The organism is Bradyrhizobium sp. 154, assembly GCF_023073875.1.
GTDB lineage: Bacteria > Pseudomonadota > Alphaproteobacteria > Rhizobiales > Xanthobacteraceae > Bradyrhizobium.
In genome coordinates this window covers 1-46,604 of record NZ_JADPKG010000067.1, presented here as the reverse complement: position 1 = coordinate 46,604, position 46,604 = coordinate 1, and the positions used below count along the sequence as shown (strand labels likewise).

43 protein-coding genes and 3 pseudogenes are annotated in these 46,604 nt (G+C 59.2%); 37 read left to right on the top strand and 9 right to left on the bottom strand.

Annotated features, from left to right (window positions below; translation table 11 throughout):
- The coding region (locus IVA92_RS17250; protein WP_247276181.1) for a hypothetical protein at positions 1–216 on the top strand (216 nt) is incomplete at its 5' end.
- A 455-nt stretch (positions 217–671) separates the two neighbouring features.
- Here IVA92_RS17250 and IVA92_RS17245 read toward each other — a convergent pair.
- On the bottom strand, positions 672–1,178 hold the full coding sequence (locus IVA92_RS17245; RefSeq protein WP_247276185.1) for a cupin domain-containing protein: 507 nt from the start codon (positions 1,176–1,178) through the stop codon (positions 672–674).
- Positions 1,179–1,216: 38 nt separating this feature from the next.
- Positions 1,217–2,095 (bottom strand): SDR family NAD(P)-dependent oxidoreductase, encoded by an 879-nt coding sequence (locus tag IVA92_RS17240; protein ID WP_247276180.1) that lies wholly within the window; start codon positions 2,093–2,095, stop codon positions 1,217–1,219.
- On the opposite strand from IVA92_RS17240, the gene IVA92_RS17235 reads away from it, so the two are divergent.
- The 3 genes from IVA92_RS17235 (at position 2,081) to IVA92_RS35595 (ending at position 5,055) form a co-directional block, all read left to right on the top strand.
- Positions 2,081–3,421, top strand: a complete 1,341-nt coding sequence (locus IVA92_RS17235) for a Rieske 2Fe-2S domain-containing protein (protein ID WP_247276179.1) — start codon at positions 2,081–2,083, stop codon at positions 3,419–3,421. The two genes, IVA92_RS17240 and IVA92_RS17235, sit on opposite strands and share 15 nt — an antisense overlap.
- 66 nt (positions 3,422–3,487) lie before the next feature.
- On the top strand, positions 3,488–3,844 hold the full coding sequence (locus IVA92_RS17230; protein WP_247276178.1) for a non-heme iron oxygenase ferredoxin subunit: 357 nt from the start codon (positions 3,488–3,490) through the stop codon (positions 3,842–3,844).
- Positions 3,841–5,055, top strand: a complete 1,215-nt coding sequence (locus IVA92_RS35595; protein ID WP_247276177.1) for an FAD-dependent oxidoreductase — start codon at positions 3,841–3,843, stop codon at positions 5,053–5,055. The genes IVA92_RS17230 and IVA92_RS35595 overlap by 4 nt, the downstream gene beginning before the upstream one ends.
- 41 nt (positions 5,056–5,096) lie before the next feature.
- On the opposite strand, the gene IVA92_RS17220 is transcribed toward IVA92_RS35595, so the two are convergent.
- A complete protein-coding gene (locus tag IVA92_RS17220; RefSeq protein ID WP_247276176.1) occupies positions 5,097–5,657 on the bottom strand; it encodes a MarR family transcriptional regulator in 561 nt (186 codons plus the stop codon).
- A 253-nt stretch (positions 5,658–5,910) separates the two neighbouring features.
- On the opposite strand from IVA92_RS17220, the gene IVA92_RS17215 reads away from it, so the two are divergent.
- Positions 5,911–7,095: an ABC transporter substrate-binding protein gene (locus IVA92_RS17215; protein ID WP_247276175.1), complete on the top strand. Its 1,185-nt coding sequence runs from the start codon at positions 5,911–5,913 to the stop codon at positions 7,093–7,095.
- A 16-nt stretch (positions 7,096–7,111) separates the two neighbouring features.
- On the opposite strand, the gene IVA92_RS17210 is transcribed toward IVA92_RS17215, so the two are convergent.
- Positions 7,112–8,089: a LysR family transcriptional regulator gene (locus IVA92_RS17210; protein WP_247276174.1), complete on the bottom strand. Its 978-nt coding sequence runs from the start codon at positions 8,087–8,089 to the stop codon at positions 7,112–7,114.
- Between the two features lie 254 nt (positions 8,090–8,343).
- Between IVA92_RS17210 and IVA92_RS17205 the strand changes: the two genes are divergently transcribed.
- The 11 genes and pseudogenes from IVA92_RS17205 (at position 8,344) to IVA92_RS17155 (ending at position 18,866) form a co-directional block, all read left to right on the top strand.
- Positions 8,344–9,531 carry an ABC transporter substrate-binding protein gene (locus IVA92_RS17205; protein ID WP_247276173.1) on the top strand — a complete coding sequence of 396 codons (1,188 nt, stop codon included), beginning with the start codon at positions 8,344–8,346 and terminating at the stop codon, positions 9,529–9,531.
- Positions 9,507–10,232 (top strand): nitroreductase, encoded by a 726-nt coding sequence (locus IVA92_RS17200; RefSeq protein WP_247276172.1) that lies wholly within the window; start codon positions 9,507–9,509, stop codon positions 10,230–10,232. Before IVA92_RS17205 ends, IVA92_RS17200 begins: the two co-directional genes overlap by 25 nt.
- A gap of 27 nt (positions 10,233–10,259) precedes the next feature.
- Positions 10,260–10,799 carry a DUF4863 family protein gene (locus IVA92_RS17195; RefSeq protein WP_247276171.1) on the top strand — a complete coding sequence of 180 codons (540 nt, stop codon included), beginning with the start codon at positions 10,260–10,262 and terminating at the stop codon, positions 10,797–10,799.
- A 431-nt stretch (positions 10,800–11,230) separates the two neighbouring features.
- Positions 11,231–12,166 (top strand): NADP-dependent oxidoreductase, encoded by a 936-nt coding sequence (locus IVA92_RS17190; protein ID WP_247276184.1) that lies wholly within the window; start codon positions 11,231–11,233, stop codon positions 12,164–12,166.
- A gap of 72 nt (positions 12,167–12,238) precedes the next feature.
- A complete protein-coding gene (locus tag IVA92_RS17185) occupies positions 12,239–12,889 on the top strand; it encodes an HD domain-containing protein (RefSeq protein WP_247276170.1) in 651 nt (216 codons plus the stop codon).
- 168 nt (positions 12,890–13,057) lie between these two features.
- Positions 13,058–13,480 carry a cupin domain-containing protein gene (locus IVA92_RS17180; RefSeq protein WP_247276183.1) on the top strand — a complete coding sequence of 141 codons (423 nt, stop codon included), beginning with the start codon at positions 13,058–13,060 and terminating at the stop codon, positions 13,478–13,480.
- 96 nt (positions 13,481–13,576) lie between these two features.
- On the top strand, positions 13,577–14,551 hold the full coding sequence (locus IVA92_RS17175) for a GlxA family transcriptional regulator (RefSeq protein ID WP_247276169.1): 975 nt from the start codon (positions 13,577–13,579) through the stop codon (positions 14,549–14,551).
- A 202-nt stretch (positions 14,552–14,753) separates the two neighbouring features.
- The gene (locus tag IVA92_RS17170; RefSeq protein ID WP_247276168.1) at positions 14,754–16,220 is read left to right on the top strand and encodes a catalase; all 1,467 of its coding nucleotides are present in this window, start codon (positions 14,754–14,756) and stop codon (positions 16,218–16,220) included.
- 80 nt (positions 16,221–16,300) lie between these two features.
- Positions 16,301–16,942: an HD domain-containing protein gene (locus IVA92_RS17165; RefSeq protein WP_247276167.1), complete on the top strand. Its 642-nt coding sequence runs from the start codon at positions 16,301–16,303 to the stop codon at positions 16,940–16,942.
- A 693-nt stretch (positions 16,943–17,635) separates the two neighbouring features.
- A pseudogene (locus IVA92_RS17160) lies at positions 17,636–17,894 on the top strand (carboxymuconolactone decarboxylase family protein); the annotation flags it as partial.
- Between the two features lie 52 nt (positions 17,895–17,946).
- Positions 17,947–18,866 (top strand): annotated as a pseudogene (locus IVA92_RS17155) (NADP-dependent oxidoreductase).
- A 772-nt stretch (positions 18,867–19,638) separates the two neighbouring features.
- On the opposite strand, the gene IVA92_RS36045 reads toward IVA92_RS17155, so the two are convergent.
- Entirely contained in the window at positions 19,639–20,496 is an 858-nt protein-coding gene (locus tag IVA92_RS36045) for an AraC family transcriptional regulator (protein ID WP_247276166.1), read from the bottom strand.
- A gap of 216 nt (positions 20,497–20,712) precedes the next feature.
- Positions 20,713–21,243 carry a hypothetical protein gene (locus IVA92_RS17145; RefSeq protein ID WP_247276165.1) on the bottom strand — a complete coding sequence of 177 codons (531 nt, stop codon included), beginning with the start codon at positions 21,241–21,243 and terminating at the stop codon, positions 20,713–20,715.
- Positions 21,244–21,885: 642 nt separating this feature from the next.
- Between IVA92_RS17145 and IVA92_RS17140 the strand changes: the two genes are divergently transcribed.
- Both IVA92_RS17140 and IVA92_RS17135 read left to right on the top strand, forming a co-directional pair.
- Complete coding sequence (locus tag IVA92_RS17140; RefSeq protein WP_247276164.1) at positions 21,886–22,566, top strand: isochorismatase family protein; 681 nt, start codon at positions 21,886–21,888, stop codon at positions 22,564–22,566.
- A 320-nt stretch (positions 22,567–22,886) separates the two neighbouring features.
- On the top strand, positions 22,887–23,930 hold the full coding sequence (locus IVA92_RS17135) for a LysR family transcriptional regulator (RefSeq protein ID WP_247276163.1): 1,044 nt from the start codon (positions 22,887–22,889) through the stop codon (positions 23,928–23,930).
- Between the two features lie 650 nt (positions 23,931–24,580).
- Here IVA92_RS17135 and IVA92_RS17130 read toward each other — a convergent pair.
- Entirely contained in the window at positions 24,581–24,997 is a 417-nt protein-coding gene (locus tag IVA92_RS17130; protein WP_346015599.1) for a helix-turn-helix domain-containing protein, read from the bottom strand.
- Positions 24,998–25,724: 727 nt separating this feature from the next.
- Here IVA92_RS17130 and IVA92_RS17125 point away from each other — a divergent pair.
- Both IVA92_RS17125 and IVA92_RS17120 read left to right on the top strand, forming a co-directional pair.
- Positions 25,725–25,964 (top strand): hypothetical protein, encoded by a 240-nt coding sequence (locus IVA92_RS17125; RefSeq protein WP_247276162.1) that lies wholly within the window; start codon positions 25,725–25,727, stop codon positions 25,962–25,964.
- A gap of 577 nt (positions 25,965–26,541) precedes the next feature.
- A complete protein-coding gene (locus tag IVA92_RS17120; RefSeq protein WP_346015480.1) occupies positions 26,542–28,098 on the top strand; it encodes a PAS domain-containing protein in 1,557 nt (518 codons plus the stop codon).
- A gap of 97 nt (positions 28,099–28,195) precedes the next feature.
- Here the strand turns inward: IVA92_RS17120 and IVA92_RS17115 are convergent, their stop codons facing one another.
- Both IVA92_RS17115 and IVA92_RS17110 read right to left on the bottom strand, forming a co-directional pair.
- Positions 28,196–28,852, bottom strand: a complete 657-nt coding sequence (locus tag IVA92_RS17115; RefSeq protein ID WP_247276160.1) for a response regulator transcription factor — start codon at positions 28,850–28,852, stop codon at positions 28,196–28,198.
- A 181-nt stretch (positions 28,853–29,033) separates the two neighbouring features.
- Positions 29,034–29,411 (bottom strand): response regulator, encoded by a 378-nt coding sequence (locus IVA92_RS17110; protein WP_247276159.1) that lies wholly within the window; start codon positions 29,409–29,411, stop codon positions 29,034–29,036.
- A 547-nt stretch (positions 29,412–29,958) separates the two neighbouring features.
- Between IVA92_RS17110 and IVA92_RS17105 the strand changes: the two genes are divergently transcribed.
- The 17 genes and pseudogenes from IVA92_RS17105 to IVA92_RS17025 form a co-directional block, all read left to right on the top strand.
- Entirely contained in the window at positions 29,959–30,603 is a 645-nt protein-coding gene (locus tag IVA92_RS17105) for a hydrolase (protein ID WP_247276158.1), read from the top strand.
- A 29-nt stretch (positions 30,604–30,632) separates the two neighbouring features.
- Positions 30,633–30,917 (top strand): XapX domain-containing protein, encoded by a 285-nt coding sequence (locus tag IVA92_RS17100; protein ID WP_247276157.1) that lies wholly within the window; start codon positions 30,633–30,635, stop codon positions 30,915–30,917.
- Positions 30,914–32,797: an amidohydrolase gene (locus IVA92_RS17095; protein WP_247276156.1), complete on the top strand. Its 1,884-nt coding sequence runs from the start codon at positions 30,914–30,916 to the stop codon at positions 32,795–32,797. Before IVA92_RS17100 ends, IVA92_RS17095 begins: the two co-directional genes overlap by 4 nt.
- A 1-nt stretch (position 32,798) precedes the next feature.
- Positions 32,799–33,218 carry a DoxX family protein gene (locus IVA92_RS17090; protein WP_247276155.1) on the top strand — a complete coding sequence of 140 codons (420 nt, stop codon included), beginning with the start codon at positions 32,799–32,801 and terminating at the stop codon, positions 33,216–33,218.
- Positions 33,219–33,246: 28 nt separating this feature from the next.
- The gene (locus tag IVA92_RS17085; protein ID WP_247276154.1) at positions 33,247–34,155 is read left to right on the top strand and encodes a glyoxalase; all 909 of its coding nucleotides are present in this window, start codon (positions 33,247–33,249) and stop codon (positions 34,153–34,155) included.
- Positions 34,156–34,239: 84 nt separating this feature from the next.
- On the top strand, positions 34,240–35,595 hold the full coding sequence (locus tag IVA92_RS17080) for an alginate export family protein (protein WP_247276153.1): 1,356 nt from the start codon (positions 34,240–34,242) through the stop codon (positions 35,593–35,595).
- Positions 35,596–35,603: 8 nt separating this feature from the next.
- The gene (locus IVA92_RS17075; protein WP_247276152.1) at positions 35,604–36,308 is read left to right on the top strand and encodes a DUF1275 family protein; all 705 of its coding nucleotides are present in this window, start codon (positions 35,604–35,606) and stop codon (positions 36,306–36,308) included.
- Between the two features lie 39 nt (positions 36,309–36,347).
- Complete coding sequence (locus IVA92_RS17070; protein WP_247276151.1) at positions 36,348–37,850, top strand: alginate export family protein; 1,503 nt, start codon at positions 36,348–36,350, stop codon at positions 37,848–37,850.
- Positions 37,851–37,902: 52 nt separating this feature from the next.
- Entirely contained in the window at positions 37,903–39,123 is a 1,221-nt protein-coding gene (locus IVA92_RS17065; RefSeq protein WP_247276150.1) for an ABC transporter substrate-binding protein, read from the top strand.
- A gap of 394 nt (positions 39,124–39,517) precedes the next feature.
- Positions 39,518–40,003 carry a heme-binding protein gene (locus IVA92_RS17060; RefSeq protein ID WP_247276149.1) on the top strand — a complete coding sequence of 162 codons (486 nt, stop codon included), beginning with the start codon at positions 39,518–39,520 and terminating at the stop codon, positions 40,001–40,003.
- A 60-nt stretch (positions 40,004–40,063) separates the two neighbouring features.
- Complete coding sequence (locus tag IVA92_RS17055) at positions 40,064–40,396, top strand: hypothetical protein (RefSeq protein ID WP_247276148.1); 333 nt, start codon at positions 40,064–40,066, stop codon at positions 40,394–40,396.
- Positions 40,397–41,481: 1,085 nt separating this feature from the next.
- Positions 41,482–41,808 (top strand): annotated as a pseudogene (locus IVA92_RS17050) (transposase); the annotation flags it as partial.
- Positions 41,809–42,047: 239 nt separating this feature from the next.
- Complete coding sequence (locus IVA92_RS17045; RefSeq protein ID WP_247276147.1) at positions 42,048–42,620, top strand: ABC transporter substrate-binding protein; 573 nt, start codon at positions 42,048–42,050, stop codon at positions 42,618–42,620.
- The gene (locus tag IVA92_RS17040) at positions 42,617–43,369 is read left to right on the top strand and encodes a gluconate 2-dehydrogenase subunit 3 family protein (protein WP_247276146.1); all 753 of its coding nucleotides are present in this window, start codon (positions 42,617–42,619) and stop codon (positions 43,367–43,369) included. The genes IVA92_RS17045 and IVA92_RS17040 overlap by 4 nt, the downstream gene beginning before the upstream one ends.
- A 23-nt stretch (positions 43,370–43,392) precedes the next feature.
- Positions 43,393–45,159: a GMC family oxidoreductase gene (locus IVA92_RS17035; RefSeq protein ID WP_247276145.1), complete on the top strand. Its 1,767-nt coding sequence runs from the start codon at positions 43,393–43,395 to the stop codon at positions 45,157–45,159.
- A 270-nt stretch (positions 45,160–45,429) separates the two neighbouring features.
- Positions 45,430–45,735 (top strand): hypothetical protein, encoded by a 306-nt coding sequence (locus tag IVA92_RS17030; RefSeq protein WP_247276144.1) that lies wholly within the window; start codon positions 45,430–45,432, stop codon positions 45,733–45,735.
- Between the two features lie 194 nt (positions 45,736–45,929).
- Positions 45,930–46,604, top strand: a 675-nt coding sequence (locus IVA92_RS17025) for a porin (protein ID WP_247276143.1), incomplete at its 3' end; no start/stop codon positions are given.

Genomic DNA, 46,604 nt, shown 5'->3' with positions numbered 1-46,604 from the left:
TCACCGCGCGCCGGCGGCGTCAATCATCCCGACCGCGCTATCCAGAGCATTCCGCGCAAGTCAAGCCCGGGCACCGGTGATCCTATCGTGACGCTCACGACGCGGATCGCGCCGTCGCGATCGAAGCGTCGCGACAGCATGTCCGCGATCTCAATTTGCGGGGATGGCTTATTGCGGCCAATCATCGGCTATGGCTCGCGATATCACATGTGCTAAACATTCGTGACGGTACTTCGCTGAAGCTGCTTGAGCGCCGTGCATTTCGAGCGCGATCGAGTTTTTCGCCTGATCGATTTCGATAGTTCTCGATACTATACAGAAAAATTTTCGAGCGATTTTTCTTTTAAAATCAGCACCGTAGCTTTTTGACGGCTCGAGTGTCGGCTTCTCGCTCTACGCGAAGGAAAAACATCAGCCAGATCAGCTCTCTAACCTGATCTAGAACAATTGAGTGGGAGCAGTGCGACCGACTGCAGTGGCGCAGTTTGGCGTAGTTTTGGTGAGGTTGTCGCGCTTACTTTCATTTGCAGGAGGCCGACACAAACTTATGGCCTCCACTTAACGCGATCGAGGTCGGCATTCCACCGCGTTTTCGCGAGCGGAGTATTGCTGCGCATCTCGTCGCGTAAAAGGGCCCCTGGGGTGGTCCAAAGCCTCAGTGGAAGGAGCCGTTATTGGCGCAAAGGGGCCTGCCCGAGGAGAGTGGTCAATTCCGCCCCCTCGTCAGCTACGAAAACGGCGATCAGTTCGGCCGGCTCCGTGTTGCTTTCATTGGCGGAAACCAAATGCGTCGCGCCCGGCGGTTCAAAGAACGATTGGCCAACCGCGAATGTTTCCAGCGGGCCGCCCTGGAGCTGCGAGCGGACCTGGCCCTTGGTGATGTAGGCCGTGACCGAGCCGCCATGGCGGTGCGGCGGCGTGAATCCTCCGGGACCGTAACTCACACGGACCACAGTTAGTCTCTTGCCTGGGACATTCGGCAAAGCGCGCGAATCGATCACTTCGACCTTATTGAGCGATGAGCCCGAGGCATTGTCGGCGCATAGCGGCGCCGGGATTGCCGATATCGCGTCCGTTGCAATCGGCAGCGTTCGCGTGATCGCCACCGCGCAGGCCAAACCGGTCACGACGACGAAGGACAGGCGCCGCCAATTCTGCTCTGCGAGCGGTGATATCATTTCCAATTTAGCGGTCATCCAGCATCTCCTGTTCGATCTCAAGTAGCTGCGGCGGGGCTGAACACCGAAAGCGGCGCGGGATCGCGGCTCGGCGGAGGGGGGATTTTCCCGTCGACATCGGTGAAGCCATATTCCGTGGCAAGTTCCGAGGCGAGCAGGATCTGTCCAGTCTTGGTGATCACGCCGGGATCGGCGGCCAGCGCCGCAATCGCGCGCCCGACAAAAAGCGGCGTTTCGCCTCGTTCGGCAATCAGCTTGGCGAGCGCCGCCGGCACCCGATCGGGCTGCGCCGCAAGCTTCTCGCTCTTGATGTAACCGGGCCAGATCGAGACGGCGGAAATGCCGAACGGCTTCAGTTCATGCGCCATATCGCGGGCCATCCGGTCGACGCCGGATTTCTGCACGCCGAACGGAACGTTGAAGGTGTAGCGGACGCCCCCGCCTGACGACGTATTGACGATCAGGCCGCGTCGCTGCGGCAGCATCAATGGGACTGCTAATTGGCTGGCGACGAAGTGCGAGCGCAGGCCGACGCGGTGCAGCGTATCCCACAGTGAGGTCGGCACCTGCCAAAAGGGCACGTTGACCGGCATGGTGTTGGGGGCCGCAAAGACGTTGTTCACGAGCACGTCGAGGCGTCCGTAGTTGCGCCGGATCAGGTCGAAGACGTCCCTGACTGAACGGTCGTCGGAATGGTCGCAGAGAAGACCAACACCCTGGCCGCCGGCCTCGTCGATCGCGGCCACTGTCTCGTCGAGAGAGCCGGGCCATTCGGCGCCGCTGCCACTGTTGCGTGTGCGCGCGGTCACGATCACGGTCGTTCCGCACTCGCCGAGGCCGATCGCCACGCCCTTGCCGACCCCGCGGCTTCCTCCCGTCACCAACGCAATAGAATCCTTCAGATGTCTCCCGGACATACAACCATCCCAGTTATCTTCTGTGGAAGCTATGTTGACAACAATCTTCCAAGGAAGATAATGCGCGGATATTGCGAAACGGTCAACCAGGGATGGATCGCTATGATCACGAGGGAAGAGAATGAACTGTTGTGCCGCGTCACAGGGGACGCGCCGATGGGACGAATGCTGCGTCAGCACTACTGGCTGCCGGCCATCCTCTCGGTTCGAGTGCGCAAAGGTGAAGCGCCTGTGCGCGTCAAGCTGTTCGGCCGCAATTTCGTGGCCTTCCGCGGCAGGGACGGGACTGTCGGCTTCCTTGATGAAGCCTGTCCGCACCGGGGCGCCTCGCTCGCACTTGCGCGGGTCGACGATTGCTCGGTGACCTGCCTGTTTCATGGTTGGAAAATCAACGCCGGTGGCGAGGTGCTCGATGTTCCCAATGAGCCGAACAATCCGAGCGAGTTCGCCAAGACCGTCAGGGCGAAGGGCTACCCGACGCGTGAAGGCGCAGGCCTGATCTGGGTCTGGCTTGGCGAAGGCAAGGCGCCTCCCGCGCCGGACTTCGAATGGATGGATTTACCGCCGGACCAGGTCTACGCAGCCGGGATTGAGCTCAATGCGAACTGGTTGCAGGGGGTCGAGGCAACCATCGACTCTTCCCACGTCGCCCTGCTGCACCAGAGCTGGACCACGAGCTCAGCAACGGATTTTGGGGCAACTCGGGTCAACACCGAGGTCAGTTACCAGCTCGACAAGAAGCCGTATGGATTCCGCGCAGCCGCGCTTCGCTCCGCCGCAGATGGATCTTGTCTCGCCCGTGTGACGGAGTTCGTGATGCCTTATTATGGATTGATCGCACCAATTTACTCCGGACCGCAGCAGGATCGTACCGCTATCATCGCCGTCCCGATCGACGATGAGAACCTGATCCAGTGGTACATCTATTACAATCCCGAGAAGCCGGTGGATTCCTGGCGCAAGGTGCAGCGGGCCAATCAGTGGCCGATGGCCGGCGGCCTACCGGGTGATCAAACCAATAGTTGGGGACAGAACCGCCAGATCATGGACGCCGGCAACAGCACCGGATTCCACGAGATCGTCATCGAGGACTTCGTTGTGATGGTCAGCATGGGCCCTATTGTCGACCGTACGCAGGAATATCTCTGTTCTGCGGACCAGGCGATCGTCAGGGTACGGCGCCAATTGCTTGAGGAAGTGCGCGGCTTCATGGAAGGCAAACCGCCGAGGAGCGGCCAGAGCGAGTCCATGTCATACAAGGACATCCGTGCGGTCGGTGGTCGGCTGGCGTCCGCCGCCGAGGACTGGCGGCAAATTCCCCGCTGATAGGAAGTGAAGCATCGGCGCGGATATGGTCCGCGCCCATTTCCCGATTCAGGAGATATCGTGGCCATGACCTGGAAGCATCTGTGTGCCGCCTCGAAACTGCCCGACGGGGAGCCGTTAGGCTTCGAGGTTGGCGACCAGAGGGTCGCACTCTACAAGGTCGACAACCACATCCATGCAACCGACGACGTCTGCTCGCATGCGTTCGCGTTGCTCTCGACAGGCTTTCTCGAAGGCCATGTCGTTGAATGTCCGCTGCATGGTGCGATGTTCGATGTGCGCGACGGCAAGTGTCAGTCCGGCGCCTATAAAGACATCAGGTCGTTCGAGGTCGAGATCCGCGATGGCGAGGTTTACGTGGATATCGACGAGGGCGCTGCGAATGAGAAAGGTCCCGATCACACGCTGGGTGCTGAAGCGTGAGCGGGCTCGTCGTCATCGGAGCCTCCTATGCCGGTGTTCAGGCGGCGCTAGGTGCCCGCGGGGTCGGTTATTCCGAGCCGGTCACTATTGTCGCCGACGAGCAATCGCTCCCTTATGAGCGGCCGCCGCTATCCAAGGAGTTTTTGCTCGGAGAAGCCGGCGAGCAGAAGCTCGTCCTGCGCGATGACGCGTTCTTTGCGCGCGAGCGAATCGACATGCTGCTCGGCCAACGCGTGACCGAGGTTGATCTGGCGGCCAGGCAGCTCGCAGTGCAGGGCGGTGGGCGGCTGAATTTCGACAAGCTCGTGATTGCCACGGGATCGCGGGCGCGGCGGATTGCAATCCCAGGTGCCGAGCTCGACGGCGTCTGCTATCTCAGAACAGTTGCCGATGCCGTCGATCTCAGGGCACGTCTGCCGCGGGCGGCCGAGATCGTCATTGTCGGTGGCGGGTTCGTTGGACTCGAGGTCGCATCATCGGCGGCGAAGCTTGGCAAGAAGGTCACGGTCATCGAAGCAGCCTCGCGGCTGCTTGAGCGGGCGGTGTCGCCCGCAGTCTCGCGCTTCCTGTTCGATGCCCATGCGCAAGCGGGTGTCGATGTGAGGCTCGGCGAGACGGTCGTTGCGATCTCCGGCAGCGCCGGGCGAGTCGCTGGAGTCGAGCTTCGCAGCGGCGGCCGGTTGCGCACGGATCTCGTCGTCGTCGGCGTCGGCGGAATCGCAAATGATGAGCTCGCCAATGCCGCCGGGCTCCGGTGCTCGAATGGAATCGTTGTCGATGAACATGGCCGTACAGCGGTGCCCGAGGTCTGCGCCGCCGGCGATTGCGCTAAGCACTACAATCGATTTGCGGACGACTGGATCAGGCTGGAATCGGTCCAGAACGCCCAGGACCAGGGCAAGGCGGCCGGGTTGGCGATCGCGGATCGTCATGCGCCCTACGATAGCGTCCCCAGATTCTGGTCGGACCAGTATGACCTGAAGATCCAGATTGTAGGGCTCTCCGGACGTTCCGACCAGATGGTGACCCGCGGCTCGATCGAGGAGGGCAGGTTCTCAGTATTCCACTACAGGCAGGGGAGAATGGTCGCGGTCGACAGCATCAACAGGCCGGGTGACCAGATGGTGGCGCGGCGCCTGATCGCTGCGGGGATTTCGCTGACGCCGGCGCAGGCCGCAGATGACCTGTTCGATATCAAAGCGCCCCTGTAGGCGATCGAGAGGGTGGTTGGCCAGTCGCGCGACATCGCGTCTTAGCCCGCCACCGGACGGCCGGCTTTCTTCGTCGTCTTCACAGCCTTCACGGTCAAGAGCTTGCGCAAGCACTTGTCGAGCGTTGCGAGCTCGGCCTTCGTCAGTCCGCTTGCCTCGATCACGCTTTCGACGCCCCCGGCGATCTCTGTGATGCCGCGGTCGGCAGTGGCAAGGCCCTTCGCGGTCAGGCGAACCAGCTCCGACCGGCCATCGTCATTCGCCGAGACACGAAGAACGAATCCGCCTTCCTGCAGCCGTGCCACGCGCTTGGTCATAGCTCCGGACGTCACCAGCAGGGCACGGAACAGGTCGGTCGGGCGCAGTTCGTACGGCTTTCCGGACCGGCGCAGTGCCAACAGGACGTACAGTTCGCCCGTCTGCAGGCCTACAGTCTTCGATATTTCCTGCAGCCGAATTTCGTGAAGCAGGCTGACGCGTTCCAGCCGCAGCAAGGTGCAGGCCGCGGCGAGATCGAGATCGGGGCGCTGCTCGAGCCAGGCGGCTTCGATATCGTCGTACAGGCCGCTTTCGGTGTTGGATGCCGGTTTGCCGACGGACATTGTCACACGCGACATTCTCTGCTTCCGCATTCCTTCTCACCCTGGTTCTGCCCGCCTTGGTCCTGCGCCGAAGGCACCTGCATCACACATTCGTGCAATCTAACACCCCCGTCGCCGCGTGTCGCGCGGCAGGTTCCGGCGATTGGTCGAGTCGGTGGTAAAATCCCGGTGGGTGGTCATTGCCCCGAAGTCCGATATTGACAATTATCTTCCTAGGAAGAATAATTCCGATAAGAGATATATGGGAGGTTACATGCGGGGACTTGGCGCAGCATTCCTGTTCGCGGCATCATTGGTTACCTCGGGAGCGGTCATGGCGGGCGAGGGCGAACTGATCCTCGGGCAGACGATGCCCTATAGCGGTCCGGCCTCGGCGCTGAGCTCCGTCGGCAAGGTGCAGGCCCGCTACTTCCAGATGATCAACGAGCGCGGCGGAATCAACGGCCGCAAGATCAAGCTGATCTCGCTCGATGATGGCTACAGCCCGCCAAAGGCGGTGGAGCAAACCCGCAGGCTGGTCGAGAGCGACGAGGCCGTTGCGATCTTCGGCAGCATGGGGACTGCACAGAACGCGGCGGTCCAGAGGTACCTCAATAGCCGGAAAGTGCCGCAGCTTTTCGTCTTTGCTGCGAGCGATCGTTTTGCTGATCCGAAGACCAGCCCCTACACCATCTCGGGAATGACGCTGTTCAGTACCGAGGCCGCGATCTACGCGCGGCTTGTGTCCGAGAGCATTCCGCAGGCTCGTGTCGCGGTGCTGTACCAGAACGACGATTATGGACGCGAATATCTCCGCAGCTTCAAGGCCGAGCTGGCGCGGCTCGATCCGCAGGCGGGGGTCGTTGCCGTCTCGCCCTATGAGGTGACATCTCCGACAGTCGAGTCCCAGGTCGTCACGTTAGCCAGCAGCGATGCCAACGTGTTTCTGAACGCGTCAACTGGCAAGTTCACTTCTCAGGCGATCCGGAAGGCCGGTGAACTTGGCTGGCACGCGCAACAGTTTCTGCCGATCGGAAGCAATTTTGTCTCGACGATCCTCAAGCCGGCGGGGCTCGCAAACGCCAAGGGTGCGATTTCGGCTACGCCCACCAAGACGGTGGGCGACCCCGAGTGGATCAATGATCCATCCTATCTGGAATGGCTGGCCTTCATGAAGAAGTATTATCCGGAAGGCGACATTGAGGACCAGCTCAACTTCACCGGATGGAACGTGGCGGTCCTCATGACGCTGGTGATCGAAGCCTGCGACAACGACCTCTCACCGCAGAATCTGATGAAGCAAGCCACGACGCTGAAGAATGTGACGCTTCCGGGCCTGATTCCCGGTATCACCGTCAGCTCAAGCCCTGACGACTATCGGCTGATCAAGGCGCTGCGGCCGCAACGTTTCGACGGGGAGCGCTGGGTTCCGATATCAGGTACGATGGCCGCTCGATAGGGAAGCCGCAATCCGCCTAACGCCCGCGTCTGAGGTCCTCGGCCGCGCGTCGGAGGATCTCATGAAGCCAGTCGTGCGATGGTTCGCCCTCGATACGTTCATGCCATAACAGGCGGACTTCGACGGCCGTAGTGGTGTAGGGCAGCTCGTAGGTCGCAATCGCATGATGTTGCGCGAGCGCCCTCGCCAGCGGACGCGGGACAATGGCCGCCAGTTCGGAATCCTGGAGCAGCGCGGGCAGGGCAAGAAAATGCGGCAAAGAAACCGCGATCCGCGGCGGTCGGTCGCTTTCGGAGAGCGCCCGCTCGAGCGCCGCGCGGTCATACATCTCAGAGCGCCGGGCGAGACCTCTCTCCGAAATGAAGCCGTCGATGGCGCCCTCCTGCTCGCCGCCAAAGGAGACGACGACCAGCGACAGGCGCGCAAGTCTTGGTTTGTCCAGCCGCCCGAGTTTACGATTTCCGCCGACAATCAGCACGTCGTCATATTCGAATAACGGCGACGTGCGGAAGCGGCTCGGCGGGGCCGAGAAGACCCCGATAGCGACGTCGATGCGACCGAGATCGATCTGCTCGGCAAGGTCGATCCGGGTCACGGGCTTGATGGTCAGGTCAATGGAGGGCGCCTCCCGGCCGAGTAGTTTCAGGAGCGGAGATGCCAGGACCATCGTCGTGAAGTCGTTGGCGGCGAGCGTGAACTGCTTGGTGGACGTTGCCGGGACGAAGGTCGGCAGTTCAACCGCGGCCTCCAGGGTTCGCAGAGCCTCACGAACCTGCGGCGCCATCGTCAGCGCGCGCGCCGTGGGTTGCATGCCCGTGGCCGTGCGCACGAACAGTTCGTCCTCCAGCATCTCGCGAAGCCGGGCAAGCGAATGACTCACGGCGGACTGGGTCAGCGCAACCTTCTGGCTGGCGCGCAGCACGCTACGTTCGTCCATAACGGCGTCGAACACCTTGAGCAGATTCAAGTCCAATGTCTTGAAGGAAACGGGCACGACGAGGATCCTGTTGGCAGCCAGCCGCGTGCGCACAAATTGCCGCGATGGAATCCAGTTAAAACCAGGCTCGCGCTGGACGCAACCGCGGGATATGGGGACATGCTGCCGCCGGTGCGCCAATCTGAAGGCGGTTCAGGACAGATCTGCGAAGGTTTCACTTCCGTCGCTCTCCGATCCCGTCATTATTCCCGTCGCCTGTCTAGAGGAGGGTCGCAATGAGATCCAGCGAGATATCGGGTGTCAAACGCAAGATGGTCGTTGCGATGGTGGCGTCGGCGCTACTTGGGACATCGGCAGTTGCGCAGGATGCTCCTGTCAAGCTGGGTGTCCTGACCGACATGTCCTCCCTTTACGCCGACAACGGGGGCCAGGGGTCGGCGGTCGCGGCGCAGATGGCTGTTGACGATTTTGGGGGCAAGGTGCTCGGGCGATCGATCCAGATCGTCGCCAGCGACCACCAGAACAAGGCAGACGTCGGTGCGGCGATCGCACGGCGCTGGCTCGACAACGAGGGCGTCGAGGCGATCCTTGACGTGCCGAATTCCGCTGTTGCGCTCGCGGTCCAGGGCATTGCGCGTGACAAGAAGAAGCTGTTTCTCGCCACAGGCGCGGCAACGTCGCGCCTGACAGGTGACGAGTGCTCGCTGACGGGTATTCACTGGACCTACGATACCTATGCTCTGTCGCAGGGCACAGCCAAGGCGATCTCACGTCTTGGCGCAAAGAGCTGGTTCTTTCTCTCTGCAGACTATTCGCTCGGCGCGCAGCTCGAGGCCGACAGCCGCAAGGTGATCGAGGCGACCGGCGGCAAGGTCGTCGGCGCGGTCAAGCATCCGGTCAACACGCCCGATTTCTCTTCCTTCCTGCTGCAGGCGCAGTCCTCAAAAGCGGACGTGATCGCACTCGCCGATGCTGGGGGTGATTTCATCAACGCAGTCAAGCAGGCCGGAGAGTTCGGAATCACGCGTCAACAAAAGCTTGCCGGCCTCATCGTTTTTATTGCCGATATCCATAGTCTTGGATTGCCGAGTGCCAAGGGCCTGATGCTCAGTTCGGCATTCTATTGGGATCTCAATAATGAAACGCGTGAATGGTCGAAGCGCTTTGTCGACAAGACGCAGAAGGTCCCGACAATGATCCATGCCGGCACCTATGGAGCGGTGGCACACTATCTGCGGGCAGTCGAAGCGGCAGGCACGCTGGATGGACCGACGGTGGCCGCCAGGATGCGCGAAATGCCGGTGAACGATTTCATGACGAAGAACGGCCGCATCCGCCAGGACGGACGGCTGATCCGCGACATGTATCTTTTTCGCGTCAAGTCGCCTGAAGAGTCGAAATACAGGTTCGACTACTACGAGCTACTCGCGAACATTCCCGGGGAAGAAGCGTTCAGGCCGATGGAGGAAGGGGGATGCCCGCTCCTGAGGAAGCCGTGACCGGCGAAAGCTTGGCGCCCCTTGCCCCTGGAGGCATCGACGAGATCATGACCGGCCGAACGGCGTGCCGCGAATTCTGCGACGATCCGGTCCCGCGGCGGACCGTCGAGCAGATTCTCAGCGCAGCGCGGTTCGCACCAAGTGGAGCGAACATTCAGCCCTGGCACGTCTATGTGCTCGCGGGCGCGGTCAAGGACAAGGTGTCGGCGGCGCTGCTGGAGGCGCACCAGACGTCGCGCGACGAGCACGTGTCCGAATACAAATACTACGCCAGCGACTTGCCCGAGCCGTACCTAAGGCGGCGACAGCAGTTCGGTCAACTGTTCTACGGCGCGCTCGGGATCGCGCAGGCCGATTCCGAGGCGCGGGCACGGCAGACCGCGAAAAACTATACGTTCTTTGGCGCCCCGGTCGGACTGATCGTAACCATCGACCGCCGCCTGGAAGTCGGAAGCTGGCTCGACCTCGGAATGTTCGTGCAGAACGTGATGCTGGCAGCGGCAGGGCGCGGACTTCAGTCCTGTCCGCAGGAGACGTTCGCGAAATATCACCGGATCCTCCGTCCGCTGCTGTCGATCCCGACGGAGCAAATGGTGGTGTGCGGCATTTCCATCGGCCGTGCCACGGTTGTGGGAGCGGAAAGATTGATGCCGCGGGCGGACGTCAATGAGTTCGCCACGTTCGCGGGCTTTGAAGCGTGAGATCCAATCGAGAAAGAGGAGAGGGCCATGGGAAGCCGGGAAGAACTAATTCAACGCAGTATTCCGTTCTTGCGGGAGGTCAAGGATATGACGCCCGGCGCCGAGATGGAGCGCTGGCTCAACGAGAAATATGGTGAGCAAAGCTCGCTCTACCAGGATCTGAGCCGCCTCATCAAGATCGGAGTTGAGGAGGGCTGGGCGGCGAACCAGGAGGTCGAGGGCCCGAATTACCGGCGCAGCCGTATTCTGGAGCCAACTCCCGAGACGTTCCAGTTCAGCATCACCGCCGTGTACATGAATAGCGCCGATCCGCGTCGCTTCAAGGACGAGGATGATAGCGACGTGCTACGCGGCCAGTATCACGGCCATCCCTATGGCGAGCTTAACCTCGTGGTGCCCCTGAACAAAGGCGCGGAGTTGAAGGGACTGCAGGGTTGGCAAGGACCCGGCTGGACGGCGCCCGATCCTGGCAGTCGGCACTATCCGGAGGTGAGGGGTGGCGCTGTCATTGCTCTGTTCTATCTGCCGGCCGGGCGCATCTCGTACGAATTCAAGGCTCCGGCCTGACGGACGAGCCATCGTGCGTTGCCAAATGCCCGACAAGGATGGCCGCAGTGCCGACACGCTCGGCTAGATTTGCCGGGCGAATGTCCTTGGACGCTACATTGATGTCTGGCGACCGGCATCCGAAACCGCTAGATCCGAATTGTGCCGCGAGAAGGCGGCCGGGGATTGTCGGGCAGAGCCGAGCCGATCGACCGCCGTTGTCAGGAAACGACGTACGCCTGTCCTGATCCAAAGGATGCTGTTTGTTGTCCAAGCAGGATCGATTGCGACATATGGGGCAGAGCCATCCGCCAATTCGATTGGCGATAGGCTCCGCCCATTGCACCCTTCAGGAGAGCGCGGGCGGTAGTCATGGCGAACGGAAGGGAGCGAGTGAGATGACCCCCGGCAGCGTCAATCCTAAGGCCAGTCACGAGCGAGCTCGTTCAACAATGATGGCTTGGCGTGTCCACGAGTTTGGGCCACCTGAGGTCATGAAACTGGAGCGCGTCCCGCGGCCGGAACCCGGCCCTGGCGAGGTGCTGGTTAAGGTCGAAGCCGCAGGGGTCGGGCCCTGGGATGGATGGATCAGGGCCGGAAAGAGCGCTCTGCCGCAACCGCTGCCTCTGACGTTGGGCTCCGATCTTTCGGGTGAAGTCGTCGGCGTCGGCCCAGGCGTTTCCGATCTGCGCGTGGGAGATCAGGTTTATGGCGTCACGAATTCGAGGTTTGTCGGGGCCTACGCCGAATACGCTTTGGCTTCTGCCGGAATGGTTTCGAACAAGCCCGTTTCGCTGACCCACGTTGAAGCCGCTTCTGTTCCTGTCATTGCGGTCACCGCATGGCAGGCGCTGTTTGATCAGGCCCAGCTCAAGGAGGGCCAAAAGGTGGTCATCCATGGAGCGGCAGGGAACGTCGGGTCCTATGCGGTTCAATTGGCGCGGCGCGCGGGTCTGCAGACCATGGCGACCGCCGCGGCTCATGATATTCCATTGGTGCGCGGGCTCGGCGCGGATGCCGTGATCGACTACCGCGCTCAACGGTTTGAGGAGCAGGTTCGCGAGGCGGACGCCATCATCGATCTGGTCGGCGGTGAAACGCAAAGCCGTTCGTTCGAGGTACTCCGCCGCGGCGGCAAGCTGATCTCTGCGGTTTCCAACCCGGATCAGGATCTGGCAAAGCGCCACGGTGTTCAAGCCGGCTTCTTCCTCGTCAACATTACCAGCCGGTATCTGATGCAGATCGCCCGTCTTGTCGATGATGGAAAGTTGCGAGCAACGGTAGGCGCTGTCCTGCCCCTCGCGGACGCGCGTGAAGCTCATTTGATGCTGGAGCGCTTGCGGCCCCAGCCGAAAGGAAAAATCGTGCTCGCGGTTACTTCGAGTTGATGACACCAGGCGTTTGGCTCGCGAGCCATTGTGTGTCGCCTGCACATCGGCCGCTCTTGAAGGAAACATCAAATGACCACGCGAAATCTCGTCCGTGCTCCCCTCATTCCCGATTCCGTTCTCGCGAAAGAGGCGACAGATATCCTACGTGAGAATTCAACCGATCTGCTGTTTAATCACTCGATCCGCGTCTACCTGTTCGCGGCTGAGCAGGGGCATCAGAGAAAGCTCCGGTTTGACCCTGAGCTCCTTTACATCGCCGCAGCATTTCACGATCTCGGCCTGATCAAGAAGTTCTCGAGCCCGGACGAGCGCTTCGAAGTCGATGGTGCAAATGCCGCCCGTCAGTTCCTCAGCACCCACAACATCCCGGAAGATCAGGTGCAGACGGTCTGGGAGGCAATCGCGCTGCACACCACGCCCGGCATCCCGAAGTATATGCGTCCCGAAGTCGCGCTCCTCAATTCAGGTGTTCTTCTCGACGTCATCGGGGTGGGGTTCGATCAGTTTCCCGCGGATGTCCTACAAGAAATCATCGCCAGGTACCCGCGAACGAACTTTAAAAATGGCTTCATTCAGGAGTATTTCGCGGGCTTTGCGCATAAGCCGGCGACCACGTACGGCACGGTCAACGCCGCCGTCTGCGAGCGTTTCATGCCGGGGTTCAAGAGCCCAAACGCGTGCGATCTGATTGCTGCATCTCCCTTGCCGGATTCTCCATGACGACGCCCAACATCATAAAGAGGAAGTGCCATGCTCCTAGAACTCAAATACGCGTACGGGCGAATTGCCAGCCGCGAGGCACTTGCCATTCTTCGCGGGCTAATTCTGAACGCGCTTTCTATCGACACAAAGGGTCACAAGATCGCCGGGCTACTGGCCAGAAGCGCAGTGCGAGCCGCCGCCGTTCCGTTGCTAGCATCAGCGATCGCTTTGGCAGCCTCTCCCGCGATCGCTCAGGACCGGGAGCAAGTGAAGGTTGTCTTCGAGCACGCACTGCCAAATGTCGAAGGAAAGCGCTTGGTTTCCGTCCTTGTGAGTTATCCTCCCGGAGCTAAATCGCTGCCTCATCACCACGCGGCGTCGGCATTCATCTACGCTTACGTACTGTCGGGGACGATCTGCAGTCAGGTCGATAATGGCCCGCCGAAGGTCTACCATCAAGGCGAAGCGTTTTACGAGATGCCGGGCTCACATCACCGGATGAGTGAGAACGCGAGCGAAACGGAGCCTTCCAGTTTACTCGCGGTCTTTGTCGTCGATGCCAAGGACGATGTCTTGACGACGCCAGACAGCGCGCCAGGATCGCGATAGGGCGCCTCAGGCGGGGCTGTCCCGGATCGCGCCAGACCCTTTGCAGTGTGCGGACGGCATGCATAATGAGGCTCCAGACTGGAGGGGCAGCAAGGAGTGCCGATACAAGCTGTTGCGATCGTCATCTACGAGGGGGTCCAGGCCTTGGATGTGGCCGGCCCTCTTGATGTGTTCAGTGAGGCGAACACGTTTATTGACAATGCCGACCGCTATGAAACAGTGTTGATCGGGGCTCACCGCAAGCCGTTGCGAGCCTCGAACGGTCTGCGCTTAATGGCGGACCTGACCTTTGACGAAGCGACGGGCGGTTTCGACATCATCCTGGTGGCGGGTGCGCCGACGCCACCAGAAGCGCAACCCGACCCCTCCTTGGTCGAATGGGTCAGCCAGTTGCCGTGGCGCTCGAGCGTGTATGGATCGATCTGCACCGGCGCATTCGTGCTTGGCTATGCCGGCCTGCTCGATGATCGGCGTGTCACGACCCACTGGCAGGATGCGCAGGCGCTGGCGGCGAGATTCCCGAAGGCAAAGGTCGAGCCTGACTTGATCTATGTGCGGGACGGACGGTTGATTACCGCGGCCGGTGTGACTGCCGGGATAGATCTGGGCTTGGCGCTCGTGTTGCAGCGGCATGGCGCGGAGACGGCGCTCAAGGTTGCCAAACGGCTGGTTGTGGTGGCCCAGCGCCAGGGTGGACAATCGCAGTTCAGTCCTTACCTGACAGCACCTGCCGATCCGGAATCGCCGATCGCACGCATCCAGGACCACGTCATGGCCCGGTTGAGCGATCGCCACACGCTGGAGTCGCTTGCCGCTGTGGTCGGCATGAGCCCCCGGAACCTAGCCCGGCATTTCGTGCAGGTGACCGGTATCACGCCGCACGAGTTCATCGAGCGCGCCCGCGTCGATGCGGCTCGCATGATGCTGGAAGGAAGCGACCGGCCGCTGAAGGCGGTCGCCTTCGATTGCGGCTTCGGATCGGCGGACCGGATGAGGATCGTCTTCAGCACCCGTCTTGGCGTCACCCCGGTGCAATATCGCGCCAGCTTCCGGCGAACAGATCCGGAATAGGCTGCGACCTCTCCGAGCAAACCGCGACCGCTGCAAATGATCTGCCCACGTTTTGGCAGCAAACGACGTGCGGCTGTCCTGATCCATTGGATCATGTGTGTGGTCGGCTGCGAGAATACTCTGCAAAATACGCACAACCAGATCAGGTCTCGCATTGAGGCCGGCAGCAGTTCGATGCCGTCGTGAGAACAGGAGGCAGATCATGACAGAGTCCCGTCCACCCATGACACACGCAACCGGGGCGCCGGTGGCTGACAATCTCAACATCATGACTGCAGGGCCGCGTGGTCCGGCGCTGCTCCAGGACATCTGGCTCATCGAAAAGATGGCGCATTTCGACCGCGAGGTGATCCCCGAGCGGCGGATGCACGCGAAAGGGTGGGGCGCCTACGGCACCTTCACGGTCACTCACGACATAAGCCATTACACCAAGGCGAAGATATTCGCGCAGGTCGGCAAGACGACACCGATGTTCGCACGCTTCTCCACGGTGGCTGGCGAGCGGGGTGCGGCCGATGCGGAGCGCGACATCCGCGGCTTTGCGCTGAAGTTCTACACGGAGGAAGGCAACTGGGACATCGTCGGCAACAACACGCCCGTCTTCTTCTTCCGCGATCCGCTGCGCTTTCCCGATCTCAATCACGCCATCAAGCGCGATCCGCGTACCGGCCTGCGTTCGGCCGATAACAATTGGGATTTCTGGTCGCTGCTGCCCGAAGCGCTGCACCAGGTGACGATCGTCATGTCCGACCGGGGTATCCCGAAGAGCTTCCGGTACATGCACGGCTTCGGCAGCCACACCTTTTCAATGGTCAACGCTGCCAACGAACGTGTCTGGGTCAAGTTCCACTTTCGCACGCAGCAGGGCATCCAGAACCTCACCGATTACGAGGCGGCCGCACTCGTGGCCAACGATCGCGAGAGTCACGGGCGCGATCTGCTCAATGCGATTGAGCGCGGCGACTTCCCGCGCTGGACGATGTTCATCCAGGTGATGACCGACGAGCAGGCGAGGGCGCACAAGCATAATCCGTTCGACCTCACGAAGGTGTGGCCGAAGTCAGATTATCCGCTGATCGAGGTCGGCGTGATCGAGCTCAATCGCTGGCCGGACAATTATTTTGCCGAGGTCGAGCAGGCCGCCTTTTCGCCGGCCAATGTCGTGCCGGGCATCGGCTTCTCGCCCGATAAGATGCTGCAGGCACGCCTGTTCTCCTATGGAGACACGCAACGTTACCGGCTGGGCGTGAACTTCAATCACATTCCGGTCAACGCGCCGAAGTGCCCATTCCACAGCTATCACCGTGACGGCGCCATGCGCACCGACGGCAACCTGGGTGCGACACCGACCTATTGGCCGAACAGCAAGGGCGCCTGGATCGACCACGATCCGCAGCGCGCGGAGCCCCCGCTCGAATGGTCGGGCGCAGCGGCCCATTGGGATCATCGCGCTGACGACGATCATTACGAGCAGCCGGGTAATCTCTTCCGCAAAATGACACCGGCGCAGCGCCAGGCGCTCTTCGAGAACACGGCGCGGGCAATGGGCGATGCGCGGCTCGAGGTCAAGCAGCGCCACATAGCCAATTGCATGAGGGCCGATCCTGCCTATGGCGCCGGTGTGGCGCAAGCACTCGGGCTTGCATCGACCGAGATCGCCGCCGAATAGCGGCGGCGTCCGTCCACGATCCCTAATGATCGTGTGGCGATTTGTGCCACCCCATTCCGACCCAACGAAGGAGACGATCAATGTCCGAGATGATTGCCGGCATCCGCGTACCCGACAGCGCCATCGCACGCGCCGCGACCCAGCTCGTGCGCGATACCGAAGACGATCTGCTCTACAATCACAGCCGCCGCGTCTTCTTTTGGGGGGCGCTCACCGGCGAGCGCCGCAGCCTGAAATACGATCCGGAGCTGCTCTACCTGGGCGCCATGTTCCACGACATGGGACTGACCGAGAAGTATTCGAGCGCCGACCTGCGCTTCGAAGTGGACGGCGCCAACGCCGCACGCGACTTCATGAAGAGTTACGGCGTGCCCGAACGCGACGTCGAGGATGTCTGGACCGCGATCGCGCTGCATACGACCCCCGGCATCCCCGAGCACATGCGTCCCACCATTGCGCTGGTGACCGCCGGCGTGGAAATGGACGTGCTCGGTATCGCCTACCACGACTTCACGCACGAGCAGCGGGACCATGTTTGTGCCCATCATCCGCGGGAGGCCAACTTCAAGGAGAACATCATCGATCACTTCGCCAACGGCATTATGAGGAAGCCTCTGACGACGTTCGGAAACGTCAAGGCCGACGTACTGGCGCTGAAGGACATGAACTATGTGCGCGGAAACTTCTGCTCGATCATCCTCGGCTCAGCCTGGCCGAATTGAAGGTCGTTGCTGGAGCGCAGCGAGGTTGCAGATCGCAACTCTCGGCTCCGGCGCCGACAGAATCGACGGCAACCGCCGCCCGAGCCAGCTTCGCGCGCGGCAGAATCCGAGGCGCGGGTCTCGATTCAAAGACGGCGGCCTCTGCCGCAGCCGGGTATTCGGGTTGAGTGTCATTTCCAACGTGCCGGGCGCAGGAGTCGAGGCAGCTCTGGGTGCAAAACGGGACTATCGATACTCAGGTCGACTGGCTACTGACGGTGTCTGGCAAGTAGCGACGGGCCCGGGAGAGGGCGTGCCGACTTACCATACGTCAATCGCGCCGAACGATCTCGAGGGCGTTCAAGCAGCTTGAACATCGGCAGGGGAAGTTGCTGCCGGTGGGAAGGAACCCGGTCGTCATGCAGCGCGCCACCGGACCTCCTGCACGTGTCCTGAGCCCCCATCTCCAAAGTGGGTATTGATGATGACTGAACTCACGGCGATATGGAGACAATCAGCAAGTGAGCGTCCCGGCCTTCATCGCCGCGATCAATGAGGACGGAAAGCCAAGCCTTTCGCCGAATTCGTCGCTAAATTGATAATCCTGCGCTGACGATTCACGTTCTCGAGGTCCCATGTCTCAGGCCGACTGGTTGAGTCATCTCCTGCAAATCATTACCGTTACCGGCCAACTCGAGGTCCGCTGCGCTTACGGCCGATTCGAAACCGACCCTCGATACGTTCACTAGGAACATCGGGTTCACGCCAAACATGATGGCTACCTTCGCGCAAAGCCCGATCGCGTTCAACGCATGGGCCGCTCTGCTCGGGTCCTTGAGCAAGGCGCTCGACGTGAAGACCCGCGATGGAGATCGTCGCGCTTGTGGCCGTGTACTCGCTGATGAACTTCTTCAATAACGTCTTCCATCCCGATCAGGACTTTCCCGCGGTGGCACCCGCCGGCTCGATCTGAGCAAATGGGCCTAGTGATTCAGAAAGACTAAGCACATGAAGGAGAATTCAAGATGAAAGCGATCATCGTGACGGACCAGGCTGCCGGACTTGCCGGCATGAAGTTGGCGGAACGGCCCGAACCTCGCGCGGCCATAAACGACGTCGTCGTGGAGGTTCACGCATCGGGCTTCGTTCCGACGGAATTGGAGTGGCCCTCGACGTAGACCGATCGTCGCGAACAGGACAGAACTCCGGCGGTCCTCGGGCACGAATTTGCCGGCATCGTCGCGGCTGTTGGCTACGGCACGACGGGACTGTCGGTGGGACAGCGCGTGTTCGGCCTTGCCGACTGGTATCGGGACGGCACGCTCGCGGAGTACATTGCCATCGAGGCCCGCAATCTCGCGGCGTTGCCGGGTGACGTCGATTTCACGGTTGGCGCGAGCCTGCCGATCTCCGGCTTGACGGCATGGCAGGGGCTTTTCCAGCACGGCCGTCTTCAGGCAGGCCAGAGCGTGCTTGCGCATGGTGCGGCGGGCGCGGTCGGCTCCATTGTGGTTCAACTCGCACGCGCGACCGGCGCCTATGTCATCGGAATAGGACGCGCGGCCGACCGGCAGAAAGCCCTCGACTTCGGCGCGAATGAATTCGTCGACCTGGAGAACGATTCGCTCAAGGACGTCCGTGGCGTCGATCTCGCCTTCGACGTCATCGGCGGCGACATCCAGAAGCAGTCTGCAGCCCTCGTCAGGGCCGGAGGGACGCTGGTGACTGTCGTCGGCCCGGCGGAGGCCGAGCCGCTGGAGGGTTTGGCACCATCGACTTCGTCGTGGAGGTCGATCGTGGTCAATTGAACGAGATCGTCCAGAGGGTGCGGGACGGCAGGCTGCGGACGAACATCGGAAAGGTATCGTCCCTCGACGATGCTGTCGGCACCTTCAACTCGACCGAGCGACGCCAAGGCAAGACGATCATTCAGGTCCGGTCGTAAGAGCTTGGGTAGGAGGAGGGTTCAGCTCTCTCCAACGACTATCGTTCCGCTTCCGGATCGTGCCGAGTGTCTTGGCACGATCCGCGCGAAGTATGCGATGCGGTAGTCAGTCCGCTCCGGGTCAAACTGCGACGTAGCGTAGAGGCAGACCATTCTGAGTCGCGCACAGGCGAGCGAAGAGGAAGTACCAGCGTGTTGCTGATCTACGACCGTTTTGAAGGGACATCGCATCGGAGCGGCTTTAGCAGTCTTGTCTACGCAGGCAACGGTAATCAGTCGATTGATTTCGATTGTTGGCGGAGCCGCCAACACTGCCGGCGGCTGAAATTTTCCTGTAGATTCCTGACCGACAAAATGGGGCGGGCATGCCGGCGGGATTTGTCCGTCAGACAGGGAGATTTGTTTTTTAAAATCAAGGAGGAAACAGCGTTCGAAATGATCTCCGAAGGTTATCGGCTAGATTCGCGCAGGGTCGATACGTGCTCCCCGACGGATCTGATCTGTTGCCCATTCGATTAAACTGGGTGGAGCGGATATCCGACAGATGTTAAACCGATAGAGCAGGGCGGCGTACCAAAGCGCGCGAAAAGGCGGAAGCCGGATTTGGGCTAAGCCGGCGGCTGCTTTAGCCACTGAAGATCACAAACCCCGGGGTCAGGGGAGCGCTCCCGCGCTACGCCGCGCCACGACCTCGTGCGCCAAACTAAATTTGGTGGTGTTCAGTGCCTTAACGAAAGGCGAGACCTGGTGTAAATCGGTGGTTATTGCGTGATCAAATTTCGCTCTGGCGCCTATATTCCGTCGGGGTCGTTCCGACCATGCGGCGGAACGCGGTAGCTAGGTGCTGCGACGACGCAAAGCCACAAGCGTGCGCGACCTGTGTAACGCTAAGGCGGCCTGCTACCAGAAATTCCTTTGCGAGTTCTATTCGAAGCATCATTACATACCGATGGGGCGGAACTCCCGTGCTGGTCTTGAAGGCACGAGCGAAATGATATGGAGAGCGAGAAACAAGTGCAGCAAGCTCGGCGAGCGACAAGTCACTCGCGAGTTGACCCTTCATGTACTCAATGAGGAGCGTCAATTCTTTCGGTGCTAGTCCGCCTTTCGCCGGTTTCACCCCAAGCGCGGGTTGCGAGGCTCGCGCGAGCAAAGTTGCTAGCGCCATGCCAAAGCTGTCCGCCTCCAATTGCGTCAATCCATGCGCGCTTAGTTCCCAAAGTTGCTCGGCGAGTTGCAGCGGCAACGTGTCATAGCGTGCTCCATGATGCAGGGGGCCGCAGTCTTGGAGGCGCCAGGGATCGTCCCAAAACACCTTGGACGAAAATTCAATGACGAGAAGATCGATGTTGGAGTTAAGGTCGTACGTGCAAGGATGATCGGGAGGCGCGACGAAATAGTTTGGTGCGGACAGATCCGCTTTGAAACGGCCCGCGCCGAGATCGACGACAGACCGACCCGCGCGAGGCGTGCGGCTAATCTGAAGAGATACTCCGTGGGCGGACTCGACGTACTCACCGGCTTGGTGCCGCGGTGAACGAAACAAGTTAAGTCCGCCAACAGATCGGTGCTGTTGTTCGAACGGATATATTGAGCGGTAGTAGTCGGCGTAGCTCAGGGGGTGACTCACGGGGCGGGCATCCACGATGCCGCCTTCTACTAGGACAGTGGGAGAGGTGTCGATTACTTTATGGGTGTTTGTTGCGATCGCGGCAAAGCCGTTGGCGTACTCGTCTTCGATGCAGATCAGGTCGTTCTTTGCAAGTGGCTCCTTCGTAAGCCCGATGCTGAGTCTGGGTTGGTATTGTTACGTCAGCTGTTCAGCATTGTGGCGGATCAGCCATACTCACGGCCTGCGGCCTCGTCTCAGGATGCCGCGGATCTCGTCCGGCGTAGCGCAGAAGGTTTCATGGAAGGCCAATCTGGCTTCCGTCCAACTCCTGTCCAGCTCGCGGGCGAGTTGGTCGAGGCCGGGGTCATGAGCGTCGCCAAGAAGCGACAACAGGCGCTGGCCCTCTTGTCTGGAAAGCGATCGGGGCCGCGGGCGGCGAGGGGGCTTTGTCGTTGCGTAGGTGCGAATGAGATGGCATCCGACGTTCAAAGAAATATCGTCTAGCTCAAGGCGGCTAGGCACATCGCCGCGCCGCAGTCGCTGCTCGAGCCTGCGTCCGATCCGACCAAGCACGGGCTCTCGGGCAAAATCGGGTAGGGTGAAGGTTAGCCCCAGCGCGTCTATCGCCGAGAGTCCAAGGTCCTCGCCGAGTTGCCAGAGGTCGCTGGATGGAAAGTAAATGTGGATGACGCGCCAGTCGCCCGTCAGCATGGCCGCAGGTGCTTGACCTGCCTGAACCAATTGAACCGCGCCAGCCTCAAACATTCCCTCATGTACTTCGCGGCCATCCACGGCATAGGTGGCATGGTGGCCGCAAGTCGATACCGCGAGAATGTGTGTTGTCGGATCTGAAGGCGATGCAACTTCGAGTCTCTGAGCGTTCTGGCCCGCGAACACACCGGCCGATAGGCCAGCTGTCCGCCCCGGCCATGCAATTGCAATTAGATCGATGCCCCAATCAGCCGATACACTCTCAGGGGTTGTCGATCCTCGTTCGCCCACAGCGGTACCCACCGGTCAATTATCGCTTCGCATCGTGGCGTACGCGTGCCCGGGATAGATCTTCTTTTTCGCCAACGAAGCACCGGGTTACATTTCTACCATAGGCGTTGATCAAGTGCTGCCAGTTTCAACCTGTGTTCGACACCAAAGACGGTGGTTTTGCGCAAGAACGTGAACATTCACCAATTCCGTGAACGACGACTGTCGCTTTGTGCTCCACATCCATCCTCGAGATCGCTGGCGAGATCTGCACAGCGTTCTTTTTGCATGAAGGGCTAAAGGCGTGCGCCATCTCGGGTTGCACTGGCATTCCGCGAGACGGCCCTCAATCGAACCTATGAGTAGACCCCGGCGAGCCAGGATGCTTGTCCGGTGGGACACCATTGCCGCAGCTAAGGAGAAGTTATGGCGAATACATCGAAGAGCAAGTCAAGCGTTCTGCCGACTGGTGGCGGGCAAGCCTTGATCGACCCGGCCGACACAGTGATCCTATTGTTGGATCACCAGTCCGGTCTGTTCCAAACAGTAAAGGATATCGCCGTCGCCGACCTCCGGCGGAACGTCGAAATGATTGCGAAATTGGCGTCGTTGCTAAAGATCCCGGTCATTACGACGGCATCTGAGCCGAAGGGACCGAACGGCCCGCTTATGCCGGAAATCCATAAGCACGCGCCGCATGCCGTGTTTGTGCCTCGTAAGGGTGAAGTGAATGCCTGGGATAACGCGGACTTCGTCGAAGAGGTGCGCTCGACCGGCCGAAAGACGTTGGTGATGGCGGGTGTCTGGACGAACGTTTGCGTGATGTTCCCGGCGCTGGACGCCCGGGCAGCTGGGTTCGACGTGTATGTGGTTATTGACGCCTCCGGCGACCCGAGCGAACTGGCGTCACGCACGACCCTTGCCCGCTTCGTGCAAGGCCATGTTATCCCGACGTCGACGAATGCACTTTTGTCCGAGCTTCACCGCACGTGGGCCCGCCCTGAAGCGGCAGAGCTCGCGAAGTTGTACGGCCTGGTGGCGCCCAACTACGCCGCGGTAGCGGAGAGCTACGAGAAGGCTCAGGAGGTCGCGAAGCAGGCGAGGTGACGTCGAGCTTTGTTCGGGACGCCGCACACGCGGCATGAAGGCGTCAGCGCACGCGGCGGGCCGGACTGCGGTAACGGACGCCCGATCGCTCAACGAGCATTTCTGCGACCTAGCTCCTTCCGGAGCGCGGTACCACAAGACGGTACTAGGAGACATGTGAGCTCATGCTGGCGCAGGTCGCAGCCGACCGCACCGGGAGCTGCGCGACGATTCATCTGAAGGGATTCAGTTCTGCCAGCGTGCACAAGGATTGTTCACACGAAGGTGCAATTGAGCCGACCTAAGTTTCGCAACGAGTAATGATCTCTCGCAGTTTGGCCATGACCATGTCCCTCAATAGATTTGATCTGAATCTTCTGCGCGTGTTCGACGCAGTCATGGAGGAACGAAGTGTGCTGCGCGCCAGCAAGAGAATATGTGTCAGCCCTACAGCCGTTAGTCACGCTCTTGCCCGGTTGAGGGAATTGCTCGACGACGAATTGTTCGTTCGCACCTCCGCGGGGATGCTACCGACCGCGCGCTCAGTTGCGATGGCCCCTTTGATACAACAAGCGTGGAAATCACTGACGAGGGCGATCGATCCACCCAAATTCGAGCCAAGTAGTTCGACAAGGCGGTTCACTATTGCCATGAGCGATTTTGCCACCATGGTGATGCTGCCATATCTCCTCACCGTCTTAAGGCGGGAGGCGCCGCTGATTAATCTCGCAATTCGGCCGGATAGTTGGATCGATCTGGCGGAGGAGATGGATCTCGGACAGATTGATGCAGCAATCGGTACTTTCTCAGATGTGCCTGCGCGTTTCGAGTCAAGCCCGCTCTTTGCATACGATGATGTCCTCATCACGAGGCCTTCAAGGGAACTAGGCAAGCCGTCGCTCGAGGCGTTCTCTACCCTTGCCATAGCCGTGGTCTCGTTGAATGGAGAGCTTGAGGGAGCTGTCGATGGCTATGTATCTGAACGTGGGCTGGCCCGGCGATCGGAAATGTTCGATAGGGCAGCCTTCGAACGGGCCTTTTCTGGGGCAAAGCGGAGCCCGCGTATAGCTGTCTCATTGCCTCACTTCCTTGCGCTTCCCTCATTACTGGAGGAGGCGGACTTGTCGGCTATCGTGCCACGGCCGCTCGCCAAGTTGTTAGTCGGCAGGCACCCACTGTCGATGCACGAGTTGCCATACAAAACGACTTTGCAGGACGTTAGCGTTCTCTGGCATGAGCGTAACGAGAGTGATGCACCGCAAGAGTGGCTACGCGCCACATTGAGCCGAGCTACCGAGCCGCTACGGGCTCGCTTGTTTGAGTTTGCGTACCCCGCGCTACCCGTACTAAGCTCATCGGTGCAGCGGCTCGCCGCGGAAGCGTGAGGGAGCCGAAGACACCTGTGCTCCGGAAGCCAACACTAAGGTACGATTGACCTTCGCCGGAGAGGCGCTCTATTCTAGCGGGCGATCTGCTCCCGTGAAACGCCCGTTCGGCGAGCGCACATGCTTGACGAATTCCACGTGTTTGGACAAGTATCGTTCTACGATACGATGAAATAAGTCCTCTTTACTGCCGAACGTCGCGTACCGGCTTGATTTCGTAAGCCGCGTCGCGTCAAGAAGATCATTCAACGAAGGCTGTCGCGATCGAGACCTTTTTTCGATCCTGAACCAAAAATGCATTATTTTGGATCAATCGATCCATTATCCAAATCGATGTTATCGATTCGATAGCTCGATGTGGCGCCGGCCGGGAGCTCTACCAGTTCAAGAGGCCGGCGAAATCAAATGATTTCACCGGGAAGATGAATCCGGTGCAGTTTGGCGTCCGCCATTCGATCTCGGCTTTGTCCAGAGTCTAAACATTGTCCGGCGTGGAAGCTAGAGCGTTCGGTGAGGCACGCGAAGTGCCGCGCTTGCGAACTAATGGACTATTGGGGGTCCAGATTTCGGGGGCAGCAAGCACATTGGACGCACTTACGAGTGCATCTGGCTTCGCACCGCGGTTGCGTTCCGCGCAAGCGACGATTTCGTTATTTGCGGGCGTTTCCCCGTTGCGTGTCGAATTGCTGTCGGGCCCCCTCGACCTGGTCTTGGTATGCGACGGCCCACCGGTATAGAGCGGAAAACGGCCCCGCAAGAGTGCGACCGAGCGGGGTGATGGCGTATTCGACCGCCACAGGAGAGGTATCAACCACCGTTCGAGAAACCATCCCACTTCGCTCAAGGCGACGGAGCGTCTGAGTCAATGACTTCTGAGTAATGGGCTCCAGTGCGCGCTTGAGCTGATTGAAACGCGTCGGACCTCGCGAGAGCGCCGCAATCACCAAGATCGTCCATTTGTCGGCGATCTCTTCGATCAGCACCCGATTTGGGCAATCCGCCGGGAACGGCCAAATTTCCAGCTCTGGCGGATAGATGAGTTCAGGACGATGAGCTTCATTTTGCACGGTGCGGTATCCGATCCGAGACCTAGTAGCGGGTTAGTGCCTAATTTACATGAGCGCCGTGCCGATACTATACCCCTTCCCATGAAGTGACGGGATGTAGGTTGGGATGAACATGCAAAACCACCAACCGTGCACACTTCAGCCGGTGACGGTCCTGTTCGAAGATTCGAAGCCGTTGGCCATTACCGATACAACTATCGTCGCGGCGCACAATAACGGGTCCGGAATACTGGAAGGCGCTCGGCGCCTAAAGCTCGGGGTATCGTCAGCCGTTTTGGAGGTTGCAGCCGCAGGCGGCAGGCCAGTCTCGGCTCTGTCGACACAACGCTTGGAGTAAATGCAGCGGGTTCATCGACTAGATGAAATCCTTTCACTTCCAGCTACGGCACGAAGAGCATCGATTACATGCCGCCTCGAACTGATGCATCTGCCAAACTCAGGAGACCTCAAATGCCCAAGCGTGATATGACCGCAAGACAGCGCCATCGCCCTGATCGACTATCAGCCGGCAATGTACCAGGGCGTGCAGTCTCATGACCGCCTGGTGGTGTTCGCATCGATCAAGCGTGACGAGCAAACGGCTGGACGCGATCCCTGGTGTCGGGCCGGCGCTGGCAATCGCTTTGGTCACCAGCATCGCGGATCCCAAGACCTTCCGATCGGGACGACTTCTCGGCCTGGGTTGGGCTGTTGCCAAAGCAGAACGCAAGCGGAGGCAAGGACAAGCTTGGCAGTATCAGCAAACAAGGTGATCGCTATTTGCGCACTGTTTACGGCTGGTCCGCTCGCCGTGATCCGCTACGCCAAAATCCATGGTACCGGCCATCGGCCCTGGCTTACGGGACTGCTGGTGCGACGACCGACCAAGGTCGCCGCAATCGCGCTTGCCAACAAGCTCGCCAGGATGACGTGGGCGATGATGGCCAGGAGCGAACGCTACAAGGAACCGGTCGCGCGCACGGCGTAAACGAGATCGCGCCGGACACCGCCGGCGTGACGTAACGGTTGGGAGGACGAACAGCACGTAATGCAGTGCCGGTTGATCCGGCGATCAGGACAACCCACCTGGGCCATAGCATCTTTAAATGCGTGCTTTTGATCGGGACCTGATCCGCGGAAGGCATTATGGCCAGCGGTCATGGGTACCGCACTCAGAGGCCGAACACATGGCTGCTCCGACCAATGCTGCAAAATGAAGATTCTTCTTGCCAACCCGGAGCCGTCCACACATGGCCCAACGCGGATGTGCTGCGAGATCCGCTTCGCGCCACTCTTCGGGGCAGCCGCGCAGCAGCGATCTCCTGCTGTTAGCCGGCTGTTCTAGGTGGTCATGCTCGCGTTGATCGGTCCTCGTTATCGCGGCGCCTATACCCAAGCCTTCGGCCTTGGTACGGCATGAAAGCTCAAGGTCTTCATGGCATCTTTTCGTTTGACGCTAGGTGCCGATTTAAAGCCCATCGCCACCGCTACTCGGTTTCTGGTGACGCATGCGCGATGGTTGTGGTATTCGTTCAAAAAAGAAAATGGTAAGTTGAGCCAGCCGAATGATCGAGCGACCTGAACTAAGCCGTCCATCGCAGTTGCCAATGCCGCGGCGCTCCATGTCGAGAGTGGCGGTCGACGAAGGGGCGCATGAACCAGAGCACTCAGCACTGGACAATGAAATGAGCGGTCTAGTCGACGCCGTCCCAATGCTGATCTGGCGGACCTCGGTGGCTGGGTCCGCTGAATTCTTAAATCGACGCTGGTTTGAGTATACCGGCTTGTCAGCGGATCAAGCTCGTGGGCCGATATGGGAGTTGGCGGTCCACCCAGACGATCAGGAACGCCTAAGGGACGTTTGGCGAGGTAGTTGCCAAGCTGGTGAAGTCGACGTTCGACTGAAGGGAGCAGACGGTGCACATCGCTGGTTTCTCGTCCGCTACACGCCCTTGCGGGGCGAAGCCGGACAGATCGTCGGATGGTGCGGAGCTAGTACTGACATCGAAGATCGTAAGCGAATCGAACACGATCTAGTCCGGAGCAAGGCAATTCTGGACGAAACACAGCGGGTAACCCACTGTGGAAGTATGGGCTTGGACTTCTCGACGGGCGAGGTCTTCTGGTCCGAAGAGGGAGCACGAATTTTCGGTTTTGATCCAAAAGACAAGCCGGCGGTCGAACTCATTGGACAACGGATCCACCCGGACGATCGATGGCTAATGCATCGTTCGATTGAGCGGGCGATGGCTGGCGAGCCAGAAGAGGAATTTGACGTCCGTTTAGTCATGGCGGATGGCTCGATCCGATATGTGCGCAGAATTCACCCTCCCGGTGGAACCACAACATCGCCACTCGGTAGCATTTGCGCGGTCATGGATGTGACGCTCGCGAGGGAGGCCGACGCTGCTTTGCAAGAGGCTCAGCGCGAACTTGCGCGCGTCACACGGATGGCGTCCCTGGGAGAATTGGCATCGATCACGCACGAGATCATCCAGCCACTATCTGCGATAAAGACCACTGGTGAGGCTTCTGTTCGCTGGCTCGATCACCGCACACCTAACTTGGAGGAGGCGCGCCAGGGCCTTCGTAGGATGATCAGGTGTGCGGACTCCGCAGCCGAGATCGTGCATCATGTCCGCTCAATGTCAAAGAAAGCGAAGCCGGAACATACGACCTTCGACCTCTTTGAAATGATCCAAGAAGTTCTACTTCTTATTCGAGGCGAACTCGTGGAGCATCATGTACTGCTTCAACTTCAAATGGGGGACGGATTACCCCCCATTCGGGCCGATAGAGTTCAGTTAAAGCAGGTCGTTATCAACCTGCTCACGAACGGCATCCAAGCCATGGCAGCCATTGAATCGACCCGCGTGCTATCTCTCCGGACCAAATGGCGCGTTGAGGACCGACATGTTCTTATTGAGGTCGAAGACCGCGGCAGCGGCATCGATTCCGCAGACGGCGATCGGCTGTTCGAGCCATTTTTCACCACCAAGCCCGAGGGAATGGGGATGGGGCTTGCGATTTGCCGATCCATTATTGCTGCTCATCGGGGAAGACTCTGGTTTTCCCGCGGGGAGGGCACCACCATTTTCCACGTCGAGCTTCCCGTCGAATGAGCAGAAAACGCGCGTCAGTGCTCCAACGCAACGTGGCTGAACAAGCGATCCTGAGATGACTGCCGAGAACTGCACCCCGAAGCTTGGGGGGCTGATTTTATTGAACTCGCCGGAGGCGCACAGGGATTGGTTGGGTTAGTTGTAGCCTGTCCGACATGCGAGCAAGCTCCGGCAGTGACGCAGCACGCATCTTCCGCATCACCTGACCCCGGTGGACCTTCACAGTAATCTCGCTTATGCTGAGATCTGCGGCGATCTGCTTGTTGAGCCGCCCGCTCACCACAAATCCCATCACCTCTTGTTCGCGAGGTGTGAGACTTTCGTAGCGAATTCGGAGTTCTGAAAGCTCCCGTTCACGGTCAAGCCAAATCCGGTCACTCGCGTGACCAACGGCGATGGCATCAAGCAAATCCTGATCCCGAAACGGCTTTGTAAGGAACTCGATAGCACCCGCCTTCATAGCGCGGACAGACATCGGGATATCGCCGTGCGCCGTGATGAAGATAATGGGCAATTGCCTATTTGGGCCGGCGCAAAGCTCCCGTTGCAAGTCCAACCCGCTTTGCCCGGGCATTCGGACATCGAGAACCAGGCAAGTAGGCCCACCCGGCAAAGCGGCGCTGAAGAAATCCGCTGCCGAACAAAATGATACAAAACGAAAACCGACCGACCGAAGGAGCGTACCCAGACTACTTCGCACTTCTGGATTGTCGTCGACCACGATTACAGTCAGCTCGTCTGATCCTTCTTTCATCGCCTCTTGTCCGTAAAATTGGCCAACGGAGAAGCTTAGCGCACTTTGCACGGAGGGAAAACTGGCCTGCGTGCAGCCGGTTTAGGTCGTCCGTCTTGACCTACCCGATACGACCCCAACGAGGGGACCAGGATGAGAAGGCGCTTTTTGTGCGACTTGCAACGCATCTGAAACGGGCGACTTAAGCTGTCCCGTCCAAAGCCATGCGGATCCCGTCAAGCAGATCCTCCTGCGAAAAGGGCTTCACAAGATATGCAATAATACCAGTTGCTTCGGCAAACGAACGAACGTCGTCGTCCGGATAGGCGGTTATCAAAATGGTTGGAATGGCGGCGCCGGCTCCGGAAAGGTGGCGGCAGAGATCGATGCCACTCATCGCCGGCATGTTGACATCCGTGATCAAGCAGGCCGTCTTTGAGAATTGCTTTGAACGCAAGAACTCTTGCGCCGAAGAGAATGCTTCAGCCGCGAACCCCACCGACCGCATCAATCCTCGAATGGCGTCGCGAACGTCCTCATCGTCGTCTATGACCGCAATCAGATGTCGCTTCATTCGCACCTGCAGCCTCTCGCTGTGAGCAAGTGTGGCGGAATAGCAGAGTTGCCCCTCTACGCGTGCTTGAGCAGCTTCACAACTATAGGGGCAGGCTGAAACGTTTTCGACTATACAATGGTGTATCGCTCTGGGCGCAAGTTTCAACTCCTCACGGTCCACTCGAACATATAACGGTGCCCTTTGCTTATGGGCCAGTCAACCGAGCGAATGATCTGCGACTGCTGGTGGAGCATGCGATTTAGTCGACTACCGCAACTCAAGTTGGGCGCACTTGTTATGGAAACACGGAACACCGTGTGCCTAGCACCATCGTATAGTATGGCCGCTCCTATAGTGTAGGAAGTCAAACCGATCGTGCGATAGAGCACTTTAGTGAAGAATCGTACCTTCCCCTTCGTTCGATGATTCGCCGCAAGGCACTTTGACTGGACCTTCGATTTTAGCGCGAGTCGGTGATGCGACCCGTGCTCAGCGCAGGTCAGCGCTCCGCACGCGTTCGTTTGGCCCCGCGCAAAGCGAAATATGCATCCTTCAACCTAGGAGAACCGGAATGCCGAAGCTCGATATGCTCACACCGCAAAGCAGCGCCATCGCCCTGATCGACTATCAGCCAGCAATGTACCAAGGGGTCCAGTCGCACGACCGTTTGGTGCCCTTCAATAATGTGCAGGTGGTAGCAAAGGCCGCCAAGCTGTTCGGCATTCCCACAATCATTTCAACCGTAGCGGAAAAAACGTTCTCCGGTCCGTTCATGCCGGAGATCACGGAGCTCTTCCCGAAGCAACCGGTGATCGACCGTACTTCAATGAACGCGTGGCTTGACGAACCCTTCCGGAAAGCCGTGCGAGAGACCGGACGAAAGAGGTTCGTTGTTGCGGGGCTTTGGACGGAAGCCTGCGTAATGTTCGCGGCTCTAGACATGCTGAAGGAAGGTTTTGAGATATTCGTTCCTGCAGACGCATGCGGGGATCTATCGGCAGAAGCGCATAACCGCGCCATGGATCGGCTAGTGCAGGCAGGAGCCATTCCCATCACGTCGCTGCAGCTTGTTTTCGAGCTCCAACAAGATTGGGCTCGGCAAGAGACATACGAGGGCGTGATGGACATCCTGCGAGCTCACTCGCCTTATGGCATCCAGGTTCGCTTCTCCAAATGGGCGCTTGGTGAGCATGCATCTGAGGCCGGCTCGCGGTAGCCGCGATACACCGAAATGAGGAGGTCTTCATGAAGGTTTACGTACTCTCTTTGGCGGCGGGCCTGCTGGTGGGCGTGATCTATTACCTCCTCAACGTACGCTCACCGGCGCCGCCTTTGGTGGCGCTGGTCGGACTTTTGGGAATTCTGGTTGGCGAGCAGGTCGTCCCCGTCGCCAAGCTCCTCATAGGGGGCGCCAGCTTTTCCCAGGCATTCCATCTTTCGAGCTGCGATTCCCACATTTTCGGCATGCTGCCCGGCCGACGCACGGTCGGTCCGATCGATGGGCTTAAGAATCGCGAGAAGCAAGCATGAGCAACCAGGGACCCGATCTAATCCTGCATCACGGTCTGTTCGCGACGCTTGATCGCTCGAACCCGGCGGCGAGTGCCGTGGCGATAAAAGGCGGGCTGTTTACAGCGGTGGGGCACGTCGGCGATGTGATGAAGCTCGCTGGTTCCTCGACAAAGATCGTCGACCTGAAAGGGCGGCGCGTGCTGCCGGGCCTGATCGACAATCATCTCCACATCATCCGCGGCGGTCTCAACTTCAACATGGAACTGCGCTGGGACGGCGTGTGGTCGCTCGCCGATGCAATGGCGATGCTGAAGAAGCAGGTCGCAATCACGCCGCCGCCACAATGGGTAAGGGTGGTGGGCGGTTTCACGGAGCACCAGTTCGCTGAGAAGCGATTGCCAACCATCGACGAGCTCAACGCAGTCGCACCTGACACACCTGTCTTCATCCTGCACCTTTATGATCGCGCCATGCTGAACGCTGCAGCGCTACGCGCCGTCGGCTACACCAAGCACACGCCAGAGCCGCCGGGTGGCGAAATCGCGCGCGATGCGATGGGCAATCCGACCGGTCTGCTGCTCGCCAAGCCCAACGCCAACATCCTCTACGCCACGCTGGCGAAAGGCCCGAAGCTGCCGTTCGAATATCAGGTCAATTCGACCCGTCACTTCATGCGCGAACTCAATCGCCTGGGCGTGACAGGTGCGATCGACGCTGGAGGCGGCTTCCAGAATTATCCGGAAGACTATGCGGTCATCCAAAAGCTCTCTGACGAAGGGCTGCTCACGATCCGGCTCGCCTACAACCTGTTCACACAAAAGCCGAAGGGGGAGAAGCAGGACTTCCTGAACTGGACCCAGACCTCGAATTATAAGCAGGGCACGGACTACTTCCGCCATAACGGGGCAGGCGAAATGCTGGTGTTCTCGGCGGCCGACTTCGAGGACTTCCGCGTGCCACGTCCTGACATGCCGCCGGAGATGGAGGGCGAGCTCGAGGAGGTCGTTCGTATCCTGGCTCAGAACAACTGGCCCTGGCGGCTTCATGCGACCTATGATGAGACCATCTCGCGTGCGCTCGACGTATTCGAAAAGGTCAACCGGGAGATCCCGCTGGATCGCCTGCATTGGTTCTTCGACCACGCCGAGACAATTTCCGAGGCATCGATCGACCGCATCGCCGCGCTCGGCGGCGGTATCGCCGTGCAGCACCGGATGGCCTACCAGGGCGAATATTTCGTGGAGCGCTACGGCTACGGCGCCGCCGAGGCGACACCGCCGGTCAAGAAGATCATCGACAAGGGAGTGAAGATCTCCGCAGGTACCGACGCGACGAGGGTAGCCTCCTACAATCCCTGGGTCTCGCTGGCCTGGTTGGTGACCGGTATGACGGTCGGTGGGCTCCGGCTATATCCGCAGCGAAACTGCCTCGACCGCGAGACGGCACTCAGGATGTGGACGGAGAACGTCACCTGGTTCTCGAACGAGGAGGGCAAGAAGGGCCGGATTGCAGTCGGACAGCTCGCCGATCTGACCGTCCCCGACCGGGACTTTTTCTCTTGCGCCGAAAGCGAGATCGCCGACACGACGAGCGACCTCACGATAGTGGGCGGACGCATCGTCTACGGTGCCGGAGATTTCAAGTCGCTCGATGACACGCTGCCTCCGCCGGCGATGCCGGACTGGTCGCCCGTACGCAGCTTCGGCGGGTACGGCAATTGGGTCGGTTCGGACGGCAAGGCCACCGCCATCAGAGCTAACGCGATGCAGTCGTGCGGCTGTGCCAATCTGTGCGGTGTGCACGGTCACGACCACGCGCGGGCTTGGTCGGGCGAGCTGCCGGTGTCGGATTTCAAGAGCTTCTGGGGCGCGCTCGGTTGCGCCTGCTGGGCCGTGTGAGATGTTCGCCAAATCGGATACGCCGAGATGGGTCGCTACAATCCTGTCCTGGCCATGGCTTGCGGCGGCAGCCAGAATAGCTCTCGTCTCCGCGTTCTTGATTGGGGGAGGTCAGAAAGCTCTCGATTTTCCGGGGGCAGTTGCCGAGCAGGCGCATTTCGGTCTCCAGCCGGCATGGCTTTGGGCAACAGCGGCCATCATCGTCGAACTCGGCGGCTCCGTACTCGTCATTCTTGGACGCTGGGTGTGGCTGGGAGCCGGAGGCCTCGGCGTGCTGACTGCAGTCGCCATGCTTACCGCAAACGCTTTCTGGACCATGACCGGCCATGACCGCTTCATGGCCCTCAACGCCTTCTTTGAGCATCTGGGCCTGATCGCCGGCCTGGTGCTTGTGTCTATAATGTCCTTGCGCTCGAAATGAGCGCTCAACTCCGTGTTCGAGGTGTGCCATGATCGGCAAACGTCATGCAATTGAAATTCTCCTCGCCTGGTCATTGCTATTCCCATCGCTGGCAATCGCGCGGGATCAGGGAGCGCTTGCCGCGCCACAGGTTGGCGTCGGCGCGCAATACGACACCACACATGTCTATGTCGCTCCGGAAGACGTGGACAAGTTCGTGGCCAGCTTTATCTCTACGTTCGGAGGCCAGAGCACGAAGCAGGTCGTTGCCACCGTAACGCCCACGCCGAGCAGCACCACTTCCCAGCTTCTTCAGACGCCCGTTGGCACCGTGTCCCTGTTCGGATTCAAAACGTCCATTCCTTACCCGTTCGGCGCCGAGCGAACGGGCTATCTCGTTACGGACCTCGACCAGGCGATCGATGCGGCCCGGGACGCTGGCGCGGACGTACTGGTGGCAGCCTTTCCGGATCCCATCGGACGCGATGCGGTGATCCAGTGGCCAGGCGGCGTGAACATGCAGCTGTACTGGCACACCACGAAGCCGTCCTATGCGGCATTCGAGACCATTCCCGAGAACCGCGTTTATGTCTCTCCCGACCGCGCTGACGCCTTCACCCGCAGCTTCTTGCGGTTTTCACATGGAAAGATTGTTTCCGACGATCAGCACGCCGCCGGCGTCGAGATCGGCCGAGCGAAAGATACATTTAGGCGCATCCGCATTGAATCGATATTCGGAAAGATGACGGTGTTCGTCACCGATGGCCACCTGCCTTACCCGTACGGGCGGGAGCTGACCGGTTACGAGGTGAAAGACCTGCAGGGAACTTTGATCAAGGCCAAGGCTTCGGGTGCCACTGTGCTTGTCGAGCCCTATACTTCTGATGGACGGCTCGAAGCCATGGTACAATTTCCCGGCGGATATATTGCGGAGATTCACGCAGCCGTACCAAAATGAGGGGGCGGGATGGCGTTGTCGCTGCGACGATTGTTTCTAGGCAGGGAATGGGCGACATGCGTAGTGTGTCTTGCGGCGTCTCAGATGGCCTGGGCGGATGATCAGAAGTCTCAGCCTTCCGCGCCGCAGCGGCCCGCCATCATGTTCAACCGGTACCAGGAGGACTGGTCGGTGCTGGCGAATCCTCGGGTGACGCGTGAGCCCTTTGATGAGCTCAAATATATTCCGTTGTCCAGCGTCGATCCTTACACGTACCTCTCATTCGGCGCGAGCACCCGCGATCGGTTCGAGTCCAATAGCGCGGCGAATTTCGGCACCGGTGGGAACCGCAGCCAGAATTACGTTATCAGCCGAAACGAATTCAATGCCGATCTCCGCGTAGGCAGTGAACTACAGGCGTTCGTGCAATTTCAGGCCGCCTATGCGCCCTGGAAAACTCAGTTGACGCCGGTCGATCGGGACAAACTCGATCTTGAGCAGGGTTGGGTGGCTCTAACCGAGTCCGTCGGAGGCGGAACGTTGAAGCTGAGGGCCGGACGGCAGCAGTTTGCCTTCGACCTGCAGCGCTTCATAGCCGTTCGCGACGGTCCCAACATCCGGCAATCCTACGACGCCGCTTGGGCAGACTACGAGATTGGAGCTTGGCGGTTCATCACCCTCTACAGCCTGCCGGTTCAGGTTCGCGATAACACGATATTCGATGATTACAGCAGCGTCACTACGCAGACCTTCGGGTTGGCGCGGACGGAGTATAAGTTTTCTGAGTCTCTCTTCATTGCTGGTTACTATGGCAATTTCACCCAGGGTAATGCGCGGTTTGCAAATGCCTCCGGCGCGGAGCGCAGAGACATTTTCGATGTCCATCTGAACGGTAATGCCAATCATTTCGATTTCGACTTCGAAGCAATGGGCCAGACCGGAAGCATCGGTATCGAGCCGATCAAGGCTTGGGCTGTGGGCTCAATTGCTGGCTATACCTTCGCCGACGTGAAATGGAGTCCGAGAGTAGGTATCCAACTCGACGCGGCGTCCGGTGACGGCAACACCAAGCGAACCTTTGGCACATTCAATCCGCTCTTTCCCAATGGTTATTACTTTACGCTTGCTGGTTACACCGGGTACACCAACTTGATCCACATCAAGCCGTCGCTGTCCCTGCAAGTGAGTTCGTCCGTGAAGATCATGCTCGCGGCAGCGGCTTTGTGGCGCCAGACCGCGGCCGATGCGATCTACACTCAACCCAATGTCGCCGTCCCGAACACCGCCGGCCGGCCAGGCGCCTATACTGGAAGCTACGGCCAGCTTCGAGTCGACTGGTCCATAGATCGCGCGACTTCATTTGCAGTTGAGGCGGTGCACTTCAAGATCGGAGATGCATTGCGCAACGCCGGCGGCCACAACTCAACTTACGTAGGCGTAGAGATCAAACGCGGATGGTAGTGCCCCAGATGTCGAGTCGAAACGCCATGATCGTGCCTTTTCTCTTGAGCATCACCGCAGGCTATGTCGACACGGCGGGCTTTCTCGCATTGCAAGGTCTCTTCACAGCCCATGTGACCGGCAATTTTGTGACTCTTGGCGCGTCGCTGGTTCTCGGCACATCGGGAGCCGTTGCGAAACTCCTGGCCCTTCCGGTCTTCTGTGCGGTCGTCATGGCTGTCCGCCTACTCAGCTCGGCATTAACGCCGCGCTCGAGCTTGGTCTTCGAAGCCATGCTCAGCCTCAAGCTTCTCCTGCTAATCATCGGCGCTGTGCTCGCGATCGAGTTTGGACCGTTCCAGGACGGGGACGCTTGGCAGGCGGTAATTACCGGAATGGTGCTCGTTGCGGCGATGGCGGTCCAGAACGCCGTGCATCGGCTTTATCTTGGAAGCGCACCTCCCTCTACCCTGATGACCGGAACGACCACGCAGATCATGATCGACCTTGCGGATATGATCTACGCCAGGGACAACGTTGCAACTACCCAAATCAGGTCGCGCGTCGCAATGATGTCCAAGAACGTCATCGTCTTTGCCGTCGGCTGCGCCGCCGCCGCTCTCTTGTACGCGCACTATAACGTTTGGTGTTTCTTGGTGCCTCCGCTATTGGCCGGAATTTCGCTGCTTGCTCGATTGGCGGAACCGACGCTGAAAGAAGGATCGAAAATCTAACCGTTCCAGTCTGTTTCCAATTTGCGGACAGATTCGAAGATGCAGATCGACGCTATCGAAGACGCTAACTGTTCTGTAGTTTTCGGGGCCGGAAAGTTAGTCGATAGGGCCGCCCCCGTGGGCGCGGTCCTCGCGGCGACGGCCATCTTCGTTGCGGTTGTCGTCGCGCTACCTGCGAAAACGCTGTCAGCAGAAGTCGCTGGAACGGAAAAATCGAATGTCGTACCGCTGAAGACGACGCTCCTGCGCTATGACGAGGACTATTCCTATTTGCGAGATCCGGCAAAGCGAACGGGAGCCTGGTGGGAGCCATACAAGTACATTCCGCTCGACTTCGGCGATGATGCCGACCTCACGCTCGGCCTGGAGCTTCGGTTCAGGGAGGAGGCGTATCGCAACTTCAACTGGGGCGAGAGTCCAGTCAACCAGTATCAGTGGTACCGGATGCTGCCATATGCGGACCTGCATTTGGGCCCAAACCTGCGTCTGTTCAGCCAGGTGATTGGCGCGTGGGTCACGGATAAGGAAATGGTCGGCGGCATCGACGCAACCGGGACAGAACTGCTACAGGGCTTCGCGGATATCAAGCTGCCATTGGCGAGCGGCACTGATCTTACCTTGCGGGGAGGGCGACAACTTCTGTCTTATGGCACTGAGCGGTTGATCAGCTTGCGGTACGGCCCGAACGTGCTTCGTTCCTTTGACACGGCATTGGCGTCGATTCAATCTTCTCCGTGGCGGTTGGACGCTCTATACGCGCGACCGGTCCGAAACCTGGTCGGCAGCTTCAATGACCGCTTCGATCCGGAACGCTCGCTCTGGTCGATCTATGCTACTGGCCAACTGACCGAGATCAGCTCCAAACCGGGGCTTGACCTCTACTACATCGGTTACCGCAATGCCGCCGCAGAATTCAATCAGGGGCGCGGAGACGAAGAGCGACACACTATTGGCAGTCGCATCTTCGGCGCCGCGGAGGGATGGGACTGGAATTTCGAAGGCATGGCTCAGTTTGGCCATTTCGGTCACGGAGATATTCGCGCCTGGTCGATTGCCTCTGATACGGGCTACACGTTCGCCGGCGTCACCTTCAGCCCGCGGCTTGGCCTGCGGGCCAACATCATCAGCGGTGACCGCAATCCAAATGACTCCACCCTTGAGACCTTCAATCCACTGTTCCCCAAGGGAAAATATTTCGGCGAGATCGGCCTGCTCGGGCCATACAACCTGATCAATGCTCACCCGACGCTCACCCTTCAATTGGACCAGCATTGGACCCTCGATCTGGCAACAGTCTTCTATTGGCGTGAAAGTCTTGGTGACGGAATCTACGGTCCCGGCGGTGACCTCGTGCGACCGTCGGATAACAGCCGCTCACGCTACATCGGAACGCAAGCCGATATAATCCTGGGCTGGCAGCCCGTCCCTTGGTTCGGCGCGGCGCTGTCCTACTCGGTATTCGTGCCTGGGCAGTTCATACGGGATACGGGCCCATCCAAGACGGCGCATTTCGTAGGCATTGAGGCCATGCTGAAGTTTTGATTTGAGAGTTGCGACGCCAAATGCAAGTGATCTCGTGAGGGGAGCCTACCAGATGCGCATGATGCTGAAGACCGCGTTGGCAGCATCGCTGCTTATCGTACCAATGCTCTCTTTCGCTGAATCGGAGACGAAAGACGCGGGAGACAGAGAAATCCGCATCGGCAACATCATGCCGTATAGCGGTCCCTTGACGGACTTTTCCTCCATTGGAAAGAGCGAATCTGCGTATTTCAATATGATCAACGATCACGGGGGCATCAATGGTCGGAAGGTGAAGTTCATCACGCGTGACGACGGCTCGAATCCGCGGAAGGCGTTGGAGCAGACTCGCCGGCTGATCGACGAAGACCATGCCCTGCTGATTTTTGGTTCGTTCGGAACACCGGGCAATTTCGCCGTACGATCTTACCTAAACGAGAACAAGATACCGCAACTGTTCGTCGCTTCCGGCGACGAAGAGTGGAATAAACCGGATGAGTTTCCATGGACAATCGGCTGGCAGCCTTCGTTTCACACGGAGGGGCGCATCTATGCGAATTATGTGCAGGCGTTTTATCCGGACCGTAAGCTGGCCGTGCTCTGGCAGAACGATCAGTTCGGCCGCGATCTGTTGATAGGTCTGAAGGAAGGTATGGCGGACTGGGCGCGCATGATCGTAGCCGACAGTACCTTCGACATGTCGGACAAATCGATCGATAGGCAGATTGATCTTCTGAGAGCATCGGGGGCAGGGGTTTTAGTTTTCGCGGGTTCGCCGAAACCGGCTGAACTCGTGATGCGGAGGTTGGTGGACATCAATTGGTACCCAGTCGTCATCCTCACCAACGTCGCCGCGCCCGCCCTGCGCGCTCTCACGCAGGCTGGCGTGCAGAACACGGCGGGAGTCGTCTCTACGTCGTTCCTGAAAGATGTAGCCGATCCGGCATGGAAAGATGACGAGGGACTCAAGCGATTCTCAGCGTTCATGGACAAGTACTATTCCGATGGCGACAGGCAAGATCGCAACGTTGTTTTTGGTTATGCTGCTGCCGAAACGCTGTCCCAAGTGCTGGAACAGTGTGGCGATAATCTCTCACATGAGAACATCATGCGACAGGCCACGTCCTTGAAGGATTTTCAGAGTTCAGTCACGCTCCCGGGAATTGAGATCAGTACCGGTCCAAATGACTTTAGGCCGATCAAGAAAGTGCGACTTGTGCAGTTTGACGGCAGCTTGTGGCAGCCGATAGGTGACGTGATCGATAGCGCGTTTCTCGGTTCGGCTAACCGTTAGATCGTGAGAGAGGGCGACTCCTCTTTGCGCTTTACTCAATCGGTCCCGCAGGGCATGCCGAACCCCAAGTGTGCAACATCAAAGTCATTGCGGCATTACAATGGTGTTTCGACAATCGGATTGGTCCCACTGCGTCGGCAGTCCAGTCGGGCGGGCAGTTTCGTTTCGCTCCCCAAACGTCATAGTGCATAGTGTTCATTCGATGAGTGAAATCGCTGCACTTCTAGAGAGCTTTAAAACTGTCAATACTAGCTGTAGGAGATGACGCATTGCGACCCATATCGCATCGCCCTTGGAATACCACCTCCGATTAAGGATCTAGCCCGCAGAGGCTTTCCGACTCTTAGTATGCATCGCGTTGGATTCGCGCACACGGTCTAAGGAGACTATGTCCATGCAGAAGCTCGGCCGACTTATGTTATTGACCACCCTGGTTGCGCTCGCCCTTCAGCCCCATGCTGCAACGGCTCAATTCGTGGACAAGAAAGTCCTCACTTTAGCTGCCGCGGAGAAGATCGTTGCAGCCGCCAAAGCAGAAGCGGAGCGGAATCGACTGGCCGGCGTAATCGCGGTTGTCGATGATGGCGGCTGGCCTATCCTATTGCTGCGAATGGACAACGCCGCCTACGTTGCTAGCGTGGAATTAGCGCCGGGAAAAGCGCGAACTGCCGCGCTCTTCAAAAAGCCGACCGAAGCGCTCGAGAATGCAATCAATCAGGGTCGTTTTGCGGCAACTACTGCGCGCGATTTCACCGAAATGAAGGGCGGTCTGCCGATCGTCGTCGATGGGCAGGTCGTCGGCGGCATTGGCGCAAGCTTCGATACCCCGGATCATGATGTTCAGATTGCACAGGCGGGACTTGCAGCACTGAAGCATTAGCTGTGATCCATCCACCAGAGGCTGCTGAGGCATATCTCATTGCTTCAGGAAAGGCTCAGCATGATGAAGATCTGGATCATCAGGTGGGGTTCGATCTGGCGGGACATCGCTTCCAATGTCCGAACCATAAGCATCGGTGGCTACGTGCTGATCAGCATCCTGTTGGCCTTGTTGGCTGTTGCGACGGTGCTTGCGTATCTGGGATGGTCGTCAGCAGCAGAAGCAGGTGTTCCTCCCTCAGGATACCTTGCGATGGCAATTGGTGTACTCTTTTCTCTGATCGTCGGGGCTGGATTGATGACTCTTCTCTTTTACAGCAGCCGCTCCGGATACGACGAACCTGCCAAGATCATTCCTTCCGACCGCGACGAAAACCCGGGGTCCCAAAACTAGGTGGTCGTCTCGGCTCAACCAACGGCTCATATGACGGCCGGGCCGAATCTAAACCAACCCAATTGCTTCGTCGTCGCAAGCCGACGCTGCCACGGCTCCACATGTTGGCGCGAACACCAAGCGTTCACGATTCCGCGCGTGTGCCGAACGCGTCGATCAGGATATAGTCGTCCCCTGCTGTTGCCCAGTCTTGCTGAGTAGCATGAAAATAGGTCGACATCGTAATCGTCGAATAAGGCCCGGCCTCCGGTCTTAGGTACCATGTCCGAGGTAGGGAGTTAACAGAATGATAGGCTAGGTGAAGGGCGTCCCGCGGACGGCTGGAGCGATCTCTCAGCCAAACCAATGACCGGGTATCCGGCTGATTGAACGGAGGCCAACCGCGGCAGGGCCGATATGTGTTGAATTGTGCCGGGCACCTGCACCTTCGCCAAGAGTTCTGGAGGCGGCGCCGAGGGCATGTACATGTCCGGGAAGTTGTGGCTTTCGCGACGCTTTGACGAAATCACGGCAGCAATCGCCGCAACGCCTTCGGTTCCAACGACTTGAACTTCGGCCTGCCAAATCGAGAGGGAGCGACTACCGTCGATATTTTCCGTGCGGAGTTTGTTCTCGCGCCCTGATGTGATTGCCTTGATAAAATGAACATTCAGCGTCGAGGGACTACCTTGATCGATTGCATCGCTCAAGACTGCCCTGAGCAAGAAGGCTGCTGTCCAACCACCATACATACCGGCTGTCGCCTCTTGTCTGGAGTCAGCAAGAGCGACCCAAGCGTGGTTTCCATCCGACCCGAGACGAGAGGTCTCCTCAAAAACGGACGTCATCGAAATTCGGCGGCCAGGCGTGACAGCAGGAACGGATATCAAGGACATTCCTCGCCAAATGGAAATAGCCATTGTTCGAGAATAACGTAAGTAAAGTTGCAGTGACGCCGTCCCGCGTTCAACTCCGCCAAGGTCATTTTCGGCGGTTTCAGGGCTGGCCCGGAATCATTGCGTCTGGCGCGAGTCCCGTGACTCAAACTCACAAAATGCGCTCCGAACTCGCCGATTATTAATGGACTGCCCCGGTCCTGCCCACGCATTCGACCTGCCGGAAAACTGCTGTCTCGACTGAAGTCCGGGTCAATGCTGCTTGCTGACCGTGGCAATGACTCAGACTGGATCAGAGAGCTTGCTATGAAGAGGGGCGCATGGGCCAACATCCCGCCGAAAAGCAATCGCAGCGATCCGATCTGCTTTAGCCCGTACCTCTATCGCGCTCGCAACCTCGTCGAACGGTTCTTCAACCGGATCAATCAGTGCCGTCGGGTGGCGACGCCCTACGACAGGCTTGCAGGAAACTACCTTGCGTTCGTCCAACTCGCATCTCTCCGCCGATGGCTGGCCGCGCGTGAGTCCGCGCCCTAACCTAATCTAAGTTGACGACACCAGATCTGAATGCCGGAGCGGCCGGTTGTTCGTTCCGGCAGGGTTATGCCGGTTGATCTCTACGTTCGGCGGAGCAACCCATCTGATCGCCAAAAAGTAGGGCCGTGGCGATAGTGGACGGTCTTACATGAAGGTGGTTCAGGACCACCCTGCAAGACTTTCACTTCCCCGACGCGCCATTCTGGCCAAGATGACAGTACTGGGGTTGGGGGAAAAGGATGCATGTCTCGGTGGGATCGGCCCGAAGCGGCACGCACAAGTCGCTCGGGCTGGCGCTGGCGCTCGTGACGTTCGCAAAGTCTGCCACCGCACAGAACGGACCGATCAGCCTTGGCGTGCTCACTGACATGTCGTCGCTCTATGCCGACAATGGCGGCCGAGGCTGCGTCGTCGCAGCGCGAATGACGGTGGGCGATTTTAAGAGCAAGGTCCTGGGGCGGCCGATCGAGATCGTGGCCAGAGATCACCAGAACAAGGCTGACACCGGTTCGACAACCGTGCGGCGCTGGTTGGAGAACGACAATGTCGAGGCCATTCTGGATGTCCCGATCCGTCGGGCTGACCGTGCAGGGCATCACCCGCGACAAGAAGAAGCTCTTTCTCGCCGTTGGGGCCGCCACGTCCCGTCTGACCGGCGACGAGTGCTCGCACACCGGCAATCCACTGGACCTACGGACACCTATGCTGGCGCAGGGGACGAAGAGGGCGATTTCACGCCGCTGCGCCAAATCATGGTTCTTCCTCTCGGCCGACTCGGGCCGTCACAACTTGAAAGGCGAGGTCAGCCATGACCATTAAACGTCGTGAATTCGTTGTTGGAGCGGGCGTCATTGGAGTCGTCGGCGTAACTGGCGGATCAGTAGCCCCACAACCCGCATCAGCAGAGCATGCGATGCAAATGGGAGGGAAGCAGACTGCTCAAGCATCCTCACCCGCAGAGTCGCCAACTTCGGCACCACCAGAGAAGCGCTCTTATACGTTCCTCAATCCCGACGAGGCCGCCTGGGTGGAGGCAGCAGTCAATCATATGATTCCGGCGGATGACTTGACGGCCCGCGGCGTCGATCTGGGCATTGCCTATTTCATCGATCAGCAATTGGCAGGCGGATTCGGGCAAGGCGGTAAAATGTTTATGCAAGGTCCATGGCATCCCGGGGAGCCCCAACAAGGGTGGCAGGTCCGCCTCTCTCCAGCGGAAGCTTATCGCGCCGCCATCCCCGCGATCAACGCATACTGCACTAAGACATACGGCAAGGACTTTTCATCGATCACAGAAAGTCAGCGTGATGAGGTCTTAAATGATCTCGGCACAGGCAAAGCGGATTCAGGACCGCTCCCCGCTGGCCTCTTCCTCGATCTGCTCTATCAGAACGTGATGGAAGGCTTCTTCAGCGATCCCGCTTACGGCGGCAATCGCGACAAGGCAGCGTGGAAAATGATCGGCTATAGCGGGGCGACCGGTAACTTCATCGACCTGATCGATACGACTTACAACAAGCCCTACACCGAACCAAGTCAAAGCATTTCTGACTTGAGCTGATCTCAGATCGAAGGAGAATTACGATGGCGACGAAGTTGAAACCCGTCGACGCAGTCATTGTGGGCTTTGGCTGGACCGGGGCAGTGCTGGCCAGGGAACTGACAAAAGCAGGACTCAACGTGCTGGCGATCGAGCGCGGCGGGATGCGCGACACAATCCCGAACTTTGCCGCACCGATGATTCATGACGAATTGCGTTTCGCCATTCGTCACGACCTGATGCAGGACGCGTCCCGCGAAACTCTCACGTTCCGCAACAACGTTGACCAGACGGCGCTGCCGATCAGGCGCTGGGGATCGTTCCTGCCGGGAAACGGTGTGGGCGGCGCAGGCGTCCACTGGAATGGCCAGCACTATCGGTTCGCGCCGAGCGAATTCAGGATCCGCAGCCATTATCGCGAGCGATACGGCAAGACATTCATTCCCGACCAGATGACGATACAAGATTGGCCGGTTACGTACGACGAGCTTGAGCCCTACTACGACCGCTTCGAATATCTCTGCGGCACCGCCGGGAAGGCCGGCAACCTCAAAGGCGTGATCCAGGAGGGCGGAAATCCGTTCGAAGGGCCCCGTGCGCGCGAATATCCAAATCCGGCGATGAAGCGCAGCTTTCAAATGAGGATGTTCGAGGATGCTACGCGGGAAATGGGATTTCACCCCTATGTTCAGCCGTCGTCAGACGTGACGCAAGCCTACACGAACCCCGAGGGGGTGGACATGGGCTCCTGCGTATACTGCGGGTTCTGCGAACGCTTCGGTTGCGAAATGTCAGCGAAAGCAAGCCCGCAATCGACGCTTCTGCCACTTCTGCTGAAAGACCCTAGATTCGAGCTACGTACGCTTTCTCATGTCACGAAGGTCAATCTCGACTCCGGCCGCAAAAAGGCAACCGGCGTTACTTATATCGACTCGCAAGGTCGCGAGTTCGAACAGCCCGCCGATATGGTACTGCTCTGCGCATTTGGCCTGCATAACGCACGGCTGATGATGCTCTCGGGAATCGGTCGCATCTACGATCCCAAGACCGGCAAAGGCGGCGTTGGGCGCAATTACGCCTACCAGATGTCCAGCAGCGTCACCGCGCACTTCAACGATAAAGTCTTCAACCCGTTCATGGGCGCCGGTGCGTGCGCCATGATCATAGACGATTTTAACTACGACAACTTCGATCATGGGCCGCTCGGCTTCGTGGGCGGTTCTTACATCTGTGTCGAGAGCAAGGGGCAACGGCCGATCGATTTCCGTAACCTGCCACCCGGCGAGCCTCGCTGGGGTAAAGGCTGGAAGCAATCGGTTGCCCACTGGTATAACCGAACTTTCGTGATCGCGTCTTTCGGCAGCGTCACAGCCCAGCGCAGCAATTATCTTGACCTCGATCCGAACTATAAGGACGGATTCGGTAATCCCCTGCTGCGGATGACGTTCGACTTCAGCAAAAACGATCTGGACATGTCGAAGTACTGCACCGATCGTGCAGCCGATATCGCCAAACACATGAACCCGGACAAAATGGGCATCAATTATCGCAAGGCACCTTATTCGATCGTCCCTTACCAGACGACGCACACGACAGGCGGCACCATTATGGGAGCCGATCCAACAACCAGCGCTGTCAACCGGTATCTGCAAAGCTGGGACGTTCCCAACGTGTTTGTTATGGGCGCGGGCGCCTTTCCGCAAAACCCGTCGCACAATCCAACGGGCACTGTCGGAGCTCTGGCCTATTGGGCGGCCGATGCAATCACAACGAAGTATCTGAAATCGCCGGGGCGCCTGGTCGCGAGCTGAGCACGTCGGATCCGTGCCGATGGCGCCAGCCATCGAGTAGAACGTGTCCCTAGCGATCTGAGTTTATTCCGGAGCGGCCGATGTACGCCAAGGTTTGACTGGTGCAGAATGCCATATGTTCTCAAGGTAAACGGCAAGCGGCATACGGCCGACGCTGCAATTTGCGTTTGGCCGCTATCTGTCCGCAGGTGCCGAAGTCGCGGTCGATGCCAAGGGCAATGTCCGTGTCGAGCGCGTAGTCTGCGCGGTGGACTGCCGGTTCATCCCGGCATGATCGACGCGCAGGTGCAGAGCGGAATCACCTTCGGCCTGACCGCGGCGTTGCGCGGGGCGATCACGATCAAAGACGGCCGGGTCGAGCAGTCCAACTTCGATACTTATCCGCCCATGCGGATTGACGAGGTTCCGCGCATCGAGACCCAGATGGTACCAAGCAGGGAAAATCCCGGAGCCTCGGCGAGGCGGCGGACTGCGATCATCGCACCGGCGGTAACGAATGCGATTTTCACCGCCAGCGGACGTTGCATCCGAAAAGCTGCCGAAGAACAAGCCATCGCGGAGCGCGGGCTCAAATGAATGCCCCGAGCCATTTTGCCTTCGGCGGGTCGAGTTAAGGGGTGCCTTAGTCGACACGCCCCAAGAGGCGATACGAAGCATAAAACGGCGCTTCAGGCTTGTTCGCCTCCGCGCATTCTTGCATGAGCGGCAGCAGCCACCCGAAAGTTCATTGCAATTAGAACAGAGCCCACGATTAAGGAAGAGATTTCAGCATGATCAGGAAACCATACGCAGCCGTTGCTCTAAGTCTCGCCGCCGCATTGGCATCCTCACAGGCCCAGGCCCAATCGGCGAGCAGCAGCGAGCAGGAGATCGCACTGCTGAAGCAGCAATTGAAACTGCTGGAGCAGAAGCTCGACAAGCTCCAGAGTCAGACCGCGGCCAATACGGCGGCCACGGCGAAGGCCAAAGCCGAAGCAAAGGCTGAGGCTAAGGCCGAGGCGCGCTCGGAGGCAAAGGCCGCGGTCGCCAATGCCCACGCGGCGATACCCGTCAAGGGACCGGCGCCGGCATCCGGTGTCGTCGTGACGATGCCAAACAACCGGCCGACCATCTGCACCGCCGACCAGGCCAACTGCGTCGCCATCACCAGCCGTGTGCATTGGGATGTCGGCGGCGACGATTATCGTCCGAACACCGCAGCGACCGTGCCGCAGAAGCTTGACAGCGGCCAGAACGTTCGCCGCGCGCGCATCGGCCTCACCGGCAAGTTCTTCAACGACTGGAACTTCGCGCTGGTCTACGACTTCGGCGGCTCGTCCGATGGATTTGGCGGCGCGGCGCCGGGCTCCCTTCCGGGCGGTGGCGTCTCCGGGGTCGAGAACGCCTATCTCAGCTACACCGGCTTGAAGCCGTTCGGCGGACGGATGGCGATCGAGGCCGGCATC

What these genes read in the sequence shown, in the direction of transcription:
- IVA92_RS17095 (WP_247276156.1), top strand. Translation starts at nt 30,914, where the DNA reads ATGAGCAACCAGGGACCCGATCTAATCCTGCATCACGGTCTGTTCGCG.
- IVA92_RS17040 (WP_247276146.1), top strand. Translation starts at nt 42,617, where the DNA reads ATGACCATTAAACGTCGTGAATTCGTTGTTGGAGCGGGCGTCATTGGA.
- IVA92_RS17070 (WP_247276151.1), top strand. Translation starts at nt 36,348, where the DNA reads ATGCAGATCGACGCTATCGAAGACGCTAACTGTTCTGTAGTTTTCGGG.
- IVA92_RS17065 (WP_247276150.1), top strand. Translation starts at nt 37,903, where the DNA reads ATGCGCATGATGCTGAAGACCGCGTTGGCAGCATCGCTGCTTATCGTA.
- IVA92_RS17165 (WP_247276167.1), top strand. Translation starts at nt 16,301, where the DNA reads ATGTCCGAGATGATTGCCGGCATCCGCGTACCCGACAGCGCCATCGCA.
- IVA92_RS17045 (WP_247276147.1), top strand. Translation starts at nt 42,048, where the DNA reads ATGCATGTCTCGGTGGGATCGGCCCGAAGCGGCACGCACAAGTCGCTC.
- IVA92_RS17060 (WP_247276149.1), top strand. Translation starts at nt 39,518, where the DNA reads ATGCAGAAGCTCGGCCGACTTATGTTATTGACCACCCTGGTTGCGCTC.
- IVA92_RS17230 (WP_247276178.1), top strand. Translation starts at nt 3,488, where the DNA reads ATGACCTGGAAGCATCTGTGTGCCGCCTCGAAACTGCCCGACGGGGAG.
- IVA92_RS17140 (WP_247276164.1), top strand. Translation starts at nt 21,886, where the DNA reads ATGGCGAATACATCGAAGAGCAAGTCAAGCGTTCTGCCGACTGGTGGC.
- IVA92_RS17190 (WP_247276184.1), top strand. Translation starts at nt 11,231, where the DNA reads ATGATGGCTTGGCGTGTCCACGAGTTTGGGCCACCTGAGGTCATGAAA.
- IVA92_RS17145 (WP_247276165.1), bottom strand. Translation starts at nt 21,243, where the DNA reads ATGTTTGAGGCTGGCGCGGTTCAATTGGTTCAGGCAGGTCAAGCACCT.
- IVA92_RS17135 (WP_247276163.1), top strand. Translation starts at nt 22,887, where the DNA reads ATGACCATGTCCCTCAATAGATTTGATCTGAATCTTCTGCGCGTGTTC.
- IVA92_RS17075 (WP_247276152.1), top strand. Translation starts at nt 35,604, where the DNA reads ATGTCGAGTCGAAACGCCATGATCGTGCCTTTTCTCTTGAGCATCACC.
- IVA92_RS17205 (WP_247276173.1), top strand. Translation starts at nt 8,344, where the DNA reads ATGGTCGTTGCGATGGTGGCGTCGGCGCTACTTGGGACATCGGCAGTT.
- IVA92_RS17120 (WP_346015480.1), top strand. Translation starts at nt 26,542, where the DNA reads ATGATCGAGCGACCTGAACTAAGCCGTCCATCGCAGTTGCCAATGCCG.
- IVA92_RS17105 (WP_247276158.1), top strand. Translation starts at nt 29,959, where the DNA reads ATGCCGAAGCTCGATATGCTCACACCGCAAAGCAGCGCCATCGCCCTG.
- IVA92_RS17200 (WP_247276172.1), top strand. Translation starts at nt 9,507, where the DNA reads ATGCCCGCTCCTGAGGAAGCCGTGACCGGCGAAAGCTTGGCGCCCCTT.
- IVA92_RS17035 (WP_247276145.1), top strand. Translation starts at nt 43,393, where the DNA reads ATGGCGACGAAGTTGAAACCCGTCGACGCAGTCATTGTGGGCTTTGGC.
- IVA92_RS17090 (WP_247276155.1), top strand. Translation starts at nt 32,799, where the DNA reads ATGTTCGCCAAATCGGATACGCCGAGATGGGTCGCTACAATCCTGTCC.
- IVA92_RS17245 (WP_247276185.1), bottom strand. Translation starts at nt 1,178, where the DNA reads ATGATATCACCGCTCGCAGAGCAGAATTGGCGGCGCCTGTCCTTCGTC.
- IVA92_RS17220 (WP_247276176.1), bottom strand. Translation starts at nt 5,657, where the DNA reads ATGTCCGTCGGCAAACCGGCATCCAACACCGAAAGCGGCCTGTACGAC.
- IVA92_RS17085 (WP_247276154.1), top strand. Translation starts at nt 33,247, where the DNA reads ATGATCGGCAAACGTCATGCAATTGAAATTCTCCTCGCCTGGTCATTG.
- IVA92_RS17215 (WP_247276175.1), top strand. Translation starts at nt 5,911, where the DNA reads ATGCGGGGACTTGGCGCAGCATTCCTGTTCGCGGCATCATTGGTTACC.
- IVA92_RS17100 (WP_247276157.1), top strand. Translation starts at nt 30,633, where the DNA reads ATGAAGGTTTACGTACTCTCTTTGGCGGCGGGCCTGCTGGTGGGCGTG.
- IVA92_RS17170 (WP_247276168.1), top strand. Translation starts at nt 14,754, where the DNA reads ATGACAGAGTCCCGTCCACCCATGACACACGCAACCGGGGCGCCGGTG.
- IVA92_RS17115 (WP_247276160.1), bottom strand. Translation starts at nt 28,852, where the DNA reads ATGAAAGAAGGATCAGACGAGCTGACTGTAATCGTGGTCGACGACAAT.
- IVA92_RS17235 (WP_247276179.1), top strand. Translation starts at nt 2,081, where the DNA reads ATGTCTCCCGGACATACAACCATCCCAGTTATCTTCTGTGGAAGCTAT.
- IVA92_RS17240 (WP_247276180.1), bottom strand. Translation starts at nt 2,095, where the DNA reads ATGTCCGGGAGACATCTGAAGGATTCTATTGCGTTGGTGACGGGAGGA.
- IVA92_RS17030 (WP_247276144.1), top strand. Translation starts at nt 45,430, where the DNA reads ATGATCGACGCGCAGGTGCAGAGCGGAATCACCTTCGGCCTGACCGCG.
- IVA92_RS17080 (WP_247276153.1), top strand. Translation starts at nt 34,240, where the DNA reads ATGGCCTGGGCGGATGATCAGAAGTCTCAGCCTTCCGCGCCGCAGCGG.
- IVA92_RS17195 (WP_247276171.1), top strand. Translation starts at nt 10,260, where the DNA reads ATGGGAAGCCGGGAAGAACTAATTCAACGCAGTATTCCGTTCTTGCGG.
- IVA92_RS17185 (WP_247276170.1), top strand. Translation starts at nt 12,239, where the DNA reads ATGACCACGCGAAATCTCGTCCGTGCTCCCCTCATTCCCGATTCCGTT.
- IVA92_RS17055 (WP_247276148.1), top strand. Translation starts at nt 40,064, where the DNA reads ATGATGAAGATCTGGATCATCAGGTGGGGTTCGATCTGGCGGGACATC.